Origin of the sequence: Streptomyces sp. BK340, assembly GCF_007827595.1 — a bacterium.
Classification (GTDB): Bacteria; Actinomycetota; Actinomycetes; order Streptomycetales; family Streptomycetaceae; genus Streptomyces.
On sequence record NZ_VISR01000039.1, the window covers coordinates 1 to 56652 of the forward strand.

The 56652-nt window shown below is 69.7% G+C and carries 50 protein-coding genes and 7 pseudogenes (1 of these 57 only partly in view); 30 read left to right on the forward strand and 27 right to left on the reverse strand.

Annotated features, from left to right (window positions below; genetic code table 11):
* Nucleotides 1-89: 89 nt before the first annotated feature.
* From tatC to FB157_RS42535, 6 genes are all read right to left on the reverse strand, one after another.
* Complete coding sequence (gene tatC / locus FB157_RS42510; protein ID WP_145886523.1) at nt 90-1118, reverse strand: twin-arginine translocase subunit TatC; 1029 nt, start codon at nt 1116-1118, stop codon at nt 90-92.
* Between the two features lie 205 nt (nt 1119-1323).
* A complete protein-coding gene (gene tatA / locus FB157_RS42515; protein WP_145886645.1) occupies nt 1324-1575 on the reverse strand; it encodes a Sec-independent protein translocase subunit TatA in 252 nt (83 codons plus the stop codon).
* A 2-nt stretch (nt 1576-1577) separates the two neighbouring features.
* On the reverse strand, nt 1578-2411 hold the full coding sequence (locus tag FB157_RS49055) for a hypothetical protein (protein ID WP_261386907.1): 834 nt from the start codon (nt 2409-2411) through the stop codon (nt 1578-1580).
* Nucleotides 2408-2830, reverse strand: coding sequence for an ATP-binding protein (locus tag FB157_RS42525; RefSeq protein ID WP_186581933.1), 423 nt, complete (start codon nt 2828-2830; stop codon nt 2408-2410). The genes FB157_RS49055 and FB157_RS42525 overlap by 4 nt, the downstream gene beginning before the upstream one ends.
* Nucleotides 2831-3929: 1099 nt before the next feature.
* Nucleotides 3930-4718 carry an anti-sigma factor gene (locus FB157_RS42530; RefSeq protein ID WP_145886527.1) on the reverse strand — a complete coding sequence of 263 codons (789 nt, stop codon included), beginning with the start codon at nt 4716-4718 and terminating at the stop codon, nt 3930-3932.
* A 25-nt stretch (nt 4719-4743) separates the two neighbouring features.
* Nucleotides 4744-5346 (reverse strand): sigma-70 family RNA polymerase sigma factor, encoded by a 603-nt coding sequence (locus tag FB157_RS42535; protein ID WP_145886529.1) that lies wholly within the window; start codon nt 5344-5346, stop codon nt 4744-4746.
* Between the two features lie 381 nt (nt 5347-5727).
* Between FB157_RS42535 and FB157_RS49060 the strand changes: the two genes are divergently transcribed.
* The 4 genes from FB157_RS49060 (at nt 5728) to FB157_RS42555 (ending at nt 8191) form a co-directional block, all read left to right on the forward strand.
* Complete coding sequence (locus tag FB157_RS49060; RefSeq protein ID WP_261386908.1) at nt 5728-6279, forward strand: cupredoxin family copper-binding protein; 552 nt, start codon at nt 5728-5730, stop codon at nt 6277-6279.
* Nucleotides 6279-7280, forward strand: coding sequence for a metallophosphoesterase (locus FB157_RS42545; RefSeq protein ID WP_145886531.1), 1002 nt, complete (start codon nt 6279-6281; stop codon nt 7278-7280). The genes FB157_RS49060 and FB157_RS42545 overlap by 1 nt, the downstream gene beginning before the upstream one ends.
* Nucleotides 7277-7726 (forward strand): hypothetical protein, encoded by a 450-nt coding sequence (locus tag FB157_RS42550; RefSeq protein ID WP_145886533.1) that lies wholly within the window; start codon nt 7277-7279, stop codon nt 7724-7726. The genes FB157_RS42545 and FB157_RS42550 overlap by 4 nt, the downstream gene beginning before the upstream one ends.
* A gap of 192 nt (nt 7727-7918) precedes the next feature.
* A complete protein-coding gene (locus tag FB157_RS42555; protein ID WP_145886535.1) occupies nt 7919-8191 on the forward strand; it encodes a hypothetical protein in 273 nt (90 codons plus the stop codon).
* A 297-nt stretch (nt 8192-8488) separates the two neighbouring features.
* Here FB157_RS42555 and FB157_RS42560 read toward each other — a convergent pair whose 3' ends face one another.
* The 3 genes from FB157_RS42560 to FB157_RS42570 form a co-directional block, all read right to left on the reverse strand.
* Entirely contained in the window at nt 8489-8974 is a 486-nt protein-coding gene (locus FB157_RS42560) for a hypothetical protein (protein ID WP_145886537.1), read from the reverse strand.
* 396 nt (nt 8975-9370) lie between these two features.
* Nucleotides 9371-10162 carry a DUF4239 domain-containing protein gene (locus FB157_RS42565; RefSeq protein WP_145886539.1) on the reverse strand — a complete coding sequence of 264 codons (792 nt, stop codon included), beginning with the start codon at nt 10160-10162 and terminating at the stop codon, nt 9371-9373.
* Between the two features lie 205 nt (nt 10163-10367).
* Nucleotides 10368-10904, reverse strand: a complete 537-nt coding sequence (locus FB157_RS42570; protein ID WP_145886541.1) for a hypothetical protein — start codon at nt 10902-10904, stop codon at nt 10368-10370.
* A gap of 305 nt (nt 10905-11209) precedes the next feature.
* Here FB157_RS42570 and FB157_RS42575 point away from each other — a divergent pair, with 305 nt between their 5' ends.
* The 4 genes from FB157_RS42575 to dacB are packed head-to-tail and all read left to right on the forward strand — an operon-like array spanning nt 11210 to nt 14923.
* Nucleotides 11210-12223 carry a L,D-transpeptidase gene (locus FB157_RS42575; RefSeq protein WP_145886543.1) on the forward strand — a complete coding sequence of 338 codons (1014 nt, stop codon included), beginning with the start codon at nt 11210-11212 and terminating at the stop codon, nt 12221-12223.
* A 60-nt stretch (nt 12224-12283) separates the two neighbouring features.
* Nucleotides 12284-12790 (forward strand): SigE family RNA polymerase sigma factor, encoded by a 507-nt coding sequence (locus FB157_RS42580; RefSeq protein WP_145886545.1) that lies wholly within the window; start codon nt 12284-12286, stop codon nt 12788-12790.
* Nucleotides 12783-13496, forward strand: a complete 714-nt coding sequence (locus tag FB157_RS42585) for a hypothetical protein (RefSeq protein WP_145886547.1) — start codon at nt 12783-12785, stop codon at nt 13494-13496. The genes FB157_RS42580 and FB157_RS42585 overlap by 8 nt, the downstream gene beginning before the upstream one ends.
* A gap of 59 nt (nt 13497-13555) precedes the next feature.
* Nucleotides 13556-14923, forward strand: a complete 1368-nt coding sequence (dacB, locus tag FB157_RS42590) for a D-alanyl-D-alanine carboxypeptidase/D-alanyl-D-alanine-endopeptidase (RefSeq protein ID WP_145886548.1) — start codon at nt 13556-13558, stop codon at nt 14921-14923.
* 121 nt (nt 14924-15044) lie between these two features.
* Here dacB and FB157_RS42595 read toward each other — a convergent pair whose 3' ends face one another.
* On the reverse strand, nt 15045-15692 hold the full coding sequence (locus FB157_RS42595) for a hypothetical protein (RefSeq protein WP_145886550.1): 648 nt from the start codon (nt 15690-15692) through the stop codon (nt 15045-15047).
* 1 nt (nt 15693) lies between these two features.
* A complete protein-coding gene (locus FB157_RS42600) occupies nt 15694-17124 on the reverse strand; it encodes a selenium-binding protein SBP56-related protein (protein WP_145886552.1) in 1431 nt (476 codons plus the stop codon).
* 96 nt (nt 17125-17220) lie between these two features.
* On the opposite strand from FB157_RS42600, the gene FB157_RS49775 reads away from it, so the two are divergent.
* The gene (locus FB157_RS49775) at nt 17221-17445 is read left to right on the forward strand and encodes a hypothetical protein (RefSeq protein WP_145886554.1); all 225 of its coding nucleotides are present in this window, start codon (nt 17221-17223) and stop codon (nt 17443-17445) included.
* Between the two features lie 411 nt (nt 17446-17856).
* On the opposite strand, the pseudogene FB157_RS42610 reads toward FB157_RS49775, so the two are convergent.
* Nucleotides 17857-18159: pseudogene (locus FB157_RS42610) on the reverse strand (NAD(P)/FAD-dependent oxidoreductase); the annotation flags it as partial.
* A 332-nt stretch (nt 18160-18491) separates the two neighbouring features.
* A complete protein-coding gene (locus tag FB157_RS42615) occupies nt 18492-18980 on the reverse strand; it encodes a hypothetical protein (protein ID WP_261386909.1) in 489 nt (162 codons plus the stop codon).
* 749 nt (nt 18981-19729) lie between these two features.
* On the opposite strand from FB157_RS42615, the pseudogene FB157_RS49070 reads away from it, so the two are divergent.
* A pseudogene (locus tag FB157_RS49070) lies at nt 19730-19962 on the forward strand (pyruvate formate-lyase 1-activating enzyme); the annotation flags it as partial.
* 106 nt (nt 19963-20068) lie between these two features.
* The gene (locus FB157_RS42625; protein ID WP_145886560.1) at nt 20069-20983 is read left to right on the forward strand and encodes a universal stress protein; all 915 of its coding nucleotides are present in this window, start codon (nt 20069-20071) and stop codon (nt 20981-20983) included.
* A gap of 96 nt (nt 20984-21079) precedes the next feature.
* Here the strand turns inward: FB157_RS42625 and FB157_RS42630 are convergent, their stop codons facing one another.
* The 3 genes from FB157_RS42630 to FB157_RS42640 all read right to left on the reverse strand — a co-directional run bounded on the left by FB157_RS42630 (nt 21080) and on the right by FB157_RS42640 (nt 25114).
* A complete protein-coding gene (locus FB157_RS42630) occupies nt 21080-21544 on the reverse strand; it encodes a pyridoxamine 5'-phosphate oxidase family protein (protein WP_145886562.1) in 465 nt (154 codons plus the stop codon).
* Between the two features lie 214 nt (nt 21545-21758).
* Nucleotides 21759-24446 (reverse strand): bifunctional acetaldehyde-CoA/alcohol dehydrogenase, encoded by a 2688-nt coding sequence (gene adhE, locus FB157_RS42635; RefSeq protein WP_145886564.1) that lies wholly within the window; start codon nt 24444-24446, stop codon nt 21759-21761.
* Between the two features lie 269 nt (nt 24447-24715).
* Nucleotides 24716-25114 (reverse strand): hypothetical protein, encoded by a 399-nt coding sequence (locus tag FB157_RS42640; protein ID WP_145886566.1) that lies wholly within the window; start codon nt 25112-25114, stop codon nt 24716-24718.
* A 332-nt stretch (nt 25115-25446) separates the two neighbouring features.
* On the opposite strand from FB157_RS42640, the gene FB157_RS42645 reads away from it, so the two are divergent.
* A complete protein-coding gene (locus tag FB157_RS42645; protein ID WP_145886568.1) occupies nt 25447-26139 on the forward strand; it encodes a response regulator transcription factor in 693 nt (230 codons plus the stop codon).
* 181 nt (nt 26140-26320) lie between these two features.
* On the opposite strand, the pseudogene FB157_RS42650 reads toward FB157_RS42645, so the two are convergent.
* Together FB157_RS42650 and FB157_RS49080 are read right to left on the reverse strand one after the other, a co-directional pair.
* Nucleotides 26321-27062, reverse strand: a pseudogene (locus FB157_RS42650) (CBS domain-containing protein).
* A 27-nt stretch (nt 27063-27089) separates the two neighbouring features.
* Nucleotides 27090-27543, reverse strand: a pseudogene (locus FB157_RS49080) (cyclic nucleotide-binding domain-containing protein).
* Between the two features lie 555 nt (nt 27544-28098).
* On the opposite strand from FB157_RS49080, the gene FB157_RS42660 reads away from it, so the two are divergent.
* Genes FB157_RS42660 through FB157_RS42675 form a run of 4 tightly spaced genes read left to right on the forward strand, consistent with a single transcriptional unit; the run spans nt 28099 to nt 32780 of the window.
* The gene (locus FB157_RS42660; RefSeq protein WP_145886570.1) at nt 28099-29589 is read left to right on the forward strand and encodes an APC family permease; all 1491 of its coding nucleotides are present in this window, start codon (nt 28099-28101) and stop codon (nt 29587-29589) included.
* 29 nt (nt 29590-29618) lie between these two features.
* On the forward strand, nt 29619-30833 hold the full coding sequence (locus FB157_RS42665; RefSeq protein WP_145886572.1) for an arginine deiminase: 1215 nt from the start codon (nt 29619-29621) through the stop codon (nt 30831-30833).
* 18 nt (nt 30834-30851) lie between these two features.
* Nucleotides 30852-31853, forward strand: a complete 1002-nt coding sequence (gene argF / locus FB157_RS42670; protein WP_145886574.1) for an ornithine carbamoyltransferase — start codon at nt 30852-30854, stop codon at nt 31851-31853.
* 3 nt (nt 31854-31856) lie between these two features.
* A complete protein-coding gene (locus FB157_RS42675; protein ID WP_145886576.1) occupies nt 31857-32780 on the forward strand; it encodes a carbamate kinase in 924 nt (307 codons plus the stop codon).
* Nucleotides 32781-32829: 49 nt separating this feature from the next.
* Here the strand turns inward: FB157_RS42675 and FB157_RS42680 are convergent, their stop codons facing one another.
* Nucleotides 32830-34542 carry a SulP family inorganic anion transporter gene (locus tag FB157_RS42680; protein WP_145886578.1) on the reverse strand — a complete coding sequence of 571 codons (1713 nt, stop codon included), beginning with the start codon at nt 34540-34542 and terminating at the stop codon, nt 32830-32832.
* Nucleotides 34543-34774: 232 nt separating this feature from the next.
* Here FB157_RS42680 and FB157_RS42685 point away from each other — a divergent pair, with 232 nt between their 5' ends.
* The 4 genes from FB157_RS42685 to FB157_RS42700 all read left to right on the forward strand — a co-directional run bounded on the left by FB157_RS42685 (nt 34775) and on the right by FB157_RS42700 (nt 38413).
* Nucleotides 34775-35407, forward strand: coding sequence for a hypothetical protein (locus FB157_RS42685; protein WP_145886580.1), 633 nt, complete (start codon nt 34775-34777; stop codon nt 35405-35407).
* 160 nt (nt 35408-35567) lie between these two features.
* The gene (locus FB157_RS42690; RefSeq protein ID WP_145886582.1) at nt 35568-36473 is read left to right on the forward strand and encodes a universal stress protein; all 906 of its coding nucleotides are present in this window, start codon (nt 35568-35570) and stop codon (nt 36471-36473) included.
* 39 nt (nt 36474-36512) lie between these two features.
* Nucleotides 36513-37535, forward strand: a complete 1023-nt coding sequence (adhP, locus tag FB157_RS42695) for an alcohol dehydrogenase AdhP (protein WP_145886584.1) — start codon at nt 36513-36515, stop codon at nt 37533-37535.
* Nucleotides 37536-37540: 5 nt separating this feature from the next.
* Complete coding sequence (locus FB157_RS42700; protein WP_145886586.1) at nt 37541-38413, forward strand: universal stress protein; 873 nt, start codon at nt 37541-37543, stop codon at nt 38411-38413.
* A gap of 14 nt (nt 38414-38427) precedes the next feature.
* On the opposite strand, the pseudogene ppk2 reads toward FB157_RS42700, so the two are convergent.
* Nucleotides 38428-39229 (reverse strand): annotated as a pseudogene (gene ppk2 / locus FB157_RS42705) (polyphosphate kinase 2).
* 76 nt (nt 39230-39305) lie between these two features.
* Here ppk2 and gap point away from each other — a divergent pair.
* A complete protein-coding gene (gene gap, locus FB157_RS42710; RefSeq protein ID WP_145886588.1) occupies nt 39306-40319 on the forward strand; it encodes a type I glyceraldehyde-3-phosphate dehydrogenase in 1014 nt (337 codons plus the stop codon).
* 41 nt (nt 40320-40360) lie between these two features.
* Here the strand turns inward: gap and FB157_RS42715 are convergent, their stop codons facing one another.
* Nucleotides 40361-40636 carry a DUF5808 domain-containing protein gene (locus tag FB157_RS42715; protein WP_145886590.1) on the reverse strand — a complete coding sequence of 92 codons (276 nt, stop codon included), beginning with the start codon at nt 40634-40636 and terminating at the stop codon, nt 40361-40363.
* Between the two features lie 155 nt (nt 40637-40791).
* Here FB157_RS42715 and FB157_RS42720 point away from each other — a divergent pair, with 155 nt between their 5' ends.
* The 8 genes and pseudogenes from FB157_RS42720 to FB157_RS42760 all read left to right on the forward strand — a co-directional run.
* Nucleotides 40792-43485, forward strand: a complete 2694-nt coding sequence (locus tag FB157_RS42720; RefSeq protein ID WP_145886592.1) for a GNAT family N-acetyltransferase — start codon at nt 40792-40794, stop codon at nt 43483-43485.
* 13 nt (nt 43486-43498) lie between these two features.
* The gene (locus tag FB157_RS42725; protein ID WP_145886594.1) at nt 43499-44230 is read left to right on the forward strand and encodes a CBS domain-containing protein; all 732 of its coding nucleotides are present in this window, start codon (nt 43499-43501) and stop codon (nt 44228-44230) included.
* A 16-nt stretch (nt 44231-44246) separates the two neighbouring features.
* Nucleotides 44247-44744, forward strand: a complete 498-nt coding sequence (locus FB157_RS42730; protein WP_145886596.1) for a flavodoxin domain-containing protein — start codon at nt 44247-44249, stop codon at nt 44742-44744.
* A gap of 725 nt (nt 44745-45469) precedes the next feature.
* A complete protein-coding gene (locus FB157_RS42740; protein WP_145886598.1) occupies nt 45470-46372 on the forward strand; it encodes a universal stress protein in 903 nt (300 codons plus the stop codon).
* A gap of 67 nt (nt 46373-46439) precedes the next feature.
* The gene (locus FB157_RS42745; protein ID WP_261386912.1) at nt 46440-46601 is read left to right on the forward strand and encodes a PEP/pyruvate-binding domain-containing protein; all 162 of its coding nucleotides are present in this window, start codon (nt 46440-46442) and stop codon (nt 46599-46601) included.
* Nucleotides 46602-46687: 86 nt separating this feature from the next.
* Nucleotides 46688-46864, forward strand: coding sequence for a hypothetical protein (locus tag FB157_RS47785; RefSeq protein ID WP_186581934.1), 177 nt, complete (start codon nt 46688-46690; stop codon nt 46862-46864).
* A 606-nt stretch (nt 46865-47470) separates the two neighbouring features.
* Nucleotides 47471-49060, forward strand: a complete 1590-nt coding sequence (locus FB157_RS42755) for an oleate hydratase (protein ID WP_145886600.1) — start codon at nt 47471-47473, stop codon at nt 49058-49060.
* Between the two features lie 278 nt (nt 49061-49338).
* Nucleotides 49339-49647, forward strand: a pseudogene (locus FB157_RS42760) (hemin transporter); the annotation flags it as partial.
* An 800-nt stretch (nt 49648-50447) separates the two neighbouring features.
* Here the strand turns inward: FB157_RS42760 and FB157_RS42770 are convergent.
* The 6 genes and pseudogenes from FB157_RS42770 to ppdK form a co-directional block, all read right to left on the reverse strand.
* A complete protein-coding gene (locus tag FB157_RS42770; RefSeq protein ID WP_186581935.1) occupies nt 50448-50681 on the reverse strand; it encodes a cupin domain-containing protein in 234 nt (77 codons plus the stop codon).
* Between the two features lie 109 nt (nt 50682-50790).
* Entirely contained in the window at nt 50791-50922 is a 132-nt protein-coding gene (locus tag FB157_RS49085) for a hypothetical protein (RefSeq protein ID WP_261386913.1), read from the reverse strand.
* 38 nt (nt 50923-50960) lie between these two features.
* A pseudogene (locus tag FB157_RS49780) lies at nt 50961-51144 on the reverse strand (iron-containing alcohol dehydrogenase); the annotation flags it as partial.
* A gap of 333 nt (nt 51145-51477) precedes the next feature.
* Nucleotides 51478-52125: a CBS domain-containing protein gene (locus FB157_RS42780; RefSeq protein ID WP_261386914.1), complete on the reverse strand. Its 648-nt coding sequence runs from the start codon at nt 52123-52125 to the stop codon at nt 51478-51480.
* Nucleotides 52126-52172: 47 nt separating this feature from the next.
* A complete protein-coding gene (locus FB157_RS42785; RefSeq protein WP_145886604.1) occupies nt 52173-52556 on the reverse strand; it encodes a hypothetical protein in 384 nt (127 codons plus the stop codon).
* A 131-nt stretch (nt 52557-52687) separates the two neighbouring features.
* On the reverse strand, nt 52688-55384 hold the full coding sequence (gene ppdK, locus FB157_RS42790; RefSeq protein WP_145886607.1) for a pyruvate, phosphate dikinase: 2697 nt from the start codon (nt 55382-55384) through the stop codon (nt 52688-52690).
* Between the two features lie 750 nt (nt 55385-56134).
* Between ppdK and pflB the strand changes: the two genes are divergently transcribed.
* Nucleotides 56135-56652, forward strand: the 5' portion of a protein-coding gene (pflB, locus tag FB157_RS42795; protein WP_145886609.1) for a formate C-acetyltransferase. It continues 1741 nt past the right edge of the window; 518 of the gene's 2259 nt are visible here — the first part of the coding sequence; its start codon is at nt 56135-56137; its stop codon lies beyond the right edge, outside the window.

The window sequence follows — 56652 nt, forward strand, 5'->3', positions numbered from 1 at the left end:
TCCAGACTCGAACGAGGCCTCAGCCGAGACGACGACCTCGCCCGTGCCTACCGTGACTGGATCCAGACCGCTTGACGGCAATAGGAGCTTCAACGTCGGCCACGGCTGCCCAGACCTCCCCGTGCGAAAAGATCCACTTCCGCACAGGCCCTGGTGCTCTGATCACATAGCTTCCGCGGTTGGCTGAACCTGTCCGAGCCCGGATTCACCCCCGTCACATTGACAACGCTGCTGGCGGACACCAATTCCACTTCGCCTACGTCCTGCGGCGTGAGGTCGAGGTCGGAGGTCTCGTCGTCGCTGGGTCCCTCTGCCTCTCTTCGGGCCTTGCGCCGGTCATTGAGAAGCGAAAAGACAACAGCGGCGAAATAGAGCACCCAGATCGGCGAGGCCAGCGCCAGCATGGTCAGCGGGTCCGTGCTCGGCGTCGCCACGGCTGAAAAGACCGTGATCCCCACGATCATGCCGCGCCACCAGCCGAGCATACGTCGGCCGCGCAGCACCCCAGTGAGGTTCAGCATCACCAGCAGCAGCGGCATCTCGAAGGAGAGGCCGAAGACGACCACCATGCGGGTGACGAGGTCGAGCAGATCGTCCAGCGGCAGCAGATTCTCCACCCTGTGCGGGGTGAAGCCGATCAACACCTTCGCGGTCGAGGGCAGCACCTTGTAGGCCAAGAGGGCGCCTCCGAAGAACAGAGGGACGCCGGCGCCGACGAACGCATAAGCGTATTTCCTCTCGTGTCCGTGCAGGCCGGGGGCGACAAACGCCCACAGCTGGTACAGCCATACCGGCGATGCCAGCACGAATCCGGCCATCAGGGACACCTTCAGCGCCAGGGTGAAGGGCGCGAGCAGACCGTTGATCGTGATCCGCGCGCAGGCGGTGTCCGCGGGTTGCTTGGCCAGATCGGCGAAGGACGTTGGGCAGCCGACCGAGTCCAGCACCGGCCTGGTGACGACGTTTACGATGCCCTTGTAGGCGAAGGCCGCGGCGACCGTGACGACCAGGATGGCAAGGATGGCCTTGGCGAGCCGGTTGCGGAGCTCACGAAGGTGCTTCGCGAGCGGCATCCGCCCCTCGGGATCCTTCTGCTTGTTGCGGGCTGACTGGGGCACGCCGCATCCTCATCTCGTGCGGCAGACCGGAGACTACCGGCCTTGCACTTGTGCTTGATCGTCTCCGTCACCCGGTGGGGCGCGAGCGCGCTACGACGACGGTTGCGGTCGGTAGCGTGTCCAGGAGGCAGTTGGTCCAGGTCGGCACCACTTGCCGCGAGCTGATCGCGGGAATGAGCCAGGGCGCGCAGGACCGGGCTCGGTCTCAGTTGCCGGTCGTGCTGTCCGTGGGTTCGGGAGGGCCCGAGACCGTCCGCGTTCCTGGTGCAGGTTCAGACTCGGGGCGTGGTTCGTTTGAGGCGTCGTCCTCCTTCATGGCCTTGGTCTCACTCCTGAGGATCCGCATGGACCTGCCCAGCGCCCGGGCCGTGTCGGGTAGTTTCTTCGAGCCGAAGAGCAAAATCACCACGGCGACCAGGATCAGCAAGTGCCAGGGCTCCAGCGCATTGCGGAACATCGTCACACCACCCCTTCGAACATGTCGGTCTTCACACCTGTCCCGGCGATCTGTGCTGTGTGTTCCTGGGCGGCAATGGTGGGACGCTGCAGGACGCGGTCGATGTCCACGGCCCCGCAGGGCTCTGCACCGGCCGATGGCCGGCACTCGTCGTCGCAGAAGGGCATCCGCAGGAGATGGCCGGGCCGGCCGACGTCCGACTGGGAGGAGGTTTCCCGGTGCACTCGGCACGGCGGTTTCACCGGTGTCCACCGCCCGCGCCATCGGGAGATTCCGACGGCGTCGTCCAGTCGGGCGGGGCGCCCGGCGGCAGTCCAGGCGGCGTACTCCTGGCGGACATAGAGGCGGCGGCGGGGGGCGAGCGCGATGGCGTCGGGGAAGTGCGGGCCGGCCACCAGTTCGGGATGGCTGCGGTCGAGCAGGACGAGTTGTTCGGCGGTTGCTGTGGCGGCTGCGATCGGGCCGGGGCCGGGGTCGTCCAGGGCCATGCGGTCCATGAGGGCGGCCCGGCGTAGCCGCAAGGTGCGTTCGGCGACTGTCGAGTCGACCGGGGATCCGGTGACGGGCCGCGCCTGGCGACCGTCGCGTTCGGCCCCGAGAGCGAGCACTTGGTGTATCTCGCGGCGCAGGTCTGGCGCACTCGCGTACGCCTCGTGCGGGGGCGGAGCACTGATGCCATCGCCGCTGTTCGGGGCACGGCTTCTGGGGTGTGAAGGCCCAATCGGCGGGTCGTCGCGGGACCCGGCGCCGCAGCTGCCCCCGGTGACCCGTCGCTGCGCGGCGATGCCGGCCCCGGCAGCGGGCCGCAGCTCGTGCGGAACCGTCGGCCCGGTCATGGCGAGCACCTCAGGCAGGCGCGGACTTTGCGGCCGCTGCGTGTTTGCTGGACCTCGGTCGACTGGGCAAGGTGCTGGACGATACTGGTGCCGCGGCCGTGTTCGTCGGGGGCGGTGTCGGGGCGATGGTGTTCCACGGTCGTACCGGAGTCAGTGACCACGATGTGCAGAGTGCCGTCGTCGAGGACGAGCAGCAGGGTCATGCGCTCGTGGCCGTACTGCGCGGCGTTGGCGGCGAGTTCGTCGACGATGAGGACGGCGGAGTCCCGCTCGATTGCGGGCACACTCCAGGTCTCCAGCAGATCGGCCGCGAAGTGACGAGCGGCGGAGACGTACGCCTCCTGCGCGGGCAAGGTGAGCAGTGCCCGGTGGCGGCTGTGTCGACCGAGCAGTGAACTCGGGCTGGGGGAATCGGTCACAAACATGGTCTTATGGCTCTTCTGTGGATGTGTGGAGGCCGGATCGGGGGGCCAGCCACTTCGGGGGCGGTCGGTAGGCGGATCCTGTGTGGCCGCGCTCACTGAGTTCCACGGACGACGCATGCCGAACGGTTCGAGTCATTCGCACCTTTTGTTCGACTTCTTGCGAATGCCAATGCCGGTGGCCTGGCTGAACTCACTCGCCCCTGCCAGAGCTCGACGCCGTACTCGGCCGGACCAGGCACCGGCAGCTCGGTCTCCTCGCCCGCAGCCCTCAGGACGACCTTGCAGGAACCTCGAACCGTAGAGCCGGACGAACGTCCCTGCCCGCGCCTCGGCTTGGTCACGACACTCGGTGTGCAGACATCCTGGATCCGATTCTCCGGGCCCCCCTGCGGAGGAAAACGCAAGTTGAGGTCGACGCCGTTTGGTGAGCCGCATACCGCTGCTCGCGCGGGGGAGGGGGAACACCTTGGCCGGGCCGTCGCAAAGACCAGGGTGGCGCCACCGGCCACCTGGACAGGGAGTGCGTGTCCCATCGGCGCACTCACGCATCAAGTCGGCTGAGAATCGGCCCGATTGGCCGGAGCCGGGAGACCGCCGACCTCCGCACAGCCGTGCCCACCCATGTTCGCGACCGGCACCCGAGGGGGCCGGATGTGGGGTGGCCGGCCTGCCACTGCCGGAAGCCGGGGCGCCGATCAGCTCCTTCGCCGCAGGGGCGTCGGCCTTCGGGGTCGCCGCCACGGTCATCTGCCGGGTGCCCTTGTCGGACAACCTCGCCGATCCCGGAGCCGTGTGGCGTGGGGGCATCGGGCGACGCCGGTGATCACGTGCGTGCCTGAGCAGCCGATGGCACGCATACAAGTCTTCTCGACGGCCATCGGCTGGACGTCCTCGGCGTGCTTCTCCAGCCCGGTCCACCGGTCTTGAGGCGACTCGCCTCTCGTCGACCGGCCGCCCTCTCCCCGCCTGCGGTACGACCCTTCGATGGCGATGTCTTCTCGGCCTCGTGTGCCGCCGTGCGCTCACGCCGACAGCTGTGGTCGCGCCACTCGGGGCGAGGGCGCCCCAGTGACGCGACCGTCCTGGCCTCGGGTCACGCCCGGACTGTGACCAACTTCTGACCGTTGTCCGCGTGGATCTCGAAGTGCTCGATCTCTCCTGGAGGCATGGCAACCGCTCCTTGGATCGTGGTGCCGGGAGGGTACTTGCCTGCCCGCCAGCTAGCGACGTCCGTCTTGGCTCCGCCGGGCCCGACCGCCTGAAGTCGGCAGGTGATTCCGGCGGGTGCGCCCCTGGCGGAGACCTGCACGACACTGCCCCAGGCAGAGGGCGAGACCTTCACCGAGGCGGAGACGCCGGTGTCGGGATCGCTTCCGGAGAAGGTGCGCCAGGCAGTGGGCGCGGTCGGCCCGGGCGGCGTCGCCTGACTGCCCACGGATCCGACAGCCGCCAGCCATGTGCCGCCGGCCGTTGCCGCGATGAACGTCAGCGAGGCGGCAGCACCGGCCAGCTGCAGACGCCAGGTCCTGCGGCGCCGGGACGCGGCCTGCTGGAGCAGCCTCTCCAGCAGACCCTCCTCAGGCACCCGCTGCACCGCCGGCACCGCGGGCCGTTCGGGCGGGGAGCCGTGCGCGCCTTCGGCTGCTCGTGCCACCAGCCGGTCGGCCAGGTCCCCGTCGGCCGTCGGCGCCGTCCGGCCTGAGGCTTCGGCTTCGGTCACCGTCGCCAGCAGCGCAGACACTCCCGTGAGCTGGGTGTGTTCGGCCTGGCATTCGGTGCACTCCGTGAGGTGGATGCGCACCCGTTCCATTTCCGCCGAGGGCAGCGTGCCCAGGACGTATCCTCCCAGCGCCAGCCGGAGGGCGTCGTGCTCCGCACTCATGGTCGCCACCTCCTGCCCGCCACGGTCACGGCTCGAGCCCCCGTTCCTGCAGCGCCAGCCGAAGGGCGTGCAGAGCGTAGTACGTGCGCGACTTCACGGTGCCCACAGGGATGCCCAGCACCTGTGCGGCCTCCACCATGGTCCGGCCGCGGTAGTAGGTCTCCAGCAGGACGGCGCGGTGATCCGGGGACAGCGACCGGACCGCTTCGGCAACCGCCCAGCTCTCCAGCGCCTGCTCGATCTCGTCCTCGCCGGGTTTCTGCTCGGCGACTCGTTCCAGTGCCTCGCCGCCGGTCTCGGCCGGCCTGGCCTGCCGAGCCCGGTGGGCGTCGATGACCAGGTGCCGGGCGACCGTACACAACCATGCCCGGGCCGGGCCGCGTGCGGGGTCGAACGCGGCGGGATGCTGCCACGCTCGCAGCATCGTCTCCTGCACCACATCCTCCGCCCATTGCCGGTCTCCTGAGGTCAGTCGCAGCACGTAGTGGAACAGGGCTCCTGCGTGCTCCGCGTACAGAGTGCGCAGCAGTTCCTCGTCTGCGGTCGAAAGGGTCCCTTTACCAGAGACACGGTGCGCGGAGCGATCCGGATCGGTCCTTGGACCACGTTTTCGGGAACTCCAGGGCATAAGACGATCATCGCGCACATGTACCGCTTTGTCCTGTAACGCACTGTATGGCATCGGTCGCGCTCCGCGGGCGCCACGGGCGATAGGTACCTGCCGGGCCTTGCGGCACCAGCAGGACCAAGCGTGCGCGGCCCGCAGAGGAGTCCGGCTGATCCGCCGCGATGACAAGAGGTTTCGAAAAAGGTGCATATATACCGAACCGCGAGAACCCCGCCGTCCGTGGAGCCGGACAAGAGCCGACTCACGCGAAATCCGGTGCTCGATCGCTGGGTCCGTGAGAGGCACACGCCCACGAACACGGCATCCACGCACATCCCTGCGGGTGCGTGTGCCCAGCCGGAGCAAGCCGTGTCTCCGCCTGATCAGTGAGGAGCGGACACCATGTACCTGAACTTTCGCACGCCAGGCCGTCGATCACGGACCGCGGCCGGGCTGGCCGTCGGCACCATCGCCACTGTCGCCGCGCTGGGCCTGCTCAGTTCATGCGGCCAGTCGTCGCATTCCTCGGCCACCGGGGCCGACGCCATCACACCCGGTCCGGGGCAGCACCAGATGGCTGGCATGACCGGAGCCACGGGGCTGGGGAACACGGCGGGCCCCGCTTCCGCCGCCTCGCCGATGCCGAGCATGAGCATGCCTATGAGTCCCGCGAGTACGGGCCGGTCGGTCGCACCGGTGACCGGGAACGCCGTGGCGATCAAGAACTTCGCATTCTCCCCGGCCACGCTGAAGGTCAAGGCGGGCACGACAGTGACCTGGACCAATCAGGACACCGACGCCCACACCCTCACCAGCGCCGGATCGGGCGGCCCGTTGCATTCGGCCGCACTGGCCACCCACGCCACCTACACGTACACGTTCACCAAGCCCGGCACCTACGCCTACCTCTGCACCATCCATCCGTTCATGACCGGCACCGTGGAGGTGACCTGATGAGCAACTACTACGACAGCCACGACGGAGCACCGGCCGACGACGTCGGTCAGCCTCAAACCGAACACGGCATGTCTCGGCGTCAACTCATCCGGCACGCCGGGTGGTTCGGCGGCGCGGTGGTGCTGACCGTGGCCAGTGGAGAGGTGATCAGCCACATCGCGGACTCCCGGGACACCAACGCCGGAGCCGCCGCCGCGGCCGTCGCAGCGGGAAACGGCGCGCTGCGGTTCGTGCAGGTCTCCGACAGCCATATCGGGTTCCAGGGGCCGGCGAACATGGACGTGGCCGGCTCATTCACCGCAGCGATCAACCAGGTCAACTCACTCGGATTCAGACCGGACTTCGTCATGCACAGCGGGGACCTGACCCATCTGTCCACGGCCGGGCAGTTCGACCAGGTCAAGCAGATGATGACCGGCATGCAGACGGATCGTGTCTTCACCGTGCCGGGCGAGCACGACTCCATCGGCGATGCAGGCCGCACCTACCGGCGGACGTTCGGCATGGGCACGCTCGGCGATGGCTGGTACAGCTTCGACACCCACGGGGTGCACTTCATCGCCCTGGTCAACACCCTGAGCCTGGAGAAGCTCGGGCACCTCGGCAACGAACAGATCGACTTCGTTCGCAAGGATCTTGCCGGACTGCCGTCGGACACCCCCATCGTGGTCTTCAGCCACATCCCGCTGTTCGCCATGTACCCGCAGTGGGGCTGGAGCACCGACGACGCCCTCAAGGTCATCGCCCTCCTGCGCCGCTTTTCTTCCGTCACCTGTCTCAACGGGCACGTCCACCAGCTTTTCACCAAGACCGAGGGCAACATCACCTTCCACTCGGCCACCACCACCGCCTACCCCCTGCCCAAACCGGGCCGTGCAGCCGCCCCCACCCCGCAGGTCGTCCCTGCCCGGCAGCTCAAAGACGCACTCGGCATCCGCAGCGTCGGCTACCGCCAAGGTGACCGCGAACTGGCCATCAAGGATCAGAGGCTGGCATGAATGCCCGAAGACTCCTCGCACCCACCCTGCGGTCGGCGACCGCCGCAACCCTCGCCGCCGGCGGATCCATCCATGCCCAGCTCTACCTTGACGGGTATCGCTTCATCCCCGTCATCGGCCCCTTGTTCCTGCTCCAGGCCAGCGCTTCCTTCGCTCTCGCTGCCCTGCTGCTGGTCGGGATGCCGTCCCCGCTGCTGCGGACCGCCGCGGCAGGCGTCGCGCTCGGCGCCCTCGGCGGATTCACCGCGTCGCGTACCGTCGGCGTGTTCGGATTCACCGAGCGCGGTCTGCAGCCTGAGCCACAAGCGGTCCTCAGCCTCCTCGCCGAAACCGGCACGTTGCTGCTCCTGGCCATCTGGCAGGTGACCGTGCCCAGACGACCCCGCGTTGCCCGCCCGCCCGTCAGGACACCCGACTGGGCCACCACCCGCACACCACCCGACTGAACGACCACCGCCAGGCGGGTGCTCACCGGTTGCCCGGATTTCGCCTCGGCTCAGGCCCTGCAGGCCCTGCTGCTTGGCGAAGCCCCCGCGCGCGGCCTGACCACCGACCACTCTCCACCACGTTGCGCGAGGCGCAGTCGGACAGCGGTGTGGATGCCGCCCGCCCTCGATCCGGAACCAAGGAGTACCCCCATGTACCTCGAACCGCGCCCAGGAATCGCTTGGCCGAGCCCGCACCTCCGCGAACTGCAGGACGCCGTACGCGCCTTGCTCGGCCTGGACGACGACACCGCCGTCATCATCCGCCAACTCATCTGTGGCGAAGTCGTCCACCCACCCCTGGAAACCGTCGTCAAGGTGCTGCCCATGGACGGCGAGGCCCACCGCTGGACGCTCCACCGCCCCGCCGAGGAGATCACCGAGAACGAACTACGGGCCACCCTGCTCGACCGCCGACCGAGCTGACCGGCGGACGGCGAGACCCTCGCGGCAACCCTGGCCGGCTCCCGGGTCCGTACGCGCGCCGTCGCCGATGCCGTGGCGGCAGTGCTCGGCGAGAACAACCAATTCGTACGTCTGGAGGCCGCCTACGGTCGGGCCCTGCACGACGATCCGTGCACGACGAAGGCGATGAAGCGGGCGGGCTTCTCGGCGACGGCTTCGAGTACGACCATCGGGCCGACGAGCTCTCGCGGTGACTACCCCTACGAACTGGCGATGCCGGTGACACAGCGCCCCGTAGCCACACCCACGGGGCGCCTCCTACTTGTCGACGGCGTCGCGTTGGCGATGGAGAAGATTCTGCGCGCCGCTGCGGTCCGGGGTCGCGGCGGTGAAGTAGTGGATGTAGACGAACAGGTTGTTGCGGACGCTGATCAGTTTGACACCGGCATTGCCGAGGTTGTCGAGGGTGCTGATGACGGAGCCGGTGGCATGGTCCGCGGGGTCCGCGAATGTCTGTTTGTGCGGCGTGCTGCTGGTCTGCCAGGTGTGTGCCATGGACTTGTACATGCTCTCGGCGCCGGTGGGTGCGGCGAACCGAACGAGGAAAATGTCGGCTTGGCTGCCATCGGTACTGATCCAGCCCTGTCGCGCGGCGGCGACGAAGCGCTGGCGTACCAGCACGGCCTTCTCTCGCGAGACGGCGTCCGCGGCGAAGAGTCCGTGGGCGAATCCGTCCAAGTCCAGCGCGCCGTCACGGTCGGTCCAGGCGTGCGCGCCTGCCGGCACCGGAAGGATGGTGGCCATGAGCTGTGCTCCCGCCCCGGACGCAGGTGCGCCCCAGGCTGAGGAGGGGGTTGCGGCGGCAGACGGAGAGGAAGCCGTCGAGCCCGTGGTCGCCGACGACGGCCGGGAGAGTGGCATCGAGCAGCTTGCCAGCACTGCCGTCAGAAGGGTTGCGGCGAGGAGCCCGGCGTACCGTCTTGGTGTGTGCACGCCGGGATGATGGCCGATCTCACGATCTTGTGTCCAGTGTCGCGGCATGAGGGCAGAGATTCTCCAGCCCGTGGTCCGGGCCGCCAACCGCAGACGCTGTGACCGCGCCGGCGGGAAGACTGCCCACCTTCGACCGTGAGGCCTGCAGGCAGCGGCAGCGCGACATTGCGGCGATGAGCCGGTGGATTCTCGCCGGACCTCACCACGTCACGGGCCCCAGTATTTCCTCAGCTGACCTTCCATGAACGGGCGCGGACTCACACTCACTTCGCCGGCGAAGGGGTGGTCGAGGACGAGGACGAGGGTGAGGCTCAGGCCCACCAGCAACGCGATCGATCCTACGAAAAGTAGCTCCACCTTGAGGTTCTCCACCCCGTAAAGCAAGGTGATCATTATCACGACCAGCGCTCCCCCGTAGGTGAGGACCTGCAGGAGAATGGGCAAGCGTTGAGTTGCGGCCAGGATGCGGGTTCTGCGCTGTTCGGTAATATCGTTCAGCCGCTCCACCGACTTGTCGTAGAAGGCCTGTTCGGAATTGCTTTTGGGATTGTAGTCCTGGAGGACTCCGTACAGTGCCTCAAGCTTTCCCGAGGTCGCACTGAGGCTATTCTTCCCGTTGCGCATCAGTGGCCATGCATCTTCTACGACGGCGTGGACGTATCCCCCGATCGCCTGGTCCAATTTTTTTTGCACCTCGTCCGGAAACGCATGCGCGTTGCGGGAAATTACAGCGAGATCTGTAGCCTCCGAAGTCACCACTACTTGAACTTGCTCAAGTTCGGTCCACAAGGTCACGATGACGAAAGCGAGCACGATTCCGTAGATGGCTCCGAACAGTTCAAGTACCGTGCGGGATACGTCATTGGTCACGCCATTGATCAAGGCCGGAAAAATGCGGCGCGTCACCAAGCAGGCGACGAGCGACAAAACAACAACGCCTCCAACGATGAGGATCGCGAGGCTGGCCGTGTTCAGGTGGTTGAGTAGCCAAAGTCCCACGCGGGCGACACTATCATGCGCGACCGCTTATTACTGATTCTCAATTGACGTTTCCATATCCCGTCAACTCTCATTTTTGAGGCGTCGAGCCATTCCAACCCGGCTTGGGGGCCCTGTAGTTGGAGTGATGAAGGACAACTCCACCAGAGCCGACACGTTCTGGCCGTGGGCCAACCGATGGCCGAACGCCGGAGGCGTGCTCAGGTCAGTCCTCTTCGTCCTCCAATCCAGCCACGTCTCCAATGGCGACTCGTAGGCCATGCATGCCTTGCAGGATGTCGATGAGGGCTTCCTCCGCCCCGCCCAGAGCCCGTCGGGTTCCCTCGACATCGCCGCGTTCCGTGTGCAGCTGGGCACTGAGTGCATACACCGCCGCCATGGCGGCGGCGAAGGAAGCCTCCCGGCCCGGTGGCAGCTCCTCCGCGTCGGGCGCGACCTGCAGCGCAGTACGGTGCAGCCTGTTCGTCAGGACGTTGACCGCAAGGCCGGGGTCACCTACCTGCTCAGACCAGCCGAGCATCGTGGAGAGGACGTCCTCGATCTCCTCCTCCTCGGTCAAACGCGTCGCGGCGGTGATTTCCAGCTCTGTCTTCGCCAGCAGGCTCCCCAGCAGATGCAGACGGTCCTCTTCCTGCGGACCTTCGGGTCGCACCTCCGGGTCAGCCATCGGCTCAGCCCCGAGAGCGACCAACGCGGCATGGATCTGTTCAGCCGTCACCGGACGCTCGCTACTGATGCTCATGCCTTCAGCTTCACCCCACGAAGGGGTATCGCCCATGCGCACACACCGACGCGTTCAAAAAAGCACGCTCTCACCGTGCGGTGTACGGGTGATCGCGAGGAGCGGCGACGAGGGAAGTCCTGCTGCCGGCGTGTTCCTGAGCGAGCGGTGGGCGGTCACCGCTCCCGAAGAAGGGACAGGCAGTGCGCGAGCACGTTGTGCATCTCCCGCGTCCAGCTGCCCGGCAAAAAGGTTGCCCTGCGATGCAACCTGCCTCCGAGCCCATGGGTATAGGAGGCGATACCGCACCTGACTCGGGGGATTACATGTACTTGGACCGTTCGGCCGGTCGGACCGCCGGCCGTTTCGGCGCTGTTGTGGTGGCCTGCGCGGCCCTGTTCACGGCCGCCGGCTGTTCGACGGACGCGGGTTCCGGCACCAGGGTGGCCCCTGACACGCCTGATGCCCGGGCCTCCACCGCGGCGGCCGACAAGGCCGCGGGCGGGCAGGACGACGGCGCGGGCAAGGCGTCAGGTGCACGCCCGGTACCGTCCACGCCGGAGCCCGCCGCGCTTGCGCAGGCGCGGGTGAACATACGCGACGGCCAGACGGTCGGAGTGGGCATGCCGATATCCGTGACCTTCTCCCAGCCGGTCCCGGCCGCCGACCGCAAGGGTGTGGAGAGCTGGCTGCGCGTACAGACCTCGTCCGGCACGATGGGCGCGTGGAGCTGGGTGAAGGACCACAACCTCCTGGACGGGCAGCGCGTCGACTTCCGACCCGGCACCACCTACTGGCAGCCCGGCACCCAGATCACCCTCCGGCTCGGCTCGCACGGCGCCCGGCACTTCACCATCGGCAGATCGCTGGTCGCCACGGTCGATGCGAAGACGCACATGATGACCGTCCACACCGGCGGTACGGCACAGCGCATCCCCGTCACCACCGGGGCGCCGGGGACGGACACCTGGAACGGGACGATGGTCGTCATGGACAAACAGCCCAAGGTGTACATGGACTCCCGCACCGTGGGCCTCGGCGACACCTACCACGACTACTACTACTGGGCCGTGCACCTGACGACATCAGGAACGTACGTGCACCAGAACCCCCGGGCGAACACCGAGGCCGGACACCGTAACGTCACCCACGGCTGTGTCGGCCTCGCCTCCAACGGCACCGCCCAGCGCTTCTACGACCAGGTACGGACCGGCGACGTCGTCACGGTCACCGGGGCGGACAAGGACCGCGTCGCCGCCGGCAATGGCTATGGCGACTGGAACCTGACCTGGAAGCAGTGGCTCGCACACAGCGAGGCCGGCGCCACCACGACCGCATGACCCCCATCGCACCGGCCCTGCGCCACACGCGCCCCGCGCCGTAAGAAGAGAGCACGACAAGTGACCGAGGACGAGTTCGACCTCTTCTACACGGCTGCCTGCCCGCGTCTGGTGGGTCAGCTGTACGCCCTGACGGGCGACTACGCCGAAGCCCAGGACGTGGTCCAGGAGGCGTTCGCGCGCGCCTGGGAGCGGCGTTCGTCCGTCCTGAACGGCGAGCGCGATCCCGAGGCCTGGATCCGCACGGTGGCACACCGTCTGGCACTGAGCCGCTGGCGGAGGGCGCGCCGCTGGTGGGAGCTGGTGCGGGGCGAGTCCGTCCCGCGACCGGTGCCCGAACCGAACCCGGACCATGTGGCGTTGGTCGCCGCACTGCGGCGCCTGCCGGATGCCCAGCGGACCGCGATCGTGCTGCATCACCTGTGCGATCTGAGCGTGGAGCAGATAGCGGCCCAGACCGGTGCGGCCGTCGGCACCATCAAGGCACGTCTGTCACGCGGCCGTACGGCACTCGCCGCTCACCTGGTGAGCGAGGAAAACCACTCCACGGAGGAAGCCTGTGTCTGACCAGCCACCACCGCAGCCCCTGACCGAGGCGGAGCTGTCGGCCCGGCTCCGTGGCCTGGCCGCGCAGGGCGCGGCGCCGGCCACAGGCGCACAGGCGAGGGACCGGGCGCAACGCCGTCGCCGCGGTCAGCGTGTTGTGCTCTCCTCCACCGCGCTGGCGGCGGCGGCCCTCACCGCCCTCGCCTCCGGTGCCCTCGGTTCCGTCACCAACGCGTCCGCACCCCCTGCGGCGTCCGTGTCCCACACCCCGACACCCGTCCCGTCCCCGGCGCCCGTCCAGCGGGTGACGATCGACCTGGAGGCCTACACATTGACCATGGAAGGAAGGAGGTTGCGCATCAGCGGGGTGCAGGAAAACTGCCCGATAGGCGAGAAGGCGGTCACGGTCACCGCCAAGCACCCCTCCATCACACTGCGCCCCGACAGGTTCACCAAGTATGTGCCCCGCCTGCAGTGGGCGGTCACCTTCACCGACCGCCGTCACCACGAGCGGCTGCTGATGTGGGCGCTCGACCCCTCCGCCGGTCTGAACAGCATCGGTCACAACGCCGGCCCCGGCGCCGTCGCCCTCTCACCCCGGGACGGGAAGTGGGTGTACGACGCCATCAAGACCGGCGCACGTGTGGAGATCAGGGGCCGACAGGCCGCGAGCGCGGACCCGGACTCCGTGTGCTACGAGCGCCAGCCGGTCACCGGCGACCAGTGATGCAGCGAACTCTACTTTCCTTTCCTCAAGGCCCCCACTTCTGAAAGCTTCGAACCCCGATGACTGAAACGACTGCCAAGACCCCCGAGAACACCTTCCTTCCGGGTGGTCGGCGCCGGCACCGCAAGCCCAGACAGGACGGGTCCGGAACCGGCCGGCGCCGGGCCCTCGTCCTCGCCATGGCCGTGCCCGTGGCGTCCGCCGCCCTGGCGGGTCCGTCCGCCTTCGCCGCCCAGAAGGGTGTCGGTACGACGGCCAAGACCCACGACCTGGACGCGGCCGACCGGCAGATGGCCAAGAACCTGAAGACCCGGGTACTCGACCAGCGGCTGGGCTCGAACGTGAGCGGTGTGGTCCTCAACGCGGACACGGCTACCACCGTCTGGGGCCACAACGCCTCCACCGCGCTGATGCCGGCGTCCAACGCCAAGCTCGCCACTTCGACCGCCGCCCTGACCATGCTCGGCCCGCAGCACCGGTTCACAACGAAAGTCGTCTACGGCCAGGGCACCCTGACCCTCGTCGGAGGCGGCGACCGCACCCTGACCACCGCCGACCTCGCAGAGTTGGCGAAGACCGCGACTGCCGGACTCAAGGCAGCCGGCCGAACCACCGTGAAGGTCACCGTCGACGACAGCCTGTTCCCGGAGCCGACTCTGGCCAAGGGCTGGAACGGCGGCTACTACCCTGACACCGTCGCCCCGGTCCGCGCGCTGGTCGTGGACGGGCACGGCGTCCAGGACACCTCCATCGACGCAGGACGCGTCTTCGCCGGGCAACTCGCCGCGCATGGTGTCACGGTCACCGGCGACGTCACCCGCGCCACCGCACGCACGACGGACGTTCCGGTGGCCCAGCACAAGTCGGCGCCGCTGTCGAACATGGTCCGCACGATGCTCAAGGACAGCGACAACGACATCGCCGAGACCCTGCTGCGGATGACGGCCCTGGCCGCCGACCGCCCTGCCACCTTCGAAGGCGGCACTGCGGTCGTACGCCGGGTGCTGAGCCGGGAGTACGGCGTTTCGCTCGACAACTTCGAGCTCCACGACGGCAGCGGCCTGTCCCGGGCCGACCGCATCCCAGCCGCCACGCTCGCGCAGATCCTCGAACTGCTGACGCAGCCCCGTTACGCGCACACCCTCGGCGCCGTCCTCGACGGCCTGCCCGTCTCCGGCGAGGCCGGCGGCACGCTCGGCCCGGAGTACGGCCGTTTCGACGACGCCAACTCCAAGTGCGCGGTGGGCAAGGTACGCGCGAAGACCGGCACCCTCACCGGCGCCATCTCGCTGAGCGGTCTGACGCAGGGCAAGGACGGCAAGTGGAAGGTGTTCTCCTTCGTCGAGAACGGCGCCACGGCCGACCCGAACGCCATCAAGGACGCCATGGACGGCCTCGCGGCGACCGTCAACGGCTGCTACGCGTAAGGGATTCAGCCTCACCCCTGGTGGACTCCGACATCGCCGCGGTCTGGTCGTGGGAGGGGGGCCGGGCGCGCCGTGCCGCAGGCCATCGGCCGGTGAACCCCCGCTTGCCGTCGGTGGTGCGTCAGTGGTTCGCTGCCCCGACGAGCAGGACAAGCGCGGTGAGGACGGCGGCGAGAGTCATCGCCGCCGCAGCCGGGACGGCAAGAACTCGCTGGTCCGCGGGCCGCTGTCGGCGGGCCAGCACGAGCGCAACCCAGGCCGCTTGCGCGAGTACGCCGCCGATGAGGGCGAGCAGCAGTGGCACGAGGCCGTCCGGGATGGGCAAGGCGTTCGCCACGAAGGCTCCCGCGACCGGACTCAAGCAGGCCAGCCCGACCCATGGAGCCACGCGGCGCTTCGGACGGACTCCCAGCAGGGCGGCCAGCGCCAGCCCCTCGCCGGCCGCATGAACCAGGAGCGCCGCCATCACGGCGACCGACGGGGCCAGTGCCAGGGTCGCCCCCTCCAGAAGGCGGTGCAGTGCGAGCCCTGATGCTGAGCCGATGCCGCCCGCCCGACCCCGCTCGCACGGGCAGCCGATAACAGCCACGGCACCCGTCACCCCGTACGAGGCGAGCGCAGCGAGCAGCACTGCCCACTGCGGCACGCCGACCTCTTCCGCTTCGTCCCACGCGTCGGGCAGGAGGTCGAGGACCGCGATGATCAACCCGGTCCCTTCGTCGGTCTGCGCGCCCGCTGCGCAGAGCACGGACAGCACGGACAGCGGCATGTCATCGGCGGTAGCAGTACGAATCCGACGAGGCGTCGCCGCCTTGAAGGCGCGTCTGGTGCACGCGCAACCCGGAAAACTCCGGGCCGTGCGGGAAGAAGCCGCTGTCGACCATGAGCCCGCCGTGCGCGGTGTCGGCGTCGAGTTTGACCATCCACGGGTCGATGCCCGAGGGATAGATCTGCTCGTCCCAGGCGGCATACAAGGAGTTCGTCAGGTACACCCGCCGTCCGTCCCGGCTGAGCTCGACCATCTGTGCTCCACCGGTCAGCGGCGTGTCCGGTTCGGCGGGGTGCGGCCGTCGGGAGACGACGCCACCGAGACGCACGGCCGCCGTCTGCCGTGGACGGAACGGGTCGCTCACGTCGTACTGCAGCAGGTCACCGGTTCCCCAGGCGGACACGTACAGCCACTGGTCGTCCACCGACAGGTCGATGTCGGTGATCAATGGCGGCACGGCGCCGAACGGCTGCAGCGCCGGGGGCAGGTCCTCCGTCTGCGCGGGCTCGGCCGGGACGGTGATCACCTTACGGATCACGAAGTCCTCACCCTCCCGGTTCCACAACCAGACCGATGCCGACAGGTCCTCCACACTGACCACGGTGTTCGTGAACCCCCACGTCGCCTCGGGATCGTGTGCCGGGCGCAGCTCCAGAACCATCTGGTTCTCGTCCCCGAGGTCGAGGCTCTGCAGATGCCGGCCGGAGTCCAGCTCCCAGAAGTGCAGCGTATGGCCGTACTGGCGACCCAGCAGCAGTTCGGGGACAAGGCCGTCCTCGATCATCGAGGGGGACCCCCACTCGCTGGTCACGGCGATGTTCTGGCGCAGATGCCACCAAACGTCGTAGGAGAGCTGCTGCGGTCCGCGGTCGCTCTCCCAGGCACGCAGCACTTCGAAGTTTTCGTGGTCCAGCAACGCGACGCCGCCGGGCCCGTCCGCACCGTCCGCGCCGCCCAGGCAGGAAAGGAACATTCCGTCGGGGCCGCAGTGGAGTGTGTGCGGGCGGGAGTATCCGGCCCTGGCGGCCAGCTCCTCGGGCTGGATCACCTTCACCAGGTGGGGGCGATCGGGATCGGGGCTGGTGTCGAAGACGTGCAGCCGGGACGAGCGCAGGCCCGGGACGATCAGGTAACGCCGTTCAGCGTGCTGGTGACCGGCGTGGGCCAGCGCGCTCGAGCAGGCGTTCCAGCCGAAGTGGTGCAGTTCGTTGCCCGGGTCGGGCAGCTCGGCCTGGGACGTCACGTGGCCGTATGCGGAGGATTCGGGGTCGGTACCCACAGTGAACAATGCGTCGGTGCGCTGTGCGGTCGGGTCGAATCCGACTACGTAGGCGAGCTTCTCGGGGGGCGCGGCGACGGCATCCGCCGGAGAGCGGTACAAGGTGGGGTCACTGTGATCGTCGCTGTGGTGAGCGTGCTCGGTCGTCGTCATGGCTGTTCCTCACTCCCCGGACGGGAGCCTGGACCCGGGTGGACTCCCGACAGAGCAGCCGAGCTCACTCGTTCGAGATCGGCGTACAGACGGGGGATGGATATGTCATGGATCAAGCGTTTCACACCCCTGGAGCCCTGCCAAGGCGACAGCGAACCGGTCCAGTACTCCTCCGTGGCACGCGGCGGTGCGGGCGGCCGCTGCCGGGTCCGGGGCGAGGTCGGCCAGAACCTTCACCGCCTCGGCGGCATAGCGGTAAGGGATCGCGCTCCCGACCTCGAACCCGGCCGCGAGCGGGGCTGGGTGTCCGAGCCGCCGTAGGTGTCGTCGCGCCGGATGCCGCTGGGCGGGACGACCAAGCGGGGCTGATCACTTGCTTCTCGCCTGGGCCTCGGCCGGTGCGGGCAAGTGTGCGCAGGCGGCCGGGAGATCGCCTCACACTTGCTTGTTGTCAGATCGCCCATCGGACAACTCGGGTCACTGTGCTGGCCGTTGTCGCACAGGGTCTTTGCTCGGGTTGGCGCGACGAAGGAGACACGAGAGGACGTACCTGATCCTCGTCGGTAGCCCTGTCCGGCCGTCCCGAGCAGCTGGCGGCCTGGCGGGAGCACCGCCCCCACGTCGACGACGTCAGCGCGTGGGCGAGCCGAAGGAGAGCCTCTCATGAGCACACCCCCCACCCTGCGAGCCGTGAGGACCACCCCCGAGGGCCTCCTGTGGAGCCCGAGTACGTCAGGACGGTGCGACGGTCGACGTCGTCTTGGTCCTGCTGTCGGCAAGCGCGGCGAGGTACCGCTCTGCGTCGAGTGCCGCCTGGCAACCACTGGCGGCGGCCGTGATGGCCTGGCGCTAGGTGTGGTCGACGACGTCGCCGGGGATGTTGGTGCGCGTGGAGGGCGAGGCGACCTTGACGTAGCCGTCGTCGTCCAACTCCAACTGGCCCTTGAACAGCTCGGTGCGCGGATCGTGGCCGATGGCGATGAACAGGCCGGTTACGTCCAGAGCCTGAGCCTTGCCGGTGAAGACGTCACGCAGAGGTCGAATCCGTGCACCACTTCTCAGGACGCAACCCGGAGCCCGGCACCGGCCGCAGACTTTCCGAGTGCCGCGCGGTAACACCGGTCGCAGATGCCGGGTGCCCAACGCCCGCTCGGTCCACGACATCCCCGGAGGCAAGGATGTCTGCGGTTCCGCAGCAGACGCTGTCCGGCGGATCAAGTCGGCAACCCACGGAGGTCGCTCGGCGGGAGCATGATGTCGCAGGTCATCAACAGCCTGCAGTTGATGAACGCCCTGAGGGACGCCACCTCGGCGGTGGTGTCCCTCTCCGATGACATGACCGAGGTTGCTCGTGCAGGGTCCGACGGTCAACTGGTCTTGTGGCCCCACTGCGGCCCGACCAGGGACCACTCCCGGTCCCACTCCTTGATGCGGCGACGGTCGAGGTATCCACGGCCGACGCTCCCGATCCCGAACACCACGCCGCTCAGGGCGAGGGCGGCGGAGGCTCCGAAAAGCCCCGCCTCGACGGCCGCCTTGCCGGGCGTGGGCGGCTGGCTACTCAGCTTCCCTTGGGTGTCGATCCAGATCCTGACCGTGGAGCCGGCCTTCTTCCCGGTGGTCACCAGCGTCCTGCCGCTGTGCGTGGAGCCGTCGGAGTTCGTCCAGCGGACCCTTGCCGATGCCAGCTCTCTGCCCATCTCTGAGGTCGCGGTGCGCGGGACGTCATCGAGGAGAAGGGCGCGGACAGGGGTCCGGTCGGCCCGTTGCTGGGCGAAGACCTGGTCGGCTGCATGGGCCGTCACCACACCGACCGCCGTGCCACCCACCGCGACGAGCACCCATATGGCCAGCATGAGCCATGCCTCGAGGACATCGTCGCGTCGCCGGATCGGGTTACTCCGCCATCGCCACAGCGGTACCCTCGTTCGCTTGCGCTTCCTGTTCGCGGGCCTCTCCTCGCGCATGTCTCCGCACCTCCTCGTCGTCACACACACGAAGGTGACAGCGGCGGCCTTTCGGTGGCATGGGCCGGTCAGGTCGAAGCGGAGGGCCGAGCGGGCCAAGCGCAGGCCGACGGTGGGCCGTTCGGCCCAGCACCCATACGGCTCGTCGACTCGCCGTGGTGCTGGGCCCGTGGGCAGTGTCGAACGCAGCGCCGCCGTCATCGACCTGATCACCCGGCTCACACACGAGAAAGCACCGCCACCGTCCTGGTCACCCCGACCGTACCCACCTCACCGCCGTCGATCAGATCGCCGGGAAGTCACGACGGAAGGCTCGTCCTGCCGGCCGCGGCCTGGTCACTTCGGGAGCAGGACGAGCCGTGGGCCGACTGCCCGGCACGCTCCCCCCGGAACGGTGCTGCGGTGGTCGTGACGGCCCCGGCGTGCGTGAAGGGGTTCACCTCCCTCACCCCGCCGTCCGGGCGAGGATCGCGGAGCAGGCTGTAGCACACGACGTCCCGTCACTGTCGTTCCCGAACACGGTGCTGCGCAGCATGCCCCCACGGGGTGCACCCCGACTGCTCCCGTGCGCGGGCGTAGCGGCCGAAGCGGGCGTAGACCGTCTGCCATGAGCCATAGCGTTCCGGCAGGTCACGCCAGACGACCCGTCCGCCGTAGACGCTCTCGGCGCCTTCTTGGCCGGGTTGAGCAATGTCGACCGGGTGGACGTCCTGCCCTTCCACAACTCGACGCCCACAAGTACGAGGCCCTGGGTATCGAGTTCCCGCTACGCGAGACGCCCGTGCCCGATCCGGAGCTGACGGAACGCGTCCGCGAGCAGTTCCGGGAGCACGGGTTGCGGGCGTTGTCAGTAGGCCGATCTCCGCCGTAAGTTCACCCGCGTGTGGGCCACTCGGCCTCCGTGCAGGGACCTGAGGCCTCTCCTGCCCCAAGTACCTGGCCTCGACACTGAGTTCGTGACTTTGAAGGAGGCCGAGATGCCCCGCACCATCACCGCAGGCTTGGACGGATCCCCGGAGAGCCTGACTGCCGCCGACTGGGCAGCCAGGGAAGCCCTGCTCCGGGACCTCCCGCTGCACTTGGTCCACGCCCTTGGGCGGCAGCAGCCCTACGCGCCCCTGGGTGGGGCATCCCAGGGGTCCCTGAGTCCGGACGAGCAGATGCGCCAGGCGGACCACATGCTTCGTAAGGCCGAAGCGACGATCGCGCGGCGCCACCCGGGCCTGCGGATCACCACCGACCGTCTTACCGAAGAACCCGTCACGGCCTTGCTTGGTGCGGCTCAAGCAGCCGACCTATTGGTGCTGGGCTCTCGAGGCCTGGGCGGTGTAGCCGGATTCCTGGTCGGGTCCGTCGCCCAGGCGGTCGTGGCGGGCAGCCGGCGGCCTGTCGTCCTCGTGTGGGGTGGCCTGCGTTCCGAGGACGAACACCAGCTTGGCGCCGTTGGTTCCGGGGCCATGGCGTTCCGGGACGTAGTCTTGGGCCTCAACTGCGCGGCTCCGAACGACACCGTGATCGGATTCGCCTTCGAAGCAGCCTTGCAGCGCGCCACGAGGTTGCGTGTCGTCCACGGTCGGAGCCCGGAACTGTCCTACTACGACAACGGCGGCGACCTAAACGCCGAACTGCACGACGAACTCACCGGCGAGATGCACCGTGCCCTGTCCGAGGCGCTGGAGCCCTGGCGGGACAAGTTTCCGGGCGTCGACGTGACAGAGCAGGCCGTGATCGGCAAGGCCGGCTCGCACCTCGTGGAGGCCTCGCGCGACGCGTCCCTCGTCGTGATCGGTCGCCGCCTGCGCCGGACGCCGATCGGCACGGTGATCGGGCCGGTCGCCCACGCGGTGCTGCACCACGCCACCGCACCGGTCGCGGTGGTCCCCCACGATTGACAGGTTGCCGGGCGAGCCAGAGCCCGTATCCCACTGAAGGCGGCGTGAGAACGCTCCAGTTCTCACGCCGCCTTCAGTCGGAACCGAACACCGCGATCAGGCGGGATCGTGTTCCTGGTCCGCGGTGAGTCGGACCCCGGTGATCAGGTCGGGTCGGATGCGTACGGCGTAGTCCATGGTCTCGTTCACCCAGGGGGTGAGCAGTTCCTGGTAGCGGGCCAGCTCATGCGAGTCGGTCACCAGTCGGGCGTAGCCGGTGACCACGACGCTCCAGCCGAGGTGGGTGTCGGGGTCTATGCAGTCGGCCTCATACGCCACCACGACGCCTTGGCCGTCGGCCTGCCCGGCGCGTGCGGTCAGAGCTGCGCCCTCGTAGGTGCGGATGACGATGTCGCCGTTGTCAAGGACGTGGTTGACCGGGCGGACGGTCGGCAGTGCCTGGCGGGTGAAGACGATCCTGCCGAAGGAGACGCTGCCCAGTAGCCGCAGGGCTTCGGCGCTGTCCAGCTCTATGCTCCGGCGCGGCCCGGTCGGGACAGTCTGCGTGGTGTCAGGGGTCATGGGGTGGCTTCCGTGCGGTTTCGTTGCTCACTGCTGTGTGTCTTCGGCCGGCGTGACCAGGCAGATACGTGGTCTGTCACTGTGGCGACGGGCGGTGCGCCGGTAGGGCATGTGCGACGTCCCTTCGAGGCCTGCGCGGCTGCCTGTCCGCGGCGCACCAGGTCGGGCGCCGCGGGCAGGTTCGATCAGGTCATTGGAACGGCCTGAGGGCTCTTCACGCCAGGGCCGTTCGGCCCTTGTCCGTGTCCGGCCGCCGAGGTTCGTCGCCGTAGTAGGCCATGCGCATGATCTCCTGCATGTCGTCGAGCATCGGCATGCGTGGGTTGGCGGGCGCGCACTGGTCTTCGTACGCGTTCAAGGCCTGTCGGGGCAGGGCGTCGAGGAAGGCGCGCTCGTCGACGCCCAGGGCCTGGAAGGACGGCTCGATGCCCACGGCATCGCGTAGCCGCTCCACCGCGCGGGCCAGCGACTCCACGCCCTCCTGCGCGGTGGCCGCCGGCAGGCTGAGGGCGCGGGCGATGTCCTGGAAGCGTTCGGGAGCGCGGTAGCTCTCGTACTTGGGCCAGCCCGTGAGCTTCGCCGGAACAGTCCCGTTGTAGCGGATGACGTGCGGCAGCAGGACCGCGTTGGTGCGGCCGTGGGCGATGTGGAAGGTGGCACCGAGGGTGTGCGACATGGCGTGGACTATGCCGAGGAAGGCGTTGCCGAAAGCCATGCCCGCGATCGTGCCGGCGTTGTGCATCCTCTCCCGCGCGTCGGGACGGCCGGTGCGGTCGTTGACCGCGGCTTCGATGTTGTCGAAGATCAGGCGGATCGCGTGCAGGGCCAGGCCGTCGGTGAAGTCGTTGGCGTAGACGGACACGTACGCCTCTATGGCGTGGGTGAGGGCGTCGAAGCCGCTGTCGGCCGCCAGCGCCGGAGGCAGGTCCGCAGTGAGCAGTGGGTCGACGATGGCCACGCTCGGGGTGAGTGCGTAGTCGGCGAGCGGGTACTTCTTGCCGCTCGCGGGGTCGGAGATGACCGCGAAGGGGGTGACCTCCGCGCCGGTGCCGGAGGTGGTGGGTACGCAAACGAGGCGGGCACGGGTGCCGAGGACCGGGAAGCGGAAGGCGCGCTTGCGGATGTCGGAGAACTTCTGCCGCATGTCGGCGAAGTCGATGTCCGGGTGCTCATACAGGAGCCACATCACCTTCGCGGCGTCCATAGGGGAGCCGCCGCCGAGCGCGATGATGGTGTCCGGGCGGAAGTCCCGCATGAGCTGGGCGCCGCGCTGGACGGAGTCGATGCTCGGCTCGGGTTCGACGTTGTCGATGATCTGGAGGGTGACGGGTTCGTGACGGCGTTGCAGGACGCGGCTGACGCGGTCGACGAAGCCGAGGCGGGTCATGGTGGCGTCCGTGACGACCGTGACGCGGTGGACGTCCGGCATGGAGGACAGGTAGCGCAGGGACTGCGGCTCGAAGTAAATCTTCGGCGGCACTTTGAACCACTGCAGGTTGTTGCGGCGCGCGCTGACCCGCTTGATGTTCAGCAGCTGGACGGCGGAGACGTTGTTGGACACCGAGGTGTGCCCCCACGAGCCGCAGCCCAGGGTGAGCGACGGCAGCATGCTGTTGTAGATGCCGCCGATGGCCCCCTGTGAGGACGGGGCGTTGACGATGATCCGTACGGTTTTCATGCGCTGGCCGTACTCCTCCGCGAGGTCGGGGTCCTCGGTGTGGATGACCGCGGTGTGGCCCTGGCCGTGGAAGGCGACCATGTCGGCGGCGAGGTCGAAGCCCTGCTGTTCGGAGTCGGCGCGCAGCACCGCGAGCACCGGGCACAGCTTCTCGCGGGTCAGCGGCTCGTCGAGGCCCACCCGTTCGGCCTCGACCAGGATCAGTGAGGTGTCGCCCGGGACGGTGAAGCCTGCCTGCTCGGCGATCCAGGCCGGACTCTGACCGACGGCTTCGGCGTTGACCTTGGGCTCGCAGCCCGTGCTGGTGCGGTCGGTCGGGAACAGGAAGGCTTCCAGCTTCGCCTTCTCCTCGGCGGTCGCCAGGTGAGCGTGCAGGGTGTGGAATTCGGCCAGTGCGGCGTCGTAGATCTCGTCGTCCAGGATGACGGCCTGTTCGGAGGCGCAGATCATGCCGTTGTCGAACGACTTGGACAGCACCAGGTCGTTGACGGCCCGGCGCAGCTTCGCGCTCTTGTGCACGTAGGCCGGCACGTTGCCCGCGCCGACGCCCAGGGCGGGCTTGCCCGCCGAGTAGGCAGCCCGGACCATGGCGTTGCCGCCGGTGGCGAGGATCAGCGAGACGCCCGGGTGGCGCATCAGGATGCCGGTCGCCTCCACCGATGGCGTCTCGATCCACTGCACGCAGTGCTCCGGTGCGCCAGCGGCGACGGCCGCGTCCCGTACGATCCGGGCAGCCGCGGTACTGCACCGCTGGGCCGAGGGGTGGAAGGCGAACACGATCGGATTGCGCGTCTTCAGAGCCATCAGGGCCTTGAAGACGGTGGTGGAGGTCGGGTTGGTGACCGGTGTGATCGCGCAGACCACGCCGACCGGCTCGGCCACCTCGATCATGTCCTCGATGTCGTCACGGGAGATAACGCCGACGGTCTTCATCGGGCCCATGCTGTGCGTGACGTGCTCGCAGGCGAACATGTTCTTGGCCGCCTTGTCCTCGAAGACACCGCGCCCTGTCTCCTCCACGGCGAGGCGGGCCAGAGCGGTGTGCTGGTCCAGGGCGGCGACCGAGGCCTTCTTGACGATGTGGTCGACCTCCTCCTGGGTGAGGGCGTCGTAGTCGGCGAGCGCCTTGAGTCCGTTCGTGACCAGCTGGTCCACGGCGATGGTGATGTCGGGCGGCGCGTCGGCAGCTGCTGTTGCCTGGATTCCGGCCTGATGACGGGTCATTGGGGGAGCGCCTCCGTTGACGAGAGCCGTCGGCGTCGGCCGACGGTGTGCGGACCGGAGCGGCACCGCGGGGGATTCGGTGCCGCTCACGCCTCCACCCTCGTCGCGCCTGATCCCGACTCCCAGGTGCCGATGGTCCCTTCCGGGGGCTGACCGGCACTGGTCGGGCGAGGCCTGGTGACCCGTCCGGGCAGCTCCCTCGCCGAACGCAGGAACCACACGTACGCGAAGGAGGGCGACCGCGCCGCAGCGGAGGCTCACGAAGGGCTTTACTCCCGGCCGCTGTCGGTGGGGCCGCCGCGCCACGGAGGCGGAGTGGCCGACCTGCGGGCCTCCTCCTTGCGGTGCAGGACCCGGTTCATCTGGGTGCGCAGCCGGTCCTGCAGCCGGTCCGCCAGTTCGTGTCCCGTGGCCTCCTGGGCATGCACGACCACGAGGGTGTTCCCCACGACGAGCTCGGCCCCGGCGGACCAGGGCCGCTCGGCGTGATGTGCCACCGCCCTGGTGACCCTCACCGCACCGCTCACCGCTGGAATGCCGGGCCGGCCGAGGACCGCGTCGACCTTCTCCCGGAGGTATGTGACGGCTTCCTCGTCCACATCGCCCTCCACGCGCACCTCCACGGCGGCGGCGCAGGTGACCTGGGTGCTGGTGTCCTTGGCAGTCATGTGCTCCGCTCCTTCTGATCGTTTCGCAGCGGCTCCAGACTTCTGCGGGCACCGGTCCTGGCCCAGGGCTGTCGGGTCCGAGTAGTGGGGCCATTGGACCTTCACTCTTAGGGTGGCTGGCGAGTTCGCGGTGCGAATGCCAGGTTCATCACAGTTGGCCGTTTCGCACCCTGGTGGCAGCGGTGTCTCACGGCCGAGGGACACTATGTACGGAGAACAGGGCCGACCGGCCCTGGTCCTTCGGCCCCGTGCGAGAAAAGATCTCGACACTGAGGGCCGATTCCGTCAACGAGCGGACATCGGTACGCAACGCGGAACCAGGGAGCAGTTTGATGGCGGACAGTGAGCAGCCCGGCGCCGATAACCCGATCCGGGTCTTCCTGATGGACGACCACGAGGTGGTGCGGCGCGGCGTGCGCGACCTGCTGAACGACGAGCCGGACATCGAGGTGATCGGTGAGGCCGGCACGGCGGAGCAGGCACTGGTGCGGGTACCGGCGTTGCGCCCGCAGGTGGCAGTGCTGGACGTCCGTCTCCCCGACGGCGACGGCGTGACCGTGTGCCGGGAGCTACGCTCCCGCATGCCGGAGCTGTCCTGCCTCATGCTGACCTCCTTCGACGACGAGGAGGCACTGCTCGACTCGATCATGGCGGGCGCGTCCGGTTACGTTCTGAAGCAGATCCAGGGCTCCGACCTGGTGTCCGCCGTGCGCACCGTGGCCGGCGGCCAGTCCCTGCTGGACGCCAGTGCGACCACCAGGCTGATGGCCCGGCTGCGTGGCGGCCAGCAGGAGGAGGAGCAGCCCGACGGACTGCAAGGTCTGACCGAGCGGGAGCGGGAGATCCTGGCTCTGATCGGTGAGGGGCTGACCAACCGCCAGATCGGCCAGCGGCTGTACCTGGCCGAGAAGACGGTGAAGAACCACATCTCCCGTCTGCTGGCCAAGCTCGGCGTCGAGCGCCGTATCCAGGCTGCCGTCATCGCCACCCAGGTCCAGGACCGACAGCGGCAGGAAGGGCACTGAATCCCGGAACCGGCGCGGACCAGAATGAATCGCCGGGCAACGTGCTCAGCGCCCGGCTCGTAACCTCCTCCACCACCAGGGACCACTCCGTCCCTGGCCAGTGAGACGGACATGGTGGGCGCCGTGGTGGAGGGTCGGACCGGCCCGGCGAGGATCCCGCTGTTCTGCAAGAAGTTGCCGGTCAGGCCCGAGACAGGTTTTCGCCGCCGTTCGCGGGGGCGGCCATTGGCTCCGCAGGGCCTTCGGAGCGCATCAGCTCGAACTCCACGTCGACCACGCCCTCGACGGCCCGGACCAGACGCGCGGCCATGGGGACCAGGGATGTGTCCCGGGCATGGCCGGTGAGCGTCACGACACCGTTCCGTACATCCACCCGCACAGCCGACACCGGAGCAGCGAAGAGATATGCCACGACCTCCCGCCGCACCTCCTCGGCGATCTCATCGTCGTCCCGCAGGAACACCTTCAGCAGGTCGGCGCGGCTGACGATGCCTTGCAGCATGCCCACGTGGTCGACGACGGGCAGCCGCTTGACCTTGGCGTGCGCCATGCCGCCCGCGCTGACCCTCGCGGCCCCCGTGGCCGCGGCTCCGTGCGGCCTGGGCCAGGGTCGCGTCCGCGCGGACGGTGAGGGCGGGGGAGGTCATGAGGCCCTCGGCGGTGAGGCCGCCCGCCTTGGCCAGGTCGTCGAGACGGCGCAGCTGTGTGGCCCGGTCGGGGTCGCTGTCGCGGAACTCCTCCTTGGGCAGCAGGTCGGCCTCGGAGACGACGCCGACCACGCGGCCCTCGCCCTCGAGGACGGCCAGGGCGCTGACCTTCCAGTCCTGCATGAACTGCACGATCTCTTTGAAGGCGGCCCGTCGGCCGACGGCGGCGACCGTGTGGGAGATGGCGTCACTGACGATGCGTGGGGTGCTGTACACCGGGACGCCTTCGTCAGGCCGGGCCGCTCACACGGCGCTTCCGGCGCCGTATGGGGCGTAGAGGTCCAGCAGCCGGCTCCTGGTAGTACGGAGGCGGTGGGCCAGCACGTCGCCAACCCACTGAGTGACGGCACGTCCGAGTGCTGGGTCGTCCTGGCAGAGGGAACGGACGGCCGTGGCGTCGAACTCGTAGGCCCGCACCTGGGTCGCCGCTGTGGCGCCATATGCCACACGTGCGGCACGAACAGCCAGGACAGGCCGACGAGTTCGTTGTGACCGAGGGTCTCGCTGATCGCGTGGCGCCGGCCGGGTACGTGTGTGTCGAGCTCGATGGAGCCGGTGCGGTGATCCAGAACCGGTCCGCATGCGCACCTTCGTTGAAGATGCGCGTCCCCTGCGGGAAGGTCACTTCCCGGGCAAGACGCATGAGCCGTTGCCGGTGCTGGGTGGGCAGCGCGCGCAGCATGCTCGGGGTATTCATGGCCGGCCTCCCGGACGGGGTACACGAACTGGTACCTCCAGCGTGTGGCGCCGACTCCAGTCGAGGGAGGGGCCATCGGGCGTCCGGAGCGGGGCCATCCGGCCTCAGAGCAGATGGCAGTGAAGACGGCCGCCGCCCCCGTGTCGGCGAGGGCGGCGGCCGCGGCGCGAGGACCGTGCCTCCCCAACACGAAACTCGCGCGGAAGCCCTCGCGGCTCATGGGGTGTGCGAGCCCCATCTCGAACGAGCCGTAAGGACATGGCACTCTCGGCCGGTTGACATCGCATTGCGAGCCAGGCCGTAGCTCCTGCCCTCGATGGTCCAGTTCGCAACGGTGCTGACGATGGGGCTGGCCGGGCCATGCCGTGGACCGAACGACCCATGTCCTGTGACCAGGAGCACCGGGAAACGGAAGAGTTGGGCTGGCCAGACCCACGGCAGCGGGACCATCGGGGTCGCGCATGGGCCGTGTGGCCGCTGACCGTGCGCGGCTGAGGGGCACAAAGATCAGCTGCGGATCCACTCACCCACACCGGTCCGTAAGGAGCCTCAGCCATGCCCAGAACCACAGGAGACGGAAAGGGGACGGCGCCTACAGCGGCGCTCGGCCTTCCCGCCGCCTCCGCGCTCGTCATCGGCAGCATCATCGGAACCGGAGTGTTCGCGCTACCCTCCGCCCTTGCCCCGTACGGGCCCATCTCCCTCGTCGCTTTCATCGCCGTCACCCTCGGCGCGCTCGCGCTGGCGCTGACCTTCGGGGCGCTGTCCAAGCGCGTTCCGGCGAGCGGTGGGCCGTACGTCTACGCCCGCGAGGCCTTCGGGGAGTTCGCCGGGTTCCTCAACGCATGGTCGTACTGGATCACGGCCTGGGCCGGCAACGCGGCCATCGTCGTGGCGTGGGTCGGCTACGTCGAGGTGTTCGTGAACACCGGGCACGACAAGTGGGCGTCGGTGCTTCTCGCGCTGGTCGGGCTGTGGATTCCCGCCGCGATCAACCTCACCGGCATCCGCAACATGGGCGCCTTCCAGGTGATCACGACCGTGCTGAAGTTCGTTCCCCTGATCTTCATGGCCACCGTCGGGCTGTTGTTCATCGACGCCCGCAACTTCGGCCCGTTCAACGCCAGCGGCCAGTCGGCGCTGGGCGCGATCTCGGCCGCGGGCGCCATCGCCCTGTTCAGCTACCTGGGCCTGGAAGCAGCCTCCGTCGTCGCCGGACGCGTGCGCGAGCCGGGGCGCAACGTTCCCCGCGCCACCGTCTACGGCACGCTCATCTGCGCCGTCATCTACATCCTGGGCACCCTCGCCGTCTTCGGCACCGTCGCACACGGCAAGCTGGGCGGCTCGACCGCACCGTTCACCGACGCCGCGAACAACATCTTCGGCGGCAGCTGGGCCGGAGACATTGTCGCCGTGGCCGCGATCATCTCCGGCATCGGCGCTCTGAACGGTTGGACCATGCTGTGCGCGGAGATGCCGTACGCGGCCACCCGCGACGGTCTCTTCCCGCAGGCCTTCGCCCGGCTGCGCGGCGAGGGTGGCGTCCCGGCCTTCGGCATCGTCGCTTCCACGGTGCTGGCCTCACTGATCACCGTGTTCAGCTACACGCGCTTCGACGACGTCTTCACCAAGATCGTGTTGCTCAGCGTGCTGACGGCCGTCATCCCGTACCTCTTCTCCGCCGCCGCCCAGCTGTACTGGCTGCTGGTCCGCGGCCGGGACAGCCTCAGCCCCCGCAGGCTCGCCCGTGACATCACCGTCGCCGCGCTCGCCCTCGCCTTCTCGTACTGGTCGATCCAGGGAAGCGGCTACCAGACCGTCTACTACGGCCTGTTCGTGCTGCTGCTCGGCGTCCCCGTCTACGTCTGGCTGAAGCGGGGACAGGACGCCTTCGGCGAGGCCACGGCGCCGAGGACCGCGGCGACCGTGGACCGGTCGGAACGCGCACCCGAGACGCCCCCGTCGGCCCAGCGGCTCTCCCGAGGGCTCCGGACCAGCCGCACCAGCGGAGCCCGGAAGCGCAACGACTTCCGCCACCACGACTGACCGCCCCCAAGCACAGAGGAACTTCCGCGATGAACACCTTCCACGTCGACTCGGAGACCGGCCGCCTGCGCCAGGTGATCCTGCACCGCCCCGGCCTCGAACTCTCCCGCCTCACCCCGCGCAACGTCGACGCCCTGCTCTTCGACGACATCCTGTGGGCCAAGAGGGCCCGCGAGGAGCACGACGCCTTCGCGCAGGTCCTGCGCGACCACGGCGCCCGCGTCCACTACTTCGCCGACCTGCTCGCCCAGACCCTGGACGTCCCCGAGGCGCGGGACTGGCTGCTGGACCGGGTCGTCACTCCCGGCACCGTGGGCCCGGCCCTCATCGACCCGGTACGCGAACTCTGTTCCGAACTCGACGGCGAGACTCTCGCCGGCTATCTGATCGGCGGGCTCCTCAAGAGCGATCTGCCGCTCGCCACCCCGCACAGCCTGGTGTGGAACACGCTCGGGCCCGACGACTTCGCCCTCGCCCCACTGCCCAACCACCTCTTCCCGCGGGACAACTCCTGCTGGGTGTACGACCAGGTGTCGGTCAACCCGATGGCCAAGTCCGCCCGGCGACGCGAGAGCCTGCATGCCGAGGCCATCTACCGGTTCCACCCGATGTTCGCCGGCGTCGCGCCCGCACCGCTGCTCGACGGACCCGTCGGCACCCTCGAAGGCGGGGACGTTCACGTCCTCGGCAACGGCACCGTCATGGTCGGGATGGGGGAGCGCACCACGGCCCAGGCCGTGGAGAATCTGGCCGCCCGGCTCTTCGCGGCCGGTACGGCGAGCAGGCTGATCGCCGTCCAGCTGCCCGCAGCCCGCGCGTACATGCACCTGGACACCGTGCTGACCATGGTCGACCGCGACGCCTTCGTCATCTACCCGGGCCTCGCCGACTCCCTGCGCTCCTGGACGCTGCGGCCCAGCTCCGAGCGCGAGACCGGTTTCGACGTCACCGCGAACTCCGATCTCGCGACCGCGCTCGCCGAGGCCCTCGACCTGGACAAGGTGCGGATGCTCTCGGCTCCCCAGGACATCCGCAACGCCGAGCGCGAGCAGTGGGACGACGGCAGCAACTTCCTCGCCGTCGCACCCGGTGTGGTCGTCGGCTACGAGCGCAACGTCACCACCAACACCTACCTGCGCAAGCAGGGCATCGAGATCGTCACGATCGCCGGTGCCGAACTCGGCCGCGGCCGGGGCGGCCCGCGCTGCATGAGCTGCCCCATCGAGCGCGACCCGCTCGCCTGACCCCGTAAGGACACCACCATGACCGTCGACCTGCGAGGCCGCTCCTACCTGAGCGAACTCGACTTCACCGCCCCCGAGATCCACCACCTCCTCGATCTCGCCCAGGACCTCAAGGCGGCCAAGCGAGCCGGCACCGAACAGCCACAGCTGTCCGGCAAGCACATCGCCCTGATCTTCGAGAAGACCTCCACCCGCACCCGCTGCGCCTTCGAGGTCGCCGCCGCCGACCAGGGCGCCCGCACCACCTACCTCGGCCCCGGCGACACCCACGTCGGTCATAAGGAGTCCATCGCCGACACCGCCCGCGTCCTCGGCCGCATGTTCGACGGCGTAGAGTACCGGGGCTCCGCCCAGTCGATCGTCACCGACCTCGCCGCCCACGCCGGCGTCCCCGTCTACAACGGCCTGACCGACACCGCCCACCCCACCCAGAGCCTGTGCGACATGCTGACCATGCGCGAGCACAGCACCAAGCCGCTCACGGATGTCAGCTACTGCTACCTGGGCGACGCCCGCAACAACATGGGCAACTCGCTGCTGTCGATGGGCGCATTGCTCGGCATGGACGTGCGCATCGCCGCGCCGCAGGCGCTGTGGCCGGAATCCGCTCTGGTCGACACATGCCGTGAAGTGGCCAGCCGTCGCGGGGCGCGCATCACCCTCACCGAGGACGTTGAGACCGCCGTACACGGCGCCGACTTCCTGCACACGGACGTCTGGGTCTCCATGGGCGAACCGGCCGACACCTGGCGCGAGCGGATCGAACTGCTGCTTCCATACCAGGTCAACGACAAGACGCTCGCCCTCACCGGCAACCCGGACGTGAAGTTCATGCACTGTCTGCCCTCCCTCCACGACCACCGCACCCGGCTCGGTCAGGAAATGTTCGAGACCTACGGCCTGAACGGCCTCGAAGTCACCGACGAGGTCTTCTCCTCGCCCGCCTCGATCGTCTTCGACCAGGCCGAGAACCGGCTGCACACCATCAAGGCCGTACTCGTCGCCACCCTGGAGGACTGAACCATGCGCATCGTCGTCGCACTCGGCGGCAACGCCCTGCTGCACCGCGGCGAACGCCCCGATGCCGCCATCCAGCAGGCCAACATCGACCGGGCCGCCACCGCCCTGGCAGCCCTGGCCCACGAGCACGAACTGGTCATCACCCACGGCAACGGCCCGCAGATCGGGCTGCTCGCCATGGAGAGCGAGGCCGACCCAGCGCTCAGTGCCCCCTACCCGCTGGACCTGCTCGGCGCCCAGACGGAGGGCATGATCGGTTCCCTGCTCACCCGTGCCATGCACGATGCTCTGCCCGGACACCGGATCGCCGCCCTTGTCACGCACACCCTCGTGCGGACCGACGATCCCGCCTTCGAACAGCCCACGAAGTTCGTCGGCCAGGTGTACTCCCGCCAGCTGGCCGAGAAGCTGGCCCGCAAGCGGGGCTGGCACATCGCCCGGGACACCACCGGTTGGCGGCGCGTCGTCGCCTCACCCGCACCCGAACGCATTCTGGAGACCGACACCATCCACGAACTCCTGAACAGCGGCACCCTGGTGATCTGCGCGGGCGGAGGCGGGGTCCCCGTCACCGCCGACCGCGACACCGGCGCACTCACCGGGGTGGAGGCCGTTATTGACAAGGACCTCACCGCGGCCCTGCTCGCCGAGGACCTCAAGGCTGATTTCCTGCTCATCCTCACCGACGTTCCCTACGTCTACGAGGGCTACGGGACGCCCGACCAGCACCCGCTGCTCGACGCCACCCCCCGCGACCTGCGGCACGGTGGTTTCCCGGCCGGCTCCATGGGCCCCAAGACCGAGGCGGCTGCCCGGTTCGTCGAGCACACCGGCGGCCTGGCCGCGATCGGCGCGCTGGACGCGGCGTACGAGATCGTCCACGCCAGGTCGGGCACGCTGATCCGGCCGGACCTCACGGTCGGGTGACAGAGAGGATGGCCGGTCCCGCTCCGTGTCGCGCGTCCAGGAACGGTTCCTATCGCTCGCCGTTCCACTCGCGGTAGGCGGCCACCGCGGTGGGCAGCGTGGGGAAGATGAGGTCCGTGCCCACGGTGTCCGCCAGGCCGTACGCCTTCAGGTCGCCCAGCAGGTCCTGCTTGACCCGGGCCAAGGCGAACACGACGCCCCGGTGAACCAGTTCGCGGCGCAGCTCGTCCACCGCGTCGAGGGCCGTGATGTCGACCTCGACGTTCGCCTCGGTGTTCAGGACGAACCAGCGGACGGGCACGGTCTGTCGGTCTACGGCGGCCAGGGCGCGGCGCCGGAAGTCCTCCGCGTTGGCGAAGAACAGCGGAGAGTCGTAGCGGTAGACCAGCAGGCCCGAGATCGTGCGAGCCTGCGGATAGTCATCGATGTCGTGCATGCCCGCCAACCCGGGCACCAGCCCCTCGACCGCGTCGTGCGGTCGCGCCACCCGCGTCAGCAGTTCGGCCACCGACAGGCCGACCGCCACGATCACCCCGTACAGGATGTCGAGAGCGAGCACGCCGGCCAGGCAGCCGAGGGCAAGGAGTAGTTCGCGGCGACGGAACGACGCCAGTCGGCGAAACCCGGCCAGGTCGATCATGCGGACGGCCGCGTATACGACGAGCGCCCCCAGCACCGCCGAAGGCGTCCGGCTCAGCAGGGGGCTCAAGAACAGCAGAACGGCGAGGACCACCGCTCCGGCCACGAGCGAGTAGCCCTGGCTGCGGGCTCCCGTCGAGGCGGCAAGCGCGGTGCGACTGGCGCTGCTGCTGACCGGAAAGCCGTGCAGGGCACCCGCACCGAGGTTGGCCGCTCCGAGCGCCAGGAACTCCTGGTTGGCGTCCAGGCCGGGTTCGCCGTCGGTGGGCCCGGTGAAGGCGCGCGCGGTGAGGATGAAGTCGGTGTATGCAACGATCAGGACGCCCAGTGCGGGCAGTACGAGGTGCGGAAGCTCGCCCAGGGCCGGCAGCGCGAGCGAGGGCAGCCCCGACGGCACCTCGCCGATCACCTTGATGCCGTACCGGTGGTCGAGGCCGAAGACGGTGACGACTGCCGTGCCGAGGACCACCGCGAACAGCGGTCCCGGCAGCGCCGGCACGTACCGCTTCGCCGCGAACAGGAACACCAGCGCGACCGCCGAGAAGACGACCGTCTTCGCATCGACGCCCGACAGGTGCCTGGCGAAGGACCACAGTTGGGCGAAGAACTCGGTACCGGTGGTCCGTATGCCGGTGAGCCTGGGCAGCTGGTCCACCATCATGATCAACGCCACCCCGGCCAGATAGCCGAGCAACACTGGGCGGGAGAGCAGGTCCGCAAGGAAGCCGAATCGCACCACCCGCGCGACCAGGCACAGCAGGCCGACCGTAACCGCGAGGGCCGCGGCCAGCGATGCGTAACGCCCCACGTCCCCGCCGGCGAGCGGGCCCACCACGGTGGCCGTCATCAGAGCGGTCGTCGACTCGGGCCCCACCGACAACAGCCGGGAGGAACCGAACAACGCATACAACGCGAGGGCGGGCAGGATCGCCCACAGCCCGGCGACCGGTGGCAGCCCGGCAACACCCGCGTACGCCATGACCTGTGGCACGAGGTACGCCGCCACCGTCACGCCGGCCAGCAGGTCGCCTCTCAGCCACGAGTGCTGGTAACCGAGCAGGGCGTCGAGGCCAGGTGCCAGCCGGCGCCACCACGAAGACCGTCCGCCCGCGTCCCCAGCCATATGCCACCCCTCTCTCCCTGGGCCCAGCATCCATGGCTGAGCGATCAACCGCGACACTCGCCCGGTGTCCAACCTGCCCGGTTCGCCACCTGCCGCCCAACGGGCCCGGCATGCAGGGACGTTCAGCCCAACGGATGGAGACCTTCGGCATCCGGCGTGACGTCAGGCATCGGACGAGAGTGAGACACGTCAAGGAGAAGACGATTCATACATCCCCGAAGGGATCACCATCATGGCCGTGCACGAAGCCCCTCACCGGAGCCCGGGCTTCCACCTGTCGGCCGCCTTCCGCTGGCACCGGACCGGCTCCGGCTCCAAGTTGGCTGTGTCGGCACGTCTCGGCACGCACACCGCGCAGGCTTACGCACTCGCGTCCCTGCGCATCCCGACCGGGTTCGTCTTCCTGTGGGCGTTCCTGGACAAGACGTTCGGCCTGGGTTACGCGACCGTGTCCGGCAAGGGCTGGATCGACGGCGGGTCGCCGACGAAGCGCTTCCTCAGCTCCGTCGCCGCGGGGCCGATGGAGTCGACGTTCCACTCGTGGGCCGGCGACACGTGGGCGGACTGGCTGTTCATGCTGGGTCTGCTCGGTATCGGCCTGGCTGTGATGGCCGGTGTGGCGCTGTGGCCGGCGGCGATGGCGGGCACGGCGATGATGGCGCTGATGTGGATGGCCGAGTGGCCGCCGGCCAGGCACCTGGCGAACGGCTCTCCGAGCATGTCGACGAATCCGTTCGCCGACTACCACGTGATCTACGCTGTCGCGCTCATCGCCGTGGCGGCAGTGGGCGCGGGCGCGACCTGGGGCCTGGGCCGGCTGTGGGCACGGCTGCCGATCGTCCGTGACCACACCTGGCTGCGCTGACCCGCACGCGAGGGGACGGACCTCGCCCCGGCCCGTCCCGCCGACCCGCTCCCGGGGCCCATGGTCCCCGCTGAAGGACCAGCGGCCCCTGTCCCGAACAACCCCCCGACACGACGCTGGAATCGGGCCCCCTCGGGTCCCGATTCAGGAGGTGGAGAACATGTCCCGCACCATCATGGTGGGTCTCGACGGCTCGCCCGAGAGTCGCGCCGCCGCGGAATGGGCGGCCCGCGAGGCGCAGATGCGCGGACTGCCGGTGAAGCTCGTCCACGCCTGGGAGCCGATCCCCGAGCACCTGGCCGAAGCCACGCATCGCGGCGCCGAGACTCTCCAGCACTGGACGGAGCGGATTCCTCGCGAGGCCGCCGAGGGACTGCGGCTGCGCCACCCGGGCGTCGAGGTGACCACGGAGCAGCTCACCGGAATCCCCGCCGAGGCCCTGGCCCGGGCGGCTCAGGACGCCGAACAGCTCGTCCTCGGCTCACGCCGCCTGGGCGGCATCGGCGGCTTCCTGGCCGGCTCGGTCGGCCTCGCGGTCGTGGCGCACACCGAACGGCCCGTCGTCCTGGTCCACGCCGGCGAACAGGCCGGGGACGAGCACGAAATGGACCCCGCGGGCATCCCGTCCGCGGCCACAGGGTTTCGTCCCGTCGTCCTCGGGCTCGACGTCGCCGGCCCCGACGAGGCGCTGATCGGGTTCGCCTTCGAGGCCGCCGCTCGCCGCTCGGCGCCGCTGCGGGTCGTGCACGCCTGGAACCCGCCGCCCTACTACGCCTACGGCATGGCCCTGGAGCCCGCGGTCGAGCGGGAGATGGCGAAGGGCGACGGCACCATCCTGAGCGAGGTGCTGCGCCCCTGGCGGCAGAAGTACCCGGACGTCGAGGTCGTCGAGCAGTCGCAGTACGGCAGCCCCTCGCTCCTCCTGATCGACGCCTCCCACGACGCCTCCCTGGTCGTCGTCGGCCGCCGCATCCGCCGCTCCTCCGTCGGCGCCCATATCGGCACCGTCACCCACGCCGTCCTGCACCACTCCACCGCCCCCGTCGCCGTCGTCGCCCACGACTGAGAGACCACCGCCGCACCCCTCCAGAGGAGAGAACAGATCATGAAGGCAGCGGTCGTACGAGCCTTCGGCGAGCCCCTCGTCATCGAGGAGCGCCTCGACCCCGAACCCGGCCCCGGTCAGGTCCGCATCCGTGTCGAGGCCTCCGGGCTGTGCCACACCGACATCCACGCCGCCCACGGCGACTGGCCCGTCAAGCCCACCCCGCCCTTTGTCCCCGGCCACGAAGGTGTCGGCGTCGTCGAGAAGCTCGGCGAGGGCGTCACCCACCTGTCCGTCGGGCAGCGCGTCGCGGTGCCGTGGCTCGGCAGGGCGTGCGGGCGGTGCGAGCACTGCCTGTCCGGCTGGGAGACGCTGTGCGAGCAGCAGATCAACACCGGGTACGGCTGCGACGGCGGCTATGCCGAGAAGATGCTCGCCTGGGCCGACTTCGCCCAGCCGGTGCCCGACGGCGTCACCCCGTTCGACGCCGCCCCACTGACCTGCGCCGGCGTCACCACGTACAAGGCCCTCAAGGTCGCCGACGTCCGCCCCACCCAGCTCGTCGCGATCTCCGGCGTCGGCGGCCTCGGCCACCTCGCCCTGCAGTACGCCAAGATCGCCGGGGCCACCGTCGCGGCCATCGACGTGACCGACGACAAGCTCGAACTCGCCGCGCAACTCGGCGCCGACCTCGTCATCGACGCCCGCAAGCAGGACGTCGGCAAGGAGCTGAAGAAGCACGGCGGCGCCCACGCGGCGATCGCGCTCGCCGTGAACCCGGCCGCGTTCGAGGCCGTCAACTCCGGCCTGCGGCGCGGCGGAAAGCTCGTCATGGTGGCCCTGCCCGCGCACGGCACACTCCAGGTCCCGATCTTCGACACCGTCCTCAACGGCACCTCGGTGATCGGCTCGATCGTGGGCACGCGGCAGGACCTCGCCGAGGTCTTCCAGCTCCACGCGGCTGGCCGCACCAAGGTCATCTATGAGACCCGCCCGCTCGCCTCCGTCAACGAGTCCATCGACGCGGTGTTGCGCGGCGAGATCAAGGCCCGGATCGTCTTCGACCTGGACGCGGGAAGGTGAGCACGATGGAACTCGCCCTGGTCGTCGGCGTCGACGGTTCCGAGCCGAGCCTGCGCGCCGTCGACTGGGCGGCCGACGAGGCCGCCCTGCGCGGGCTGCCGCTGCGACCGGTGTACGCCTCGCTGTGGGAACGGTACGAAGGCACCGCGCTCGCAAAGGACCTCGGCAAGCCCTCCGAACAGGTGAGGGCCGAGAACATCGTGGAGGCCGCCACGCGCCGTGCGCACGGCCGTCAGGCGGACGTGAAGATCACTGTCGAAGTGCTGCCCGAGGAACCCGAGTACGCGCTGGTCCGCGAGAGCCGCACCGCTGCTGCCGTGGTCCTGGGTTCACGCGGCCGCAGCAGCCTGGCCGAGGCGCTCCTCGGCTCCGTCAGCGTCACGGTGGCCGGCCACGCGCACTGCCCCGTGATCGTGCTGCGTGGCAGCCACGACAACCGGGCCGCATCTGGCAGGCACGGCCGCATCGTCGTGGGCGTCGGCGAGGAGCCGGTGGACGCGGCTGCGGTGCGCTTCGCCGCCGAGGAGGCACGGCGCCGAGGCGTGCCGCTGGAAGCCGTGCGGGCCTGGCGTTGCCCCGCGCACGAGACGACCGACCACCCCCTGCTGGCGGGTGAACCGGCCCGACTGCATGAGGAGCGGGCCGCGGAGATGCTGGAAGCGGCCCTGCGGGACGTCCCGGCTGACGTGGAGGTGCATCGGCGTACCGTCGAGGGCCACGCCCGCCAGGTCCTGAGCGACGCCTCGGCCGACGCCGACCTGCTCGTCGTCGGAGCCCGGCGCCGCGAGGGCCACTACGGCCTCCAACTCGGCCGCGTCGCCCACGCGGTGCTGCACCACGCCAGCTGTCCCGTCGCCGTCGTACCGCAGCGGGCATGAGCGAGATGACCGGTTTACAGGCCGGCCGCGTGATCGGGGACGTAGGTCTGCAAATCGCGCGGCGGCCGCTCGTACCCGGTCGACGGCAGCCGCTGCGGCAGCTTCAGCACCGGCGGCGGCACCTCGTGATACGGCACGGAGCCCAGCAGGTGAGCGATCATGTTCAGCCGCGCCCGGCGCTTGTCGTCGCTCTCCACGACGTACCAGGGCGCCTCGCTGATGTCGGTGTGGATCAGCATCTCGTCCTTGGCCCGCGAGTAGGCCTCCCAACGGGTGATCGACTCCAGGTCGATCGGCGACAGCTTCCAGCGCCGCAGCGGATCCTCCAGACGACGCCGGAACCGCTCCTGCTGCTCGGTGTCGCTCACCGAGAACCAGGACTTGCGCAGCAGGATGCCGTCCTCCACCAGCATCCGCTCGAAGATCGGGCACTGCCGCAGGAACAGCTGATACTCCTCCCTGGTACAGAAGCCCATCACGTGCTCGACCCCGGCCCGGTTGTACCAGGACCGGTCGAACAGCACGATCTCCCCGCCGGCCGGCAGATGCTCGACGTACCGCTGGAAGTACCACTGGGTCCGCTCGCGCTCGGTCGGCTTCGGCAGCGCCGCGATCCGCGCCACCCGCGGGTTGAGGTGGTCGGCTACCCGCTTGATCGTGCCGCCCTTGCCCGCCGCGTCCCGCCCCTCGAAGATCACGACCAGCCGCGCGCCCTCCGCCCGCACCTACTCCTGCAGCTTGACCAACTCGACCTGCAGACGGAGAAGTTCCTTCTCATACACCTCGCGGCAGCTTCGCCGCCTTCTTATCGGCCATGCCGCCTCCACCACCGACGACTCACTGAGTCACTTCCGACCGCGGTAGGCCCCCGACTGCAAAGGAAATCCTCACCATGACCGTACGTGTCGGCATCAACGGCTTCGGCCGCATCGGCCGCACCTGTCTCCGCGCGGCCCTCGACCGCGCGGAGGCGGGCACGCAGGACGTCCAGGTCGTCGCGATCAACGACATCGCGCCGCCCGCCACCCTTGCCCATCTCCTTGAGTACGACTCGACGTTCGGGCACATCGGACGCGAGGTCACGCACGACGACGGCTCGATCACCGTCGACGGCCGACGTATTGCCGTCACCGCCGAACGCGACCCGGCAGCCCTCCATTGGTCCGACTACGGGGCCGGCATCGTCATCGAGTCCACCGGCCGCTTCCGCGACCGCGACTCCGCGGCCCTGCACCTGAAGGCGGGTGCCCACACAGTGCTCCTGTCGGCGCCCGGCAAGGGCGTGGACGCCACCATCGTGATGGGCGTCAACGACGACACCTACGACCGGCACCATGACCGGATCATCTCGGCTGCCTCCTGCACCACCAACTGCCTTGCGCCGATGGTCAAGGTGCTCGACGAGAACTTCGGCATCGACCGCGGCCTGCTGACCACCGTCCACGGCTACACCAACGACCAGTCCCTGCTGGACGGCCCGCACAAGGACCTGCGCCGCGCCCGCTCGGCGGCACTGAGCATCATCCCGACGAGCACCGGTGCCGCCCGCGCCGTCGGCCTCGTGCTGCCGGAGCTGGCCGGCGCGCTGGACGGGATCGCCGTCCGGGTGCCCGTGGAGGACGGCTCGCTCACCGACCTCACGGTGGTGCTGAACCGTGAGACCACGGCGGACGAGATCAACACCGCCTTCGCCGCGGCGGCCGAGGGACCGCTGAACGGCATACTGCGCGTCTCGACGGCCCCCATCGTCTCCCGCGACGTCATCGGCGACCCGGCCTCCTGCGTCCTCGACGCCGCGCTCACCCAGGCCAACGGCACCCTCGCCAAGGTGTTCGGCTGGTACGACAACGAATGGGGTTACACGAACAGGCTCCTCGACCTCACCGCGCTGGTCGCCGACGTCTGATGGACAACGGCCAGCAGCTGTAGGTGGCCGCCGGAACCCGGTCAACGACGACGGCGTAGCCCACGGGTCACACGGGCCAGGTTCAGCCCGTATCCGACGCCGAAGGCGTGCGGCGTGAAGAAGGCGTCGCTGTCGGGATCCCAGAACTCGCGGGCGATCCTCTCCGGAGTGGGCCGCCGGAAGTCGGACGGGAGGCCGAAGATGCGCCCTGTCCATGTGCGCGCCTTTGGGGGTTGGCGCAGTTCCTTCGCCGGGGTTGCAACGACGACCGCGCCGGCGGCAACGAGCACCACGTGCTTTCGCAGTTGCCTGTTCATGGTCAGACGCTACGCGGCGTCCAGGCCCGCGGCCAAGGCCATGGCGCAGCGCAACCAGGGCCGACCGGCCCAACGCCCGGCCCCGGACAGCCCCTGGGACTGCCCTGCCGCCCGCTGGATGCTCGAACCATCGAGAAGCTTGGAGGAGATCCCTGATGCCGGACGCCTTGCTCAACCGACCCCCGGTTCACGCCCTGCTCGCTGACGGCACCACCGTGTGCATCCGTCCTGTGACCCCGGCCGACCACGACCAGGTGCAGGGGCTCTACGAGGAGATGTCCCCGGAGAACCTCCGTCTCCGGTTCTTCTCGCTGAGCCCCCGGTCCGCCGCCCAGGCCGCCGACCGGGCCTGCGCCCCGGCGCACCCCGGCTACCGGGCCCTGCTGGCCGAGACGCATGGTCAGGTGATCGGGCTCGCCGAGTACGACACGGCGGGTGAGAAGGACGAGGCCGAGATATCCATCGCCGTCTGCGACGGGTTGCACCACCGCGGGGTGGGCACCCTGCTCGTCGAGCACCTGGTCTCCGCTGCCCGGGCCGACGGCATCACCACGTTCACCGCCGACGCGCTCAGCGAGAACCGCGAGATACTTCGGCTGTTCGCCGACCTCGGCCTGCGCACCGCCCGCCACTTCGAGGGTCCCGAGGTGCGCTGCACCATCCGGCTCGACGCGGACGACGCCTATCTGTCGGCCGTGGAGGCCCGGGGCCGGGCCGCCGACGTGGCCAGCCTCGAGCCGCTGCTGTGCCCGAACGTGGTCGCAGTCGTTGGTGCCGGACGCAAACCGGGCTCGGTCGGCCGGGCGATCCTGCACCACCTGAAGGCGGGCGGCTACACCGGCCGCCTGTTCGCCGTGAACCCGAGTGTCAACCACATCCTCGGCGTGCCGTCGTACCCGTCCGTGAGCGCGCTGCCCAAGACCCCTGACCTGGTGGTCGTGGCCGTCCCGGCCGCAGTGGTCCCCGTCGCGGCTGAGGAGTGCGGCAAGGCCGGCGTCCGGGCGCTGCTCGTTGTCACCTCTGGCCTTGACGCCGACCAGGCGCAGACGCTGCTGGCCGCGTGCCGCGCCCACGGCATGCGCCTGGTGGGACCCAACTGCCTCGGCATCTCCAACACCGATCCCGACCTGCGCCTGGACGCCACCTTCGCCGCCGACCACCCCCTCCCCGGTACCGCGGGCGTCGCCGTACAGTCCGGCGGGGTCGGCATCGCCCTGCTCGACGGGCTGTCCCGGCTGGGCATCGGCGTCTCGTCCTTCGCGTCCCTCGGCGACAAGTACGACGTCAGCGGCAACGACATGCTCCAGTGGTGGGAGAGCGACGGCCGCACCGGACTGGCGCTGCTGCACCTGGAGTCCTTCGGCAGCCCCCGCGCGTTCTCCCGCACGGCCCGCCGCGTCACCCGCCGCATGCCGGTGCTGACCGTCGACGCGGGCCGCACCGAAGCGGGTCGCCGGGCCGCCGCCTCCCACACCGCGGCCGCCGCCACCCGCACCATGACCCGGCAGGCGCTGTTCACCCAGGCCGGCATCACCGCCACCCGCTCCGTCGGCGAACTCCTCGAAACCGCCGCCCTGCTGCACTCCGAGCCGCTCCCCGCGGGCACCCGCGTCGCGATCGTCACCAACGCGGGCGGTGCAGGCGTCCTCGCCGCCGACGCCTGCACAGAGGCGGGACTGGCTCTGCCGCCGCTGCCCGCTGACGTCGTCGACGACCTGCTCGCCGTGCTCCCGCAGGGTGCGGCGGTCGGCAACCCCGTCGACGCCACCGCCGCCGTCACCGAGGAACAGCTCGTGGAGTGCCTGGACCGGCTGACGCACCACCCGGGTGTCGACGCCGTCCTGGTGGCCCTCGTACCCACGGCGGTCGCCGCCGCGACCGGTGACGACCTCATCCGGGCCCTCACCGACGCCCCCGCGCACCGGGCCAAGCCGGTTGCCGCCGTCCGCCTCGAACAGGACCTGCCGGTCAAGCTGCTGCCCGCCGCCGACGGCGGGACCGTGCCGTCGTATGCCGAACCCCAGGCGGCGGCACGGGCGCTGGCCCACGCCGCCCGCCGCGCGGCCTGGCTCGCCCGGCCCGTGGGCACGGTCCCGGAACTCGACGGCATCGACACCACCCGCGCCCAGGAGATCACCGACACCTTCCTGGCCGCACACCCGGACGGCGGCTGGCTCGACCCACGCACCTGCGCCGACCTGCTGGCGTGCTACGGCATCCCGCAGATCCCGTGGGCGTGGGCGGAGACCGAGGACGAAGCCGTCCTCGCGGCCCAGCGGCTGCGCGGCCCGGACGACCGGGTGGTGATGAAGGCCCACTGGCCGGGACTGGTCCACAAGAGCGAGCAACATGCCGTGCATCTCGACCTCCAAGGCGATGCCCAAGTAAGGGCCGCCTTCCGGGACTTCGAGACCCGGTTCGCGGGGCTGCTCACCGGCGTGGTCGTCCAGCCGCTCGCCGCGCGCGGCACCGAACTGTTCGCCGGCGTCGTCCAGGACGAGGTCTTCGGCCCGCTCGTGCTGTTCGGGCTCGGCGGCACCGCCACCGAGGTCCTCGGCGACCACGCCGCACGACTTGCCCCGCTCACCGACCACGACGTGCACGACCTGATCACCGCGCCGCGCTGCGCCCCGCTGCTGTTCGGCGCCCGCGGCAACGGGCCGGCCGATCTCGAAGGGCTGGAGCAGCTGCTCCTGCGCCTGTCCCGGATGGCGGCCGACCTGCCGCAGCTCGCCGAGGTCGACTTCAACCCCGTGCTCGCGACCACGGCCGACGTATCCGTGCTCGACGCGCGGGTGCGGCTGGTGCCGCGCCGGCCCCAGGATCCCTATCTGCGCCGACTCCGCTGAGGAGGAACCCGAGATGAAGCACAACAAGATCGGCTCCGTGATGACCACGGACGTCGTCCGTGCCTCCTACGGCACCCCCTTCAAGGAAGTCGCCCGGCTGCTCGCTGACCACAGGATCAGCGGACTGCCGGTCGTGGACGAGGACCAGAAGGTCATCGGCGTCATCTCCGAGACCGACCTGATGGCCCGCCAGGCCGAAACCCCCGACCCGTACGAGCCGAAGCACCGCTCGCTCATCGCGGCGTTGACGCGCGACGGCAGGCGGAGGGCCGCCAAGGCCACGGCCCGCACCGCCGGCCGGCTGATGACCGAGCCGCCCGTCACCGTGCGCGCCGAGGACACCATCGTCGAGGCCGCGCGGACCATGGCCCAGCGGCGCGTGGAGCGGCTGCCGGTCGTGGACGACGAGGACCGGCTCGTCGGCATCGTCACCCGCCGGGACCTGCTCCAGGTCTTCCTCCGGCCGGACACGGAGATCCGCGACGAGGTGGTCGAGGAAGTCCTTGGCCGCGCGCTGTGGCTGCCGCCGCAGAGCATCGACGTCTCCGTGGTGGAGGGTGTGGTCACGATCGCCGGCCACATGGAGCGCAAGAGTGAGACGGAGATCGCCGTCTCCATGACCAAGCAGATCGACGGCGTGGTCGCGGTGGTCGGCAACCTCACCTACCGCGCGGACGACAGCCACGTCCAGCCCGCCGAGCAGGCCCTGCATGGCGTGGCCGACGACTGGCTGCGCCGCCTGTGAGGGGAGGCGGACTGCCATGACCGGCAGGGTCCTGGTCGCCTACGGGACGACGAACGGATCGACCGCGCAGATCGCCGAGGCCGTCGCCCAGGTCCTGTGCAAGGAGGGGCTGACGGCCGAGGCGCGGCCTGCGCCATCGGTGGCGAGCATCGAGACATACGACGCCGTGGTGATCGGGGGCGCACTGTACGCCGGCCGCTGGCACAAGGACGCGCGCCGCTTCGTCCGCCGCCACCACCGCGCCCTGGCCGCACGCCCGCTGTGGTTCTTCAGCAGCGGACCGCTGGACGCTTCAGCCTCGGAGCGGAACATCCCGCCCGTGCCCGGCGTCAGGCGCGCCATGGACCGGCTCGGCGTCAGGGAGCACATCACCTTCGGCGGCTCCCTGGAGGAGGGCGCGCGGGGCAGAGTCGCACAGATGATCCTCCGCAACGGCAAGGGCGGCGACTTCCGCGACCTCCCCGCGATCGAGGCCTGGGCGGAGCGGCTCGCAGAAGAAATGACGGTTGCTTAGGGCATCGCCTCCCTGCCTTGCCGGGCCTGCGTCTCACGGCACGACGGCCACCGGACACCGGGCTTCGCGCAACAAGGCGTGCACGAAGCCCAGGTCCCCGCCAAAGCCGCGTACCACGACCAGGAGTGCGGCGCCCGCGACATGGTGGAGCAACGCATGGGCGGGGTCGAGCAATACGCCGTCCTCAAGCACCGGAACCCGCGGTTACTTCACCCGGCCAAGGCCGCAGCGCGTCGGCCAGCAGTTGCACTTCATGGTCCTCCCGGCACGGTCATCCTCGGGAACACCGAAGGGCAACCCGGCGGCGCAGGAGGGAAGTTCCCAGGCATGTAGGGCGTGCAGCCGTACACCCGACCCTGGGCGGGTGTCGTCCCCCGCCGCGGACAGGTCGAGCACGAGCATCGCCGTGGTACTCAGATGGTTCGGCGGTGAGCCGCAACGCACCTCGAGCGGCAGGTCGCGCAGCGACGCCTCGTGCGCCGGCCATTCCACGACCGTATGACTACGGCCTGTCCCGCCGGCGCAGGCAAGGATGACCCGGCTCACGACGATCGCCTCCCTGGCACACGAGTGAGCCGCTCTCACGCCTCTCACCGTGCCGACCGTCCAAGGACCGGCGCAGGGGCCGAACGGACCTGCGAGAGCCCTTGCGGCCCATAGCAGACCGGGTCCCCTCAGGAAGATGCTGGCAGTACCGAGCAGAACAAGCGCAGGAGGTGCGCACCATGCTGTCGCCTGTCATCGCCGGAGTAGACGGATCGCCCGAGAGCCTCGCCGCCGCCGAGTGGGCCGCCCGCGAGGCCGTGCGTCGTGACCGACCGCTGCGACTGGTGCACGCCTGGAACTGGCATCCTCTCCAGACGGAAGGGGAGCCGGCGAACGCCGCGCAGCGGCATCTGGCGCGCCGTGTCCTGCGGCAGGCGGAGGAGCGTATCCGCAGCGCCGTACCCGGCGTGCGCCTCACCGATGAGCAGGTCGAGGGCCCGGCGACCGCAGCCCTGTTGAAGGCCGCCGAACAGGCCGACCTGCTGGTGCTGGGCTCGCGCGGTCTGAGTGGTTTCACCGGGCTTCTCGTCGGCTCCGTCGCCCAAGGGGTGGTCGCGAAGGCCATCCGTCCCGTGGTCCTCGTACGGGCAGGGGAGGAGGCGGAGGACGAGCACGTCCCGGCAGACGGCGGTAGCCCGTCCATCCGGACCGGCTACCTCGATGTGGTGCTCGGCATCGACCTCGCTGATGCCTGCGACGAGGTGATCGAGTTCGCGTTCGGGGAAGCGCAGTTGCGGCAGGCCCGGCTGCGTGTCGTGTACGCCTGGCAGCCGCCTTCTGCCATCAGCCTCGGCCCAGGAGACATCGCTCTGGTCAACGATCCCGAGCGGGCCGAGGAGTGGCAGGGATTCCTGTCCGCTGTCCTGAAGGTGTGGCGGGACAAGTACCCCGGGACCGAGGTCCTGGAGACCGTTGTGGAGGGCAAGGCCTCCACCGCGCTGGTCCGGGCCGCCTCCGCGGCGAGCCTCCTCGTCGTCGGCCGCCGCCTGGCCGAGCGGCCGACGGTTCCGCGCATCGGCCCCGTCACCCAGGCCGCCGTCCACCACGTCGGCTGCCCGCTGGCCGTTGTGCCCCACGAGTGAGAGACCGGAGAGCGCGATGAGCACACCGACGACGTACGTGTACGCATTCGCCTAAGGCAGCCGGGAGTTGACCGACCTGCCCGGCGGCAAGGGCGCCGGCCTGGCCGAGATGACCGGGTTCGGGCTGCCCGCGCCGCCGGGCTTCACCGTCACCACCCGCAGCCCGGGTGTTGCGCGTGCTGGGCTCGCCCTGACCTCCCCTGGTGGAAGAGGAGGCCAGGGCGTGTGACCGGAACCGCATCCACCGGGGGGCGTGGATCTGCAGCTCCACCCCTTCGTTCCCGCCGCCCAAACGGGGGCACGCTCGCGCCGCCGGTGAGGACGGGCCTGAGGGCTGTCGCGGAGCGCGAGCACAGCGTGGACTGGTGGGCGGTCGCCGCCGTGCCCTCCGCGGTGGTCGGGCTGTTCCTCACCCTCGCGGTCCTCTATGGACGGGTGCTCCGACACCACCGCTTGACCCAACCGATCGCCGTCCGTGACGAAGCGCAGTAGTGCCGTGTCACCATCGTGTCGGCAAGCCGGTGGAGAGAGCCCAGCCTGGGCACCTAGCTGGTGATCAGGCTCAATAGGACAACGGCAAGACCACCGAAACCGCCTTGCCGGTGAGACCGACGCTGACCTGGACGTCAATCGCGAGCTCCCGCACCAGAAGCCAGCCGAACCCGCCGGGCTCCCTCGGATCTGTGAGCTGTGGCCGCGGGGGCGGGCGGCTGCCGTCGTGCCACGCCGGTCGTGGGCCGACTCGGCGACCAGTACGGCATGCGCCGGATGTTGATCGCGAGCCTCGCGAAGATGATGGTCGGGCGCTGGTCAGCGCGTTCACGAGCACTCTGCCCCGATGCTCGTCGGCCGTACCCGGCAGGGTTTCGCCATGGGTGCGATGCCCGAGTCCCGGGGTCGGTCGGCGTGTGAACAGGGACATCCGGCCCCTGCCCGCCCCGGTTCCACAACAAGTTCACTGACGGTTACAGGCGCCGGCCGCATCCCGTCGGCGCTGCGCCGTGCGTACACCGCTGCCGCCTCAGGGGTGGGACCGCTGCACGGCTCTTGACCACAGCCGGCCGCCCGCGACAGCGGGTGGCAGAACGGAGGGACGTCATGACCGACGCTCCGCAGCAGTCTCGGGCCTACCTCGTCGGCGGCGGAATCGCCTCGCTGGCGGCCGCCGCCTTCCTGATCCGCGACGGCGGCTTCCCCGGCGAGAACATCCGCATCCTCGAGGAACTCCCGCTTGCAGGCGGCTCGATGGATGGTCGTGGTGAGCCCGACGGATACGTCACCCGCGGCGGCCGCATGCTGGAGGATGAGGCGTACACGTGCCTGTGGAATCTCCTGGAAACCATCCCTACCCTCACCGACGGGACCATGTCGGTGCGCGAGGAGATCCGCGAGTTCAGCGCCAAGTGGCCCACCGACGCCAAGGCCCGCCTCATCGGCAAGGACGCCGAGATCCTTGACGCCTCCGACTACGGCCTCGACACCCGGGACCGCATGGAGCTGACCCGGCTGCTCGTCCTCCCGGAGGCGGTGATCGGGGCGCGCCGGATCGAGGACTTCTTTTCCCCGCACTTCCTCGAGACCAACTTCTGGGCGATGTGGCGCACCACGTTCGCCTTCCAGAACTGGCACAGCGCCATCGAGCTCAGGCGCTACTTCCTGCGTTTCATGCAGGAGTTCCCACGCATGCACACCCTGGCGGGTGTGCGCCGCACGCGGCTCAACCAGTACGACTCGATCATTCGCCCGCTGCAGACCTGGCTGGTGGAGCGCGGCGTGCGCTTCGAGCACGGCGTGCGGGTCACCGACGTCGACTTCGTCACCGAGGAGGACGGCACCCGGCGGGTGCGCCGCCTCCACCTCGAACGCGCCGGACAGCAGGACGCGTACGACCTCGCGGACACCGACTACGCGTTCCTCACCCTCGGCTCAATGACGGCCGACGCAGCCTACGGCAGTGACGACACCGCTCCCGAGCTGATCCGGGACAAGCGTGACGGCGGATGGCGGCTGTGGGAGACGATCGCCGGCAAGGCGGACGACTTCGGCCGCCCGGCCGCCTTCCACGGCAACGTGGACGAGGCGAAGTGGGAGTCGTTCACCTTGACCATGCGCAGCCCCCTGCTCCTGCACCGCATCGAGGAGTTGTCCGGAAACCTTCCCGGTACCGGCGCGCTGATGACGTTCAAGGACTCCAGCTGGCTGATGTCCATCGTCGTACCGCACGCACCACACTTCGAGGGACAGCCCGAGGACGTCTACACCCTGTGGGGGTACGGCCTCTTCGTCGACAACGAGGGCGACTTCGTCGCCAAGACGATGGCCGAGGCCACCGGCCGGGAGATCCTCACCGAACTGCTCAACCACCTCGGCCTGTGGGACATCGAGGAGCAGATCGCGGCGACGACGACGGTGATCCCGGTGATGCTGCCGTACATCACCAGCCAGTTCGCCCCGCGCACGGTCCACGACCGACCGCTGGTCCTCCCGCGCGGCGCCGCGAACTTCGCCTTCCTCGGCCAGTTCACGGAGATCCCGGAGGACGTCGTCTTCACCGTCGAGTACTCCGTCCGCGGCGCCATGCACGCCGTCTACGGCCTGCTCGGCCTCGACCGCGAGATCCCTGGGATCTACCACGCCCTCTCCGACCCGAAGACGGCCATCGGCGTACTCAAGGCCGCCCTGGCCTGACCTGTGGTCGGTCCGGCCACAGTCGAGCACGCCTCGGCGGTCCAGGTTCGCTCCTGTGCTGCCGCAGGTGCCCGTACGAAAAGCCAGGCCCGGCCTCCACCGAAGGGGCACACCGGGCTGCCCGCTTGTGACGCGCACGGCCTGTCGGGGGGCCGGACCGAGGAGCCCAGTCCTCCAGGGCGGTTCGGCCCTATTCCGGGTGACGACTACACCGGATGATCGATGTGCCGGTCGGACCCGCACGACGGATCCCGGCTGTGGCGGTGAACGCCGTCCCCCTGCACGCGGACCGTACCCCGGCCGACCACGCCCTGCGCGCCGACACCCGGCGCCGGATCGAGCAACTGCCCCACGCGAGGGCGGAGTTCTGGTACGAGGAAGAGGCGGCCGAGGAACCCGGCGCCCACACCGGCCTGATGGACCTCGACGGCCTGGACCTGCCCACGGACGGCGATGTGTACCTGTGCGGCTCGCTGCCCTTCATGCGGGCCGTCCGCACCCAGCTCCTCCAGGCCGGCGTCCCGGCGCGCAGCATCCGCTACGAAGTCTTCGGTCCGGACCTGTGGCTCGCCCACGCGGAAGGCTGAGGGACGCTGATGACGTAGGGCGCAGTGGCGCGCGGCTGGACCACATCAAGGGCGGTCCGAGGGCAGAGTACTCGGCGCCATCGCCCTGGCGTGGCCAGACTGCGTGGCCCGGTCCGTGCTGATCCACGGGGAAGCGGGGCCAGGAGCAGCGAGGCCTCGAGAACCTGCCCCGCCCCCAGAGCCACCTGCTCTGCATGGCCTGCCGGGATCGCCAGGGGCCTCGCCTTACTCGCGCCGGGAATCAGCGTGCCGGAGCAGTAGCCCGGTTGCCGGACGGCCGTACGTGAGCGTCCTCCGCCCCGCGGCACCGGCTGCGGCAAACGATGAGAAGTGGCAGGCGGATCAGGAGATCTTGGTGACGGTCAGCAGGACGGCCGCGTCCTCGAGGACCTCGAGGCTGTGCCGGAAGTCTGCCGCGGCCGCCGATCGGCCTGGCCGGCTCACTTGTCCCGGCAGCCCGGAAAGGTCCACGAGACGACGACCCTGGAACCGGGTGACTGCGTCCTGCTCTGCACCGACGGTGTCGTGGAGGCGCGCAATGCGGCGGTGCGGAGTTCGGCCTCGACCGGTTCACCGACTTCATCATCCGCTCCAACGCCGCCGGCAGGTGCCCGGCCGAGGTGCTACGGCTGCTCATCCACGCCATCCTCGACCACCAGCGCAACCAACTGCGGGACGACGTGACCATCCTGCTCTTCGAATGGCGCCCGCAGTACGAGTGACGCGGTACCGCGCCGAGCCTTGCCGGCCGGGGACGCGGCGATCCTGCAGCACGCGACCGGCATGAGCTACGGCGACGATCAGGTGTCCGCTGAGCTGCTGGATGCCTCGGGCAGTATGGGCAGCAGCATGATGGTGGGCTCGGTGGCGCGGACGGTATGCGGCAGCCGGGCGGGCAGGTGGATCCAACTCCCGGGCGTCACCTCGGACTTCTCGTCGCCGAGTACAAGGTCCAGTCGGCCCTGGATGACGACGGGCAGGGCCGAGGTGTGCTCGGTCAGTTCCTGTCCGGTGGCGAACGCGAAGCCGACCACGCGCAGCCGGTCCTCGCGGGACAGGACGCGGCTGAGGGCACGGTCTCTGGCAGGGACAGTTCGGCGGCCAGATCATGGATCACGGTCGTGGACTTGGGGGTCTTTCTCCTCAGGGATTCGGGGTGGTGGGGACGGCGATGATGCTGATGGCGCCCGGATGGGCCTGGTGGCGGCGGAAGACGCGGCGCATCTCCAGGACCCGGCGCCGGGCCGCGGGATCGCGCAGGGCCCGGCCGGCCATGCGCGCGGCGTGCGTGAGCCCCTCGTCGACGATGAGCCTGCGTGGGTGAGGGCGTCGAAGCCGCTGTCGGCGCGAGGACCGGGGCAGGGCTGTCGTGAGTAGAGGGTCGATGATTGCGACGCTGGGGGTGAGGGCGTGGTCGGCGAGCGGGTACTTCTTGCAGGTCGCGGGGTCGGAGATGACGGCGAACGGGGTGACCTCGGCGCCGGTGCCCGACCTCGTACTCGGCGAGCGCCTTGAGGCCGGCCGTGACCAGACGGTCCACGGCGACCGCGGTGTCGGACGGGGCGTCGGTCCGGACGCGGTCCTGGGGCCGCACGTCCTGTCGGGTCATGGTGGTGTGCGCCGTTGTCAGGGACCGCCATGCTCATGCGGCGGCGCGGGACGGGAGGGACGCAGCGGGGGACCGGCGCCCCTCCCTGACTGCACTTTCCGGCGGATCCCGGCGGGCGGGGCAGCCGCCGAAGGATCCCTCTCACGTCCGTCCGGTCCGGCTCGTCAGGGACCGTCGGCCCCGGCCCGACCGAGCTGCCGGACGGCATCTCCAGCAGCGGCTCAGGGGTTCCCGGTCCGGTGGGACGGGGTGGGAGCTTCGATGTCGTCGATGCGGAAGCGCAGCCCGTTCACCACGCCGACCACGCCGTCGAGGCGCCAGACGGTGTGAACGAGCTCCGGTACCTGGCTCCGCGCTTCCACCCGGCCCTCAAGGGTGACGACACCGTCGCGGACACGGACCTGGACGGCGTCGGACGGCAGGTTCAGCGCGGTGACGACGATCTCCTCGGTCACCTGGCGGCGGATGTCGTCGTCCGCGCGCAGGAAGACCCGCAACAGGTCGCGACGGGTGGCGATGCCGATGAGGCGGTCGGCCTCGTCGACCACCGGCAGCCGCTCGACCCCGCGGCGCTCCATGAGCCGGGCGGCGTCCGGCACGGTCTGCTCGGGGTGCACGGTGATGGCGGGGCTCGACATCACGTCGCCCGCTGTTACGGCGGGCGGCGGAGCAAGGCCGTCCCGGTGTGCCTGGCAGCGCATCAGGTCGCTGCGGGACAGGACGCCGAGGACCTTGTCGTCGGCGTCGACCACCGGCAGTCCGCTGATCCGGTGATGGTCGAGCAGTCGCACGACCTCCTTGAACGGGGTCGTCCGGCGGGCGTGCACGACGTCTGTGGTCATCATCTCGCCGACGACATGGGCGATCACGGCGCATCTCCTTCACTGGTGCGGGCCGGGCGGGCGGCCTGTGACGCCTACTTCTGCGGGCCGCCGCGCCACGGGGGCGGCGCGGCCGTCCGGCGGGTGGTGTCGCCTCGGTGGGCGACGCGTTCGGTGGCGGAGCGCAGCCGGTCGTGGAGCCCGTCGGCGAGTTCGCGGGCGCTCGCCTCGTGGACTTGGACGACGACGGGTTCGGTGCCGACCCGGATGTCGCTGCGGCCGGACCATGGCGGTTCGACGTGGTGGGCCGAGGCCCGCTGTACGCGCACCTCACCGCTCACGGGCGGCAGGCCGGGCCGTTCGAGGGCGGCAGCGACCTTCTCGCGCAGGTAGGCCAGGGACTCCTCGTCCACCTCCCCGCCGGCGCGGACCCGCACCGCGGCGGTGGTCTCACGGGCACCGTTGTGCTCGGCAGTCATGTACTCCACTCCCTGCGATCGTTCTCTGACATCTCAAGGCTGCCGCGTTCGCCGCTTTCACCCCAGGGGCGACCAGCCCGGGAGGGTGGAGCGGTCGGCCCCGGCCCGGGGGGCCGAGCGGCCCGCCCTCGTCACCTGCTGTCGCTGCCCCCGGTCTTCTCCAGCGCCGCCCGGCCTGCCTCCAGTCGCGCCACCGGCACGCGGAACGGCGAGCAGGAGACGTAGTCCAGGCCGGCGGTGTGGAAGAAGTGCAACGAGTCGGGGTCGCCGCCGTGCTCGCCGCACACCCCGATCTTGAGGTCCGGGCGGGTGGCACGGCCCTCGGCGACCGCTACGCCCACCAGGCGGCCGACCCCCTCGCGGTCGAGGGTCTCGAAGGGCGAGGTGGGGAAGACGCCCTTGTCGAGGTATGCGGAGAAGAACTCCGCCTCGACGTCGTCCCGCGAGAAGCCCCAGGTGGTCTGGGTGAGGTCGTTGGTGCCGAAGGAGAAGAACTCGGCCTCCTCCGCGATCCGGCCCGCTGTCAGCGCTGCCCTCGGCAGCTCGATCATGGTGCCGACCGGGCAGTCGACGCAGACGCCGGCTGCCCGGGAGACCTCGGCCAGTACCCGCTGCACCTCATCACGCACGAGCCGGAGTTCACGGACGTCACCGACGAGCGGGACCATGATCTCCGCCTTGGGCGTGCCACCGGCCAGCAGGCGCTCGGCCACGGCCTCACCGATCGCCCGGACCTGCATGGCCACGAGGCCGGGAACCACCAGTCCCAGGCGCACACCGCGCAGCCCGAGCATCGGGTTCTCCTCGTGCATGCGGTTCACGGCACTGAGCAGTTCGACGTCGTGCGGGTCCGGCTGCTCTCCGCGGGCCTGGGCGGAGGCGATGCGCACCGCCAGTTCGGTGTGGTCGGGCAGGAACTCGTGCAGCGGCGGGTCGAGGAGCCGGATGGTGACGGGCAGACCGTCCATGGCCTCCAGGATGCCGGTGAAGTCCTCCCGCTGAAGGGGCAGGAGCTCTGACAGGGCACGGTCGCGTTCGGCGTCCGTGCCGGCCAGGATCATCTGCTCGACCAGCTTGCGGCGCTCGCCGAGGAACATGTGCTCGGTGCGGCACAGTCCGACACCCTGCGCTCCGAACCGGCGGGCCCGTGCGGCATCTTCCGGGGTGTCGGCGTTGGCGCGCACCTCCAGACGCCGCACGCTGTCGGCGCGGGCCAGGGCCCGGGCCACCGCGTCGACCACGCCCTCGGCGTCCGCCTCGCCAGAGCCGTCCTCCAGATGCCGGATGACCGCCGAGTCCATCAGCGGTACCGCTCCCGCGTACACCGCTCCGGCGGAGCCGTCCACGGAGACGACGGTGCCTTCCTCGACCACGGTGCCGTCCGCCGCGGTGAGGCGCCGGGCGTCGGTGTCGACGGCGAGTTCCTCGGCGCCGCACACACAGACCTTGCCCATGCCGCGGGCGACGACGGCGGCGTGGCTGGTCTTGCCACCCCGACTGGTGAGGACCGCCTGGGAGGCGATCATGCCGGGCAGGTCGTCGGGGGTGGTCTCCTGGCGGACGAGGACGACCTTCTCGCCGGCGGCGGCGCGCCGTACCGCCTGGGCGGAGTCGAAGACCACGGCCCCGACCGCCGCACCAGGTGAGGCCGGGACACCGTGGGCAAGTGCGGTACGGGTGGCGGAAGTGTCGAACCGCGGGAACATCAGCCGGGCCAGGCCCTCGCCGCTCACCCGCGCCAGCGCCTCGTCCGGGGTGATGAGCCCCTCATCGGCCAGCTGGGCGGCGAGGACGAAGGCGGCCTCGGCGGTGCGCTTGCCGACCCGGGTCTGCAGCATCCACAGCCGGCCGCGCTCGATGGTGAACTCAATGTCGCACAGATCCCGGTAGTGCTCCTCCAACGCCCGCATGTGGTCTCGCAGTTGTGCGTACGACGTCGGGTCCAGGCGTTCAAGGTCGGCCAGCGGGACGGTGTTGCGGATGCCGGCGACGACGTCCTCGCCCTGGGCGTTCGGCAGGTAGTCGCCGTACAGGCCGGGCCGGCCGGTGGCCGGGTCGCGGGTGAAGGCGACGCCGCTGCCGGAGTCGGAGCCCAGGTTGCCGAAGACCATCGTCTGCACATTGACGGCGGTGCCCAGGTCGTCGGGGATGTGCTCGCGGCGCCGGTAGAGACGGGCGCGCTCGCCGTTCCAGGACTCGAACACGGCCAGGACCGCGCGGTGCAGCTGCTCGGCGGTGGACTGCGGGAAGTAGTCCCCCGTCTCCTGCCGGATGAGGTTCTTGTGGGTCTCGACCAGTTCGGCCAGGTCGGATGCCGTCAGGTGCAGGTCGTCCTTGACGCCGCGCAGGTCCTTGAGGAGGGCGAGGGACCGTTCGAAGAGGGAGGAGTCGACCCCCATGACCGTGCTGCCGAACATCTGGACGAGGCGGCGGTAGGAGTCCCAGGCGAAGCGTTCGCTGCCGGAGACCCTGGCCAGACCGAGGACGGACTCGTCGTTGAGGCCGATGTCGAGAATCGTCTCCATCATGCCGGGCATGGAGAACTTCGCTCCGGAGCGGACGGACAGCAGCAGCGGGTCGTCCGGCTGCCCCAGAACCCGGCCGGCGGACGCTTCGAGCGCCGACAGATGTGCGGAGACCTCATCCCACAGGCCCGCGGGTTCGCTGCCCGTTTCCAGGAAGGCGCGGCACGCCTCGGTGGTGACGGTGAATCCCGGCGGTACGGGGAGCCCGAGGCGGGTCATCTCCGCCAGGTTCGATCCCTTTCCACCGAGGAGACCGGCCATGCCACGGTCACCCTCGGTGAAGTCGTACACGTAACGGACCATGACGCGGCGCTCCTCAAGCGTTGGGGGCGTGATGTCTCCAGCGTCGGACGGGGGGCGGATCCGGCGCGAGGTGCCGGCCGTCCCGCGTGAGGGACCGTTGGGCCCGGATGCGGGCTTGACGTTGCGAAGGGACCATCGGTGCCCCGACGGGGCGTTACGGCCCGTCGACCACCAGCACGGCCGGGACGAGGCTGAACGTCATCCGCATACAGCGATCAGGGAGGGGGACACGTGATGTCGCATCACATCGTGGAGTGGTTCACGACTTCCGGCCCGCCCCGGTTCCATCCGTGCCCCTGGTGTCCGCGGCTTCGGAGGGGCCGCCCCCCCCGCCCCGAGGCCACAGGCCCAGGCGCTGGCGGACGAGGAGCGCACCGTGACCGCGGTGCTGCGCCCTTGGCGCCGGAAGTACCCCAACGTCCCCATGGCCGCGACGGTAACCGAGGGACGCGGCGCGGTTGTTCTGATGCGGGCCGCCCGGGACGCGGGCCTCCTGGTGGTGGGCCGCCGTGGCATCGAACACCAGATCGGCGTGCACACGGAGGCCCGTCACGCACGCCGCCCTGCACCACGTCGGATGCGCTGTTGCTGTGGTTCCGCACGACTGACACCGCCGCACCACGCCGGGGCCGAAGGTCCCGGCCGGCCGGGACCCAACGGGATCGCCCGATGCCCTGTCCGGCACTCCCCGCCGCGGACCCCCACGACGAGCATCGACAGTGACGAGACTGTCCGACGAGAGGACCTGTGATGACCGCGACGATGACGACCGGCCCCCTGACCGCCGACACCTGGCGGCAGTTCGCCGGGAGCGGGTGGCGTCAGCGCATCGACGTACGCGACTTCATCCAGGCCAACTACACCCCCTACGAGGGTGACGCCTCCTTCCTGACCGGCCCCACCGACCGCACCCGTGCGGTCTGGGAGAAGGTCAGCGCGCTGTTCCCGGAGGAGCGGCGCAAGGGCATCCTCGATGTCGACGCCGCCACCCCCTCCACCATCACCTCGCACGCCCCCGGCTATATCGACCGCGATCGCGAGCTGGTTGTCGGTCTGCAGACCGACGCCCCCCTCAAGCGCTCGATCATGCCCAACGGCGGCCTGCGCATGGTGGAGAACGGGCTGAAGGCGTACGGCTTCGAGCCCGCCCCGTTCGTGACGAAGGTGTTCGACACCTACCGCAAGACTCACAACTCGGGTGTCTTCGACGCCTATACCCCCGCCATGCGCGCCGCCCGCAAGGTCGGCATCATCACCGGCCTGCCCGA

What these genes read in the sequence shown, in the direction of transcription:
- tatA (WP_145886645.1), bottom strand. Translation starts at nt 1,575, where the DNA reads ATGTTCCGCAATGCGCTGGAGCCCTGGCACTTGCTGATCCTGGTCGCC.
- FB157_RS49055 (WP_261386907.1), bottom strand. Translation starts at nt 2,411, where the DNA reads ATGACCGGGCCGACGGTTCCGCACGAGCTGCGGCCCGCTGCCGGGGCC.
- FB157_RS42530 (WP_145886527.1), bottom strand. Translation starts at nt 4,718, where the DNA reads ATGAGTGCGGAGCACGACGCCCTCCGGCTGGCGCTGGGAGGATACGTC.
- FB157_RS42535 (WP_145886529.1), bottom strand. Translation starts at nt 5,346, where the DNA reads ATGCCCTGGAGTTCCCGAAAACGTGGTCCAAGGACCGATCCGGATCGC.
- FB157_RS49060 (WP_261386908.1), top strand. Translation starts at nt 5,728, where the DNA reads ATGTACCTGAACTTTCGCACGCCAGGCCGTCGATCACGGACCGCGGCC.
- FB157_RS42545 (WP_145886531.1), top strand. Translation starts at nt 6,279, where the DNA reads ATGAGCAACTACTACGACAGCCACGACGGAGCACCGGCCGACGACGTC.
- FB157_RS42550 (WP_145886533.1), top strand. Translation starts at nt 7,277, where the DNA reads ATGAATGCCCGAAGACTCCTCGCACCCACCCTGCGGTCGGCGACCGCC.
- FB157_RS42555 (WP_145886535.1), top strand. Translation starts at nt 7,919, where the DNA reads ATGTACCTCGAACCGCGCCCAGGAATCGCTTGGCCGAGCCCGCACCTC.
- FB157_RS42560 (WP_145886537.1), bottom strand. Translation starts at nt 8,974, where the DNA reads ATGGCCACCATCCTTCCGGTGCCGGCAGGCGCGCACGCCTGGACCGAC.
- FB157_RS42570 (WP_145886541.1), bottom strand. Translation starts at nt 10,904, where the DNA reads ATGAGCATCAGTAGCGAGCGTCCGGTGACGGCTGAACAGATCCATGCC.
- FB157_RS42575 (WP_145886543.1), top strand. Translation starts at nt 11,210, where the DNA reads ATGTACTTGGACCGTTCGGCCGGTCGGACCGCCGGCCGTTTCGGCGCT.
- dacB (WP_145886548.1), top strand. Translation starts at nt 13,556, where the DNA reads ATGACTGAAACGACTGCCAAGACCCCCGAGAACACCTTCCTTCCGGGT.
- FB157_RS42595 (WP_145886550.1), bottom strand. Translation starts at nt 15,692, where the DNA reads ATGCCGCTGTCCGTGCTGTCCGTGCTCTGCGCAGCGGGCGCGCAGACC.
- FB157_RS42600 (WP_145886552.1), bottom strand. Translation starts at nt 17,124, where the DNA reads ATGACGACGACCGAGCACGCTCACCACAGCGACGATCACAGTGACCCC.
- FB157_RS49775 (WP_145886554.1), top strand. Translation starts at nt 17,221, where the DNA reads ATGGATATGTCATGGATCAAGCGTTTCACACCCCTGGAGCCCTGCCAA.
- FB157_RS42615 (WP_261386909.1), bottom strand. Translation starts at nt 18,980, where the DNA reads ATGCTGGCCATATGGGTGCTCGTCGCGGTGGGTGGCACGGCGGTCGGT.
- FB157_RS42625 (WP_145886560.1), top strand. Translation starts at nt 20,069, where the DNA reads ATGCCCCGCACCATCACCGCAGGCTTGGACGGATCCCCGGAGAGCCTG.
- FB157_RS42630 (WP_145886562.1), bottom strand. Translation starts at nt 21,544, where the DNA reads ATGACCCCTGACACCACGCAGACTGTCCCGACCGGGCCGCGCCGGAGC.
- adhE (WP_145886564.1), bottom strand. Translation starts at nt 24,446, where the DNA reads ATGACCCGTCATCAGGCCGGAATCCAGGCAACAGCAGCTGCCGACGCG.
- FB157_RS42640 (WP_145886566.1), bottom strand. Translation starts at nt 25,114, where the DNA reads ATGACTGCCAAGGACACCAGCACCCAGGTCACCTGCGCCGCCGCCGTG.
- FB157_RS42645 (WP_145886568.1), top strand. Translation starts at nt 25,447, where the DNA reads ATGGCGGACAGTGAGCAGCCCGGCGCCGATAACCCGATCCGGGTCTTC.
- FB157_RS42660 (WP_145886570.1), top strand. Translation starts at nt 28,099, where the DNA reads ATGCCCAGAACCACAGGAGACGGAAAGGGGACGGCGCCTACAGCGGCG.
- FB157_RS42665 (WP_145886572.1), top strand. Translation starts at nt 29,619, where the DNA reads ATGAACACCTTCCACGTCGACTCGGAGACCGGCCGCCTGCGCCAGGTG.
- argF (WP_145886574.1), top strand. Translation starts at nt 30,852, where the DNA reads ATGACCGTCGACCTGCGAGGCCGCTCCTACCTGAGCGAACTCGACTTC.
- FB157_RS42675 (WP_145886576.1), top strand. Translation starts at nt 31,857, where the DNA reads ATGCGCATCGTCGTCGCACTCGGCGGCAACGCCCTGCTGCACCGCGGC.
- FB157_RS42680 (WP_145886578.1), bottom strand. Translation starts at nt 34,542, where the DNA reads ATGGCTGGGGACGCGGGCGGACGGTCTTCGTGGTGGCGCCGGCTGGCA.
- FB157_RS42685 (WP_145886580.1), top strand. Translation starts at nt 34,775, where the DNA reads ATGGCCGTGCACGAAGCCCCTCACCGGAGCCCGGGCTTCCACCTGTCG.
- FB157_RS42690 (WP_145886582.1), top strand. Translation starts at nt 35,568, where the DNA reads ATGTCCCGCACCATCATGGTGGGTCTCGACGGCTCGCCCGAGAGTCGC.
- adhP (WP_145886584.1), top strand. Translation starts at nt 36,513, where the DNA reads ATGAAGGCAGCGGTCGTACGAGCCTTCGGCGAGCCCCTCGTCATCGAG.
- FB157_RS42700 (WP_145886586.1), top strand. Translation starts at nt 37,541, where the DNA reads ATGGAACTCGCCCTGGTCGTCGGCGTCGACGGTTCCGAGCCGAGCCTG.
- gap (WP_145886588.1), top strand. Translation starts at nt 39,306, where the DNA reads ATGACCGTACGTGTCGGCATCAACGGCTTCGGCCGCATCGGCCGCACC.
- FB157_RS42715 (WP_145886590.1), bottom strand. Translation starts at nt 40,636, where the DNA reads ATGAACAGGCAACTGCGAAAGCACGTGGTGCTCGTTGCCGCCGGCGCG.
- FB157_RS42720 (WP_145886592.1), top strand. Translation starts at nt 40,792, where the DNA reads ATGCCGGACGCCTTGCTCAACCGACCCCCGGTTCACGCCCTGCTCGCT.
- FB157_RS42725 (WP_145886594.1), top strand. Translation starts at nt 43,499, where the DNA reads ATGAAGCACAACAAGATCGGCTCCGTGATGACCACGGACGTCGTCCGT.
- FB157_RS42730 (WP_145886596.1), top strand. Translation starts at nt 44,247, where the DNA reads ATGACCGGCAGGGTCCTGGTCGCCTACGGGACGACGAACGGATCGACC.
- FB157_RS42740 (WP_145886598.1), top strand. Translation starts at nt 45,470, where the DNA reads ATGCTGTCGCCTGTCATCGCCGGAGTAGACGGATCGCCCGAGAGCCTC.
- FB157_RS42755 (WP_145886600.1), top strand. Translation starts at nt 47,471, where the DNA reads ATGACCGACGCTCCGCAGCAGTCTCGGGCCTACCTCGTCGGCGGCGGA.
- FB157_RS49085 (WP_261386913.1), bottom strand. Translation starts at nt 50,922, where the DNA reads ATGGCCGGCCGGGCCCTGCGCGATCCCGCGGCCCGGCGCCGGGTCCTG.
- FB157_RS42785 (WP_145886604.1), bottom strand. Translation starts at nt 52,556, where the DNA reads ATGACTGCCGAGCACAACGGTGCCCGTGAGACCACCGCCGCGGTGCGG.
- ppdK (WP_145886607.1), bottom strand. Translation starts at nt 55,384, where the DNA reads ATGGTCCGTTACGTGTACGACTTCACCGAGGGTGACCGTGGCATGGCC.